This is a genomic window from Flavobacterium magnesitis (genome assembly GCF_041729735.1).
GTDB classification, from domain to species: domain Bacteria; phylum Bacteroidota; class Bacteroidia; order Flavobacteriales; family Flavobacteriaceae; genus Flavobacterium; species Flavobacterium magnesitis.
This window is the reverse complement of the sequence record NZ_JBCFQK010000023.1, coordinates 1-57671: the sequence shown is the minus strand read 5'-3', so window position 1 is coordinate 57671 and position 57671 is coordinate 1. Positions and strand designations below refer to the sequence as shown.

53 protein-coding genes, 4 tRNA genes, 1 CRISPR repeat array and 1 riboswitch (1 of these 59 running past the window's edge) are annotated in these 57671 nt (G+C 33.0%); of the genes, 24 read left to right on the top strand and 33 right to left on the bottom strand.

Translation table 11 applies throughout. The annotated features are described in order from the left end of the window. The 13 genes from AAGV33_RS13835 to AAGV33_RS13775 form a co-directional block, all read right to left on the bottom strand. Window positions 1-651: the 5' portion of a 3'-5' exonuclease gene (locus AAGV33_RS13835; protein ID WP_373392718.1), read on the bottom strand. It extends 3 nt beyond the left edge of the window; the window shows 651 of its 654 coding nt (coding positions 1-651); its start codon is at window positions 649-651; its stop codon lies beyond the left edge, outside the window. Next, a complete protein-coding gene (locus AAGV33_RS13830; protein WP_373392716.1) occupies window positions 651-2585 on the bottom strand; it encodes a DUF294 nucleotidyltransferase-like domain-containing protein in 1935 nt (644 codons plus the stop codon). The genes AAGV33_RS13835 and AAGV33_RS13830 overlap by 1 nt, the downstream gene beginning before the upstream one ends. 154 nt (window positions 2586-2739) lie before the next feature. Next, the gene (locus tag AAGV33_RS13825; protein WP_373392714.1) at window positions 2740-3510 is read right to left on the bottom strand and encodes a TerC family protein; all 771 of its coding nucleotides are present in this window, start codon (window positions 3508-3510) and stop codon (window positions 2740-2742) included. 34 nt (window positions 3511-3544) lie between these two features. Then, window positions 3545-3922 carry a DNA topoisomerase IV gene (locus AAGV33_RS13820; RefSeq protein WP_373392712.1) on the bottom strand — a complete coding sequence of 126 codons (378 nt, stop codon included), beginning with the start codon at window positions 3920-3922 and terminating at the stop codon, window positions 3545-3547. Window positions 3923-4023: 101 nt separating this feature from the next. Then, window positions 4024-4599, bottom strand: coding sequence for a DUF1572 family protein (locus AAGV33_RS13815; RefSeq protein ID WP_373392710.1), 576 nt, complete (start codon window positions 4597-4599; stop codon window positions 4024-4026). 2 nt (window positions 4600-4601) lie between these two features. Continuing rightward, complete coding sequence (locus AAGV33_RS13810) at window positions 4602-5174, bottom strand: pentapeptide repeat-containing protein (protein ID WP_373392708.1); 573 nt, start codon at window positions 5172-5174, stop codon at window positions 4602-4604. Beyond that, entirely contained in the window at window positions 5174-5395 is a 222-nt protein-coding gene (locus AAGV33_RS13805) for a DUF6095 family protein (RefSeq protein ID WP_373392706.1), read from the bottom strand. The genes AAGV33_RS13810 and AAGV33_RS13805 overlap by 1 nt, the downstream gene beginning before the upstream one ends. Before the next feature lie 94 nt (window positions 5396-5489). Further along, window positions 5490-6305 (bottom strand): N-acetylmuramic acid 6-phosphate etherase, encoded by an 816-nt coding sequence (murQ, locus tag AAGV33_RS13800; RefSeq protein ID WP_373392704.1) that lies wholly within the window; start codon window positions 6303-6305, stop codon window positions 5490-5492. A 126-nt stretch (window positions 6306-6431) separates the two neighbouring features. Continuing rightward, window positions 6432-6773, bottom strand: a complete 342-nt coding sequence (locus AAGV33_RS13795; RefSeq protein ID WP_373392702.1) for a hypothetical protein — start codon at window positions 6771-6773, stop codon at window positions 6432-6434. Between the two features lie 73 nt (window positions 6774-6846). Further along, complete coding sequence (locus AAGV33_RS13790) at window positions 6847-8025, bottom strand: ATP-dependent nuclease (RefSeq protein WP_373392700.1); 1179 nt, start codon at window positions 8023-8025, stop codon at window positions 6847-6849. After that, window positions 7970-8827 carry a hypothetical protein gene (locus AAGV33_RS13785; RefSeq protein ID WP_373392698.1) on the bottom strand — a complete coding sequence of 286 codons (858 nt, stop codon included), beginning with the start codon at window positions 8825-8827 and terminating at the stop codon, window positions 7970-7972. The genes AAGV33_RS13790 and AAGV33_RS13785 overlap by 56 nt, the downstream gene beginning before the upstream one ends. Window positions 8828-9198: 371 nt before the next feature. Beyond that, on the bottom strand, window positions 9199-9894 hold the full coding sequence (locus AAGV33_RS13780; protein WP_373392696.1) for a ZIP family metal transporter: 696 nt from the start codon (window positions 9892-9894) through the stop codon (window positions 9199-9201). Further along, complete coding sequence (locus tag AAGV33_RS13775; protein WP_373392694.1) at window positions 9894-10658, bottom strand: class I SAM-dependent methyltransferase; 765 nt, start codon at window positions 10656-10658, stop codon at window positions 9894-9896. Before AAGV33_RS13775 ends, AAGV33_RS13780 begins: the two co-directional genes overlap by 1 nt. Window positions 10659-10767: 109 nt before the next feature. Between AAGV33_RS13775 and AAGV33_RS13770 the strand changes: the two genes are divergently transcribed. Next, complete coding sequence (locus AAGV33_RS13770) at window positions 10768-11934, top strand: THUMP domain-containing class I SAM-dependent RNA methyltransferase (protein WP_373392692.1); 1167 nt, start codon at window positions 10768-10770, stop codon at window positions 11932-11934. A 59-nt stretch (window positions 11935-11993) separates the two neighbouring features. Next, window positions 11994-12230 (top strand): hypothetical protein, encoded by a 237-nt coding sequence (locus AAGV33_RS13765; RefSeq protein ID WP_373392690.1) that lies wholly within the window; start codon window positions 11994-11996, stop codon window positions 12228-12230. 132 nt (window positions 12231-12362) lie between these two features. Here the strand turns inward: AAGV33_RS13765 and AAGV33_RS13760 are convergent, their stop codons facing one another. The 6 genes from AAGV33_RS13760 to AAGV33_RS13735 form a co-directional block, all read right to left on the bottom strand. Then, on the bottom strand, window positions 12363-13193 hold the full coding sequence (locus tag AAGV33_RS13760) for a DUF6048 family protein (RefSeq protein WP_373392688.1): 831 nt from the start codon (window positions 13191-13193) through the stop codon (window positions 12363-12365). After that, window positions 13165-13689 (bottom strand): DUF6452 family protein, encoded by a 525-nt coding sequence (locus AAGV33_RS13755; protein ID WP_373392686.1) that lies wholly within the window; start codon window positions 13687-13689, stop codon window positions 13165-13167. Before AAGV33_RS13755 ends, AAGV33_RS13760 begins: the two co-directional genes overlap by 29 nt. A gap of 87 nt (window positions 13690-13776) precedes the next feature. Then, on the bottom strand, window positions 13777-15189 hold the full coding sequence (rlmD, locus tag AAGV33_RS13750; RefSeq protein ID WP_373392684.1) for a 23S rRNA (uracil(1939)-C(5))-methyltransferase RlmD: 1413 nt from the start codon (window positions 15187-15189) through the stop codon (window positions 13777-13779). Between the two features lie 409 nt (window positions 15190-15598). After that, the gene (locus AAGV33_RS13745; protein ID WP_373392682.1) at window positions 15599-15928 is read right to left on the bottom strand and encodes a YegP family protein; all 330 of its coding nucleotides are present in this window, start codon (window positions 15926-15928) and stop codon (window positions 15599-15601) included. A gap of 14 nt (window positions 15929-15942) precedes the next feature. Continuing rightward, a complete protein-coding gene (locus AAGV33_RS13740; RefSeq protein ID WP_373392680.1) occupies window positions 15943-16557 on the bottom strand; it encodes a HEPN domain-containing protein in 615 nt (204 codons plus the stop codon). A gap of 153 nt (window positions 16558-16710) precedes the next feature. Beyond that, window positions 16711-17208 carry a YdeI/OmpD-associated family protein gene (locus tag AAGV33_RS13735; RefSeq protein WP_373392678.1) on the bottom strand — a complete coding sequence of 166 codons (498 nt, stop codon included), beginning with the start codon at window positions 17206-17208 and terminating at the stop codon, window positions 16711-16713. Between the two features lie 229 nt (window positions 17209-17437). On the opposite strand from AAGV33_RS13735, the gene AAGV33_RS13730 reads away from it, so the two are divergent. After that, complete coding sequence (locus tag AAGV33_RS13730; RefSeq protein ID WP_373392676.1) at window positions 17438-17881, top strand: hypothetical protein; 444 nt, start codon at window positions 17438-17440, stop codon at window positions 17879-17881. 98 nt (window positions 17882-17979) lie between these two features. Here AAGV33_RS13730 and AAGV33_RS13725 read toward each other — a convergent pair whose 3' ends face one another. Continuing rightward, on the bottom strand, window positions 17980-18966 hold the full coding sequence (locus AAGV33_RS13725; protein ID WP_373392674.1) for an aldo/keto reductase: 987 nt from the start codon (window positions 18964-18966) through the stop codon (window positions 17980-17982). Then, entirely contained in the window at window positions 18953-19621 is a 669-nt protein-coding gene (locus AAGV33_RS13720) for an SGNH/GDSL hydrolase family protein (RefSeq protein ID WP_373392672.1), read from the bottom strand. Before AAGV33_RS13720 ends, AAGV33_RS13725 begins: the two co-directional genes overlap by 14 nt. Before the next feature lie 149 nt (window positions 19622-19770). On the opposite strand from AAGV33_RS13720, the gene AAGV33_RS13715 reads away from it, so the two are divergent. Further along, a complete protein-coding gene (locus AAGV33_RS13715; protein WP_373392670.1) occupies window positions 19771-20826 on the top strand; it encodes a sensor histidine kinase in 1056 nt (351 codons plus the stop codon). Between the two features lie 78 nt (window positions 20827-20904). Here AAGV33_RS13715 and cysM read toward each other — a convergent pair whose 3' ends face one another. Further along, a complete protein-coding gene (cysM, locus tag AAGV33_RS13710; protein WP_373392668.1) occupies window positions 20905-21792 on the bottom strand; it encodes a cysteine synthase CysM in 888 nt (295 codons plus the stop codon). Then, window positions 21793-22584 carry a serine O-acetyltransferase EpsC gene (epsC, locus tag AAGV33_RS13705; RefSeq protein WP_373392666.1) on the bottom strand — a complete coding sequence of 264 codons (792 nt, stop codon included), beginning with the start codon at window positions 22582-22584 and terminating at the stop codon, window positions 21793-21795. Window positions 22585-22831: 247 nt separating this feature from the next. On the opposite strand from epsC, the gene AAGV33_RS13700 reads away from it, so the two are divergent. Then, entirely contained in the window at window positions 22832-23017 is a 186-nt protein-coding gene (locus tag AAGV33_RS13700) for a hypothetical protein (protein WP_373392664.1), read from the top strand. Beyond that, window positions 23007-23555, top strand: a complete 549-nt coding sequence (locus AAGV33_RS13695) for a Smr/MutS family protein (RefSeq protein WP_373392662.1) — start codon at window positions 23007-23009, stop codon at window positions 23553-23555. The genes AAGV33_RS13700 and AAGV33_RS13695 overlap by 11 nt, the downstream gene beginning before the upstream one ends. Window positions 23556-23631: 76 nt before the next feature. On the opposite strand, the gene AAGV33_RS13690 is transcribed toward AAGV33_RS13695, so the two are convergent. Continuing rightward, window positions 23632-24609, bottom strand: a complete 978-nt coding sequence (locus AAGV33_RS13690; protein ID WP_373392661.1) for a hypothetical protein — start codon at window positions 24607-24609, stop codon at window positions 23632-23634. An 82-nt stretch (window positions 24610-24691) separates the two neighbouring features. Here AAGV33_RS13690 and AAGV33_RS13685 point away from each other — a divergent pair, with 82 nt between their 5' ends. From AAGV33_RS13685 to AAGV33_RS13655, 7 genes are all read left to right on the top strand, one after another. Continuing rightward, window positions 24692-25816, top strand: a complete 1125-nt coding sequence (locus AAGV33_RS13685; protein WP_373392659.1) for a cysteine desulfurase family protein — start codon at window positions 24692-24694, stop codon at window positions 25814-25816. Window positions 25817-25916: 100 nt separating this feature from the next. Next, window positions 25917-26125: riboswitch (cobalamin riboswitch) on the top strand. A gap of 117 nt (window positions 26126-26242) precedes the next feature. After that, the gene (locus tag AAGV33_RS13680; protein WP_373392657.1) at window positions 26243-28291 is read left to right on the top strand and encodes a TonB-dependent receptor; all 2049 of its coding nucleotides are present in this window, start codon (window positions 26243-26245) and stop codon (window positions 28289-28291) included. Next, window positions 28288-29433, top strand: coding sequence for a DUF5074 domain-containing protein (locus AAGV33_RS13675; RefSeq protein ID WP_373392655.1), 1146 nt, complete (start codon window positions 28288-28290; stop codon window positions 29431-29433). The genes AAGV33_RS13680 and AAGV33_RS13675 overlap by 4 nt, the downstream gene beginning before the upstream one ends. Window positions 29434-29515: 82 nt before the next feature. Further along, window positions 29516-29959: a hypothetical protein gene (locus AAGV33_RS13670; RefSeq protein WP_373392653.1), complete on the top strand. Its 444-nt coding sequence runs from the start codon at window positions 29516-29518 to the stop codon at window positions 29957-29959. Between the two features lie 230 nt (window positions 29960-30189). Next, a complete protein-coding gene (locus tag AAGV33_RS13665; protein WP_373392651.1) occupies window positions 30190-31296 on the top strand; it encodes an efflux RND transporter periplasmic adaptor subunit in 1107 nt (368 codons plus the stop codon). 30 nt (window positions 31297-31326) lie between these two features. After that, complete coding sequence (locus AAGV33_RS13660; RefSeq protein WP_373392649.1) at window positions 31327-34446, top strand: efflux RND transporter permease subunit; 3120 nt, start codon at window positions 31327-31329, stop codon at window positions 34444-34446. 1 nt (window position 34447) lies between these two features. Further along, window positions 34448-35902 carry a TolC family protein gene (locus AAGV33_RS13655; RefSeq protein ID WP_373392647.1) on the top strand — a complete coding sequence of 485 codons (1455 nt, stop codon included), beginning with the start codon at window positions 34448-34450 and terminating at the stop codon, window positions 35900-35902. Between the two features lie 139 nt (window positions 35903-36041). Here the strand turns inward: AAGV33_RS13655 and AAGV33_RS13650 are convergent. After that, window positions 36042-36115: transfer RNA gene (locus AAGV33_RS13650), tRNA-Arg, on the bottom strand. A gap of 92 nt (window positions 36116-36207) precedes the next feature. On the opposite strand from AAGV33_RS13650, the gene AAGV33_RS13645 reads away from it, so the two are divergent. Then, window positions 36208-36720 (top strand): adenine phosphoribosyltransferase, encoded by a 513-nt coding sequence (locus tag AAGV33_RS13645; protein ID WP_373392645.1) that lies wholly within the window; start codon window positions 36208-36210, stop codon window positions 36718-36720. Here AAGV33_RS13645 and AAGV33_RS13640 read toward each other — a convergent pair. From AAGV33_RS13640 to AAGV33_RS13630, 3 genes are all read right to left on the bottom strand, one after another. Then, window positions 36717-36857: an SsrA-binding protein gene (locus AAGV33_RS13640; protein WP_073244465.1), complete on the bottom strand. Its 141-nt coding sequence runs from the start codon at window positions 36855-36857 to the stop codon at window positions 36717-36719. The two genes, AAGV33_RS13645 and AAGV33_RS13640, sit on opposite strands and share 4 nt — an antisense overlap. Before the next feature lie 74 nt (window positions 36858-36931). Next, window positions 36932-38494 (bottom strand): M56 family metallopeptidase, encoded by a 1563-nt coding sequence (locus AAGV33_RS13635; protein ID WP_373392642.1) that lies wholly within the window; start codon window positions 38492-38494, stop codon window positions 36932-36934. A 5-nt stretch (window positions 38495-38499) separates the two neighbouring features. Beyond that, a complete protein-coding gene (locus AAGV33_RS13630) occupies window positions 38500-38856 on the bottom strand; it encodes a BlaI/MecI/CopY family transcriptional regulator (RefSeq protein WP_373392640.1) in 357 nt (118 codons plus the stop codon). A 168-nt stretch (window positions 38857-39024) separates the two neighbouring features. On the opposite strand from AAGV33_RS13630, the gene AAGV33_RS13625 reads away from it, so the two are divergent. The 5 genes from AAGV33_RS13625 (at window position 39025) to AAGV33_RS13605 (ending at window position 42678) form a co-directional block, all read left to right on the top strand. Further along, on the top strand, window positions 39025-39627 hold the full coding sequence (locus tag AAGV33_RS13625) for a DUF1684 domain-containing protein (RefSeq protein WP_373392639.1): 603 nt from the start codon (window positions 39025-39027) through the stop codon (window positions 39625-39627). After that, complete coding sequence (locus AAGV33_RS13620) at window positions 39627-40277, top strand: TatD family hydrolase (protein ID WP_373392637.1); 651 nt, start codon at window positions 39627-39629, stop codon at window positions 40275-40277. Before AAGV33_RS13625 ends, AAGV33_RS13620 begins: the two co-directional genes overlap by 1 nt. A 28-nt stretch (window positions 40278-40305) precedes the next feature. Continuing rightward, window positions 40306-41025 (top strand): tRNA threonylcarbamoyladenosine dehydratase, encoded by a 720-nt coding sequence (locus tag AAGV33_RS13615; RefSeq protein WP_373392635.1) that lies wholly within the window; start codon window positions 40306-40308, stop codon window positions 41023-41025. An 84-nt stretch (window positions 41026-41109) separates the two neighbouring features. Beyond that, the gene (locus AAGV33_RS13610) at window positions 41110-41784 is read left to right on the top strand and encodes an HAD family hydrolase (RefSeq protein ID WP_373392633.1); all 675 of its coding nucleotides are present in this window, start codon (window positions 41110-41112) and stop codon (window positions 41782-41784) included. Window positions 41785-41835: 51 nt separating this feature from the next. Continuing rightward, entirely contained in the window at window positions 41836-42678 is an 843-nt protein-coding gene (locus tag AAGV33_RS13605; RefSeq protein WP_373392631.1) for a DUF2911 domain-containing protein, read from the top strand. A gap of 196 nt (window positions 42679-42874) precedes the next feature. Here AAGV33_RS13605 and AAGV33_RS13600 read toward each other — a convergent pair whose 3' ends face one another. The 3 genes from AAGV33_RS13600 to AAGV33_RS13590 all read right to left on the bottom strand — a co-directional run bounded on the left by AAGV33_RS13600 (window position 42875) and on the right by AAGV33_RS13590 (window position 47939). Beyond that, window positions 42875-44599 (bottom strand): sodium:solute symporter family protein, encoded by a 1725-nt coding sequence (locus tag AAGV33_RS13600; RefSeq protein WP_373392629.1) that lies wholly within the window; start codon window positions 44597-44599, stop codon window positions 42875-42877. A 123-nt stretch (window positions 44600-44722) separates the two neighbouring features. Then, window positions 44723-47245: a PIG-L family deacetylase gene (locus tag AAGV33_RS13595; protein WP_373392628.1), complete on the bottom strand. Its 2523-nt coding sequence runs from the start codon at window positions 47243-47245 to the stop codon at window positions 44723-44725. A 244-nt stretch (window positions 47246-47489) separates the two neighbouring features. After that, complete coding sequence (locus AAGV33_RS13590) at window positions 47490-47939, bottom strand: NanQ anomerase/TabA/YiaL family protein (protein WP_373392626.1); 450 nt, start codon at window positions 47937-47939, stop codon at window positions 47490-47492. A gap of 220 nt (window positions 47940-48159) precedes the next feature. On the opposite strand from AAGV33_RS13590, the gene ddpX reads away from it, so the two are divergent. Next, entirely contained in the window at window positions 48160-48819 is a 660-nt protein-coding gene (gene ddpX / locus AAGV33_RS13585; RefSeq protein WP_373392624.1) for a D-alanyl-D-alanine dipeptidase, read from the top strand. A gap of 73 nt (window positions 48820-48892) precedes the next feature. Here ddpX and AAGV33_RS13580 read toward each other — a convergent pair whose 3' ends face one another. Together AAGV33_RS13580 and AAGV33_RS13575 are read right to left on the bottom strand one after the other, a co-directional pair. Further along, window positions 48893-49654 carry a C40 family peptidase gene (locus AAGV33_RS13580; protein ID WP_373392623.1) on the bottom strand — a complete coding sequence of 254 codons (762 nt, stop codon included), beginning with the start codon at window positions 49652-49654 and terminating at the stop codon, window positions 48893-48895. A 14-nt stretch (window positions 49655-49668) separates the two neighbouring features. After that, complete coding sequence (locus AAGV33_RS13575) at window positions 49669-50847, bottom strand: acetyl-CoA C-acyltransferase (protein ID WP_373392622.1); 1179 nt, start codon at window positions 50845-50847, stop codon at window positions 49669-49671. A gap of 243 nt (window positions 50848-51090) precedes the next feature. Between AAGV33_RS13575 and AAGV33_RS13570 the strand changes: the two genes are divergently transcribed. The 4 genes from AAGV33_RS13570 to cas9 all read left to right on the top strand — a co-directional run bounded on the left by AAGV33_RS13570 (window position 51091) and on the right by cas9 (window position 56331). Continuing rightward, a tRNA-Ser gene (locus AAGV33_RS13570) sits at window positions 51091-51174 on the top strand. A 16-nt stretch (window positions 51175-51190) separates the two neighbouring features. Beyond that, window positions 51191-51265, top strand: a tRNA-Pro gene (locus AAGV33_RS13565). A gap of 35 nt (window positions 51266-51300) precedes the next feature. Further along, window positions 51301-51374 (top strand) — tRNA-Arg (locus AAGV33_RS13560). A gap of 523 nt (window positions 51375-51897) precedes the next feature. Further along, complete coding sequence (cas9, locus tag AAGV33_RS13555) at window positions 51898-56331, top strand: type II CRISPR RNA-guided endonuclease Cas9 (protein WP_373392620.1); 4434 nt, start codon at window positions 51898-51900, stop codon at window positions 56329-56331. 171 nt (window positions 56332-56502) lie between these two features. Beyond that, window positions 56503-57657: a CRISPR direct-repeat array (repeat unit 36 nt; unit sequence GTTGTGGTTTGATTAAAGATTAGAAAACACGATATT). Window positions 57658-57671 lie beyond the last annotated feature (14 nt).

Here is a 57671-nt window from a genome sequence, read left to right as displayed (position 1 = left end):
TCTAAAGAGATGATACAGCATAAGAGCATCTTTTTCTCTTAACTTTTTTAATATTTTAAGAAAAGCGATAGCGGTAATGTAAGCATCTCCTATGGCGGTATGTCTGTCTTTTTTAGAAATATCAAATTTATCGGCTAGATCGTCCAAGGTGTAATGATCCTTATGTTGCAGTAAATTCGATTTTATTAATGTTTTTTTGTATAAAGTAGCGGTATCCAAAGTTCTGTTTGTAATTTTAGCTAATCCGTTTCTAACCAAAGCATTATTAATCATTGTCATGTCAAATTTTGTATGATGAGCAACAATAATCGAATCGCCTAAATAATCTAAAAACAATTGTAATACTTGAAGTTCCGATTTGTGATCCAAAACATCACTTCTGATGATACCATGAATTTGTACGCTGGATTTATCAAAATGTTCCTGATCCATATAATGTTCAAAAGCATTTTGTAAATTGATTGTTCCGTTTTGCAAAGTAATGGCGCCAATACAAAGAATTCGGTCATTTGCATAATCAAAACCAGTAGTTTCAGTATCTAAAACAACAAAACGTTCCGATTCTATAGGACGATTTAATTTTTCGTCAATGGGTTCTTTCAGAATGCCTAAAATTTGGAGCGACTCAATAATTTTTTCTTTTAGCGTCATTATATTGTGATTTTTCCAGGATTAAAACGCATCGAAATAACTTCTTGTAATTCTTTTATAGTTTTAAAAGCACCTTTTAGTTTTACTTTTTCTAATTTCGAAAGCGCCTCTAATTCGATAAATTGCCCCGAATCATGGTGTAAAAGTCCTTGTTTGGTTCGGAATTTCAGTAATGCTTTGTATGAATATGCACAAGACAAATACAATTCTTTATTTTGAGGCTCGAGTTCGGCTAGTTTTTCAAAACGTTCGGGCGTATTACTAATTCCTTTTACTGAATGCGATAAGATTAAAACTCGGGCAGCATCGGCTAATGGCATTAAAGCGCGTCTTTTAATATCAAAGAAATCTTTGTGAGCGCCATCTTGTTCAACTAGAAATTGCCTGAAAAATCCTGTTGGCGATGGACTTTGTAAAGCACCACTAACCAAATGAACATAGAAAATAGGATTAGCATCAATATCGCCAAAAATATAATCAGCTAGTTCATTAGCCAGTTCCCGGTCTCCATAAGACAAACTATAATCAAAAAAGATAAAAGAGAGTAATACTTCATCTTTTCCAGGTTTGCTAATCCAGTCGTGAACTAATTCTTTCCATTGGTTTAAACTCAAACACCATTTTGGGTTGGAGGCCATCATTTCGGCAGGACAATATTCGTAACCAATTTCAAAAAGACCTTTGTTCACTATTGCTGCTAATTCTAGAAAATACTTGCTTGTTTTTTCTTGTAATTCTTCGGGAACATCTTCATAAATCAGCGCATTGTCCTGATCGGTATGTAATAATTGTTCACTACGACCTTGACTTCCTAAAGCTAGCCAGGAAAATCGAACAGGCGGTGGAGTTCTCATTTTAGCTAATGACAATTCTATAACTCTTTTGATACAAGCATCGTTTAGTTCGGTAATGATTTTAGATGTTAATGTTATTGGGATGTTTTGATCTAAATATCCTTGTAAGAGTTGCATTATTTTGGCTCGAATCGGTTTGATTGCTTTGGCTTTTTTAACCCTTTTTAAAGCTTTTATCAGTACCGCAGGATTATTTCCTAAGGCTACCATCAAATCATGTTTGGATAGAATTCCTACTGCTTTTGTATTGGCTGTTCCATCTTTAGTAAGGCACAAGTGGCTGATGTTGCTTTTCATCATTGCCATTTGCGCTTGTGTAATCGTCATTTTTTTAGAATAAGTAATTACAGGCGAATTCATAATTACATCAGCCGTGGTGTTGATAGAATATTCTCCGGTTACAATTTTATTTCTTAAATCTTTGTCGGTAATAATTCCTATTGGTAACATATCTTCGACCACGAGCATGGCACCAATATTTTTCTTAGTCATTGTCACAGCAATTTCTTTAGCAGTTGCTGCACGCGAACAAGTAATTATTTTTTTAGAGTATTTAATAGGCTGTAAGTCCAGAATTTTATTGTCGGTATCGATAACTTCTCCAATATTTTCTCCATTAAAAACGTCTCCGTACAATTTATCGCTATGACTTTTAGAAAAAGGATTCTGCGTATTTGAAGCAAAACTGTCTATGATAAAACTCCCAACATCAGGATTTTTTATTGCATAAGGTTTGAAAATAGCAATGGGAATGGCATATAAAATGGTTTCTTCGTGAGTTGTGGCTTCCATTTTATAGTTTTCGTGTGCAATTAATGGTCGTAAACCAAATATATCACCTTCATCGCACATATCCAGAATATCATTATGCTCTTTTTTACGGAGTTCTATTGCACCTTTATGCACCACATAAAAGGAGTCGTGAGTTTCTTCATTTTCGGTAAAAATCACAACTCCTTTGTCTTTGTATATAATTGAAACTTGCTCCGAAAGGACTTCAATATCGTGTTGGTCTAAAAAGCTGAAAGGAGGGAAGTTTTTTAAAAAATCGGCTACTCTTTGCGAAATGGTATTTTTCATTAGAATTTATTTTATGGCTAGGGTTTGGTTGTTATTATTGAAAATAAAAATTTGTACTGATTTTTATATCGTATGCTAATGTATTAATTTTTATGTTTTATAATCAAAAAAAAGCCCCCATTAAGGAGCTTCTTTATAGTAAAATTTGTTGGATTTATTTCTTTTTTGACATTTTCATGTTCAAAACTTCTACCATAAGCGAAAAAGATATGGCAAAATACAAATAGCCTTTTGGAATTGGAGTAACATGACTACCAAAAACTAAAGCATTAGATAGGTGAGCACTTTCGGTAATTAGCATCAAACCAATTAAGATTAAAAATGACAAACCTAAAATTTGAATAGAAGGATTTTTGTTTACAAAAGTACCTACAGGAACAGCAAATTGCATCATAATTAAAATAGAAATAACTACTGCTGTAATCATAATGTATAATGCACCAGGAACACCATTAGTCATCCCCACTGCAGTTAAAATACTATCAAAAGAAAACACTAAGTCAATCAGGATAATTTGTACAATAACGCTGCTGAAAGATTTTGTAACTGTTTTGCTTGCTTCTTTTTCTTCCTCGCCTTTGTGGTCAACTTTTTCTCTAATTTCGGTGGTGCTTTTATAGATTAAGAATAATCCACCTAATAACAAAATGATACTTTGTCCAGAAACTTGGGCGTTTATCCAACTAAAATCAATGGTAAACCAAGGTGCTTTCATAGCAATTAAGTGAGATATTCCCAAAAGAAGAAGAATACGCATAAACATTGCTAAGAACATACCAATTTTAGTGGCTTTCTTACGACTTTCTTTAGGTAACTTTCCTGTAGCTATAGATATAAAAATGATATTATCGATTCCTAAAATAATTTCAAGAAAAGTTAGAGTTAACAGCGCAATCCAAGCATCAGCATTTAAAAATACTTCCATAATATTGGGTTGAAAATTAAAGAATAATTAGAATTTAGAGTTCACCAAGTTTAGTTACAGTTCCTTTTTGTTTTTGGTCAGAACCAATGATTCCAAATTCAAACGTATACGAATTCCCAGAAGTAGTTAATATTTTCATACCAATCGATTTTTCTTCGGCCATATTCTTTGGATGTAGTTTTTTCAAGATATATTCGCAATCATTTACCCAACGAACCGAAGCCGTATCGGTTTTTCCTTCAAATGTTTCAATTTCGATGCTATCATTGCGTTCAAAAAGAGTTACTTTTTTTACGCCATCTACTTCGTGTTCAAATTTGAATTTTCCAGTTTTGAAGTCTTTACAATTGTGTTCGGCATTATAGCAAGAAGCTAAAATAAGAAGCAGCGATAGCAAAATTAGTTTTTTCATGTTTTTTGGAGCTTAATCCTGCTATTCGTTTCAATCTTTTTATCCTGAAAAAAATCAGGATAAAAAGGATTTCCACTGCTATCAGGGCTAGTTTATAATGTTTACTTTAATCTTTCGAGTTCATCATCGGTAAAATGCTTAAAGCTCTTATCTTGAGCAAATTTTTCCGAATTATAATTATTAGATTTATTTTTAGGAATAGACAAACTATCCCAACTAGAATTTTTTAATTGCTTAGCATAAAATACAATTTGACCTATGTGATATGGATAATGTGCCAGTTGCCTGTTTATAGCATCTAGAGCCGTTTGTCCTTCATTTCTAATATAAATAATTTTTGAAAGATCTTCCGGTTTTAAGGATTCAATAGCATCAAAAAAACAATCCCAACCTTTATTCCAAATCACGAATAAATCTTCTGAAGTTATTAAATCATTTTCAAATTCAGCATCTCTATTGCGCCATTCTTTTTCCCCATCAGTGGTTAAAAAATCAGTCCAACGAGATGTCATATTTCCCGAAAGATGTTTTACAATTGCTGCTATGCTATTTGAGTCATCATTGGTAGCCATAAAAAGTTGTTCAGGCTCTAATTGCTGCATCGCTTTTTCGCCAATTGTTTTGTAATAAAGCAATTGTTTTTTTAGGCTTAAAAAATAAAGTTCGGCTATGTCCATCTTTATTGAATTTTAATATCGTATTTGTCTAAAAGTCCCGGAATTCCCTGCATTGAAAATTTGGCTTTTCGCATCGGATTGAATTCAGGATCAATTTTATAATTGTAAGCCGTCAGGAAATTTACTTCTTTCAATTGCGTATCATTAAAAACGGCATTGTCTAAATTGCAATTATCAAAAACCGAATTGGAAAGGTTTGTTCCAATGAAAGTCACTTCTTTCATCGAACAGGAATTGAACTTAGTTTTGGGCATTTTTTTATTCGAAAAAGAAGCATAATCTAAAATGCAATCATTAAAACTTACGGCAAACATAAAATCGGCGCAATTGTTAAAATGGATTCCTAATAGTTTACAATTCGAAAAATGAACTGTTTTTAAACTTGTTCCGCCTAGCGTTGTCATCGAAAGATTGCAGTTGATAAACTCGCAATCCATAAAAGTATTATTCGAAAAATCACTATTGGAGAAATCGCAGTTTTTAAAAACGCAATCTTCAAATTCTCTATTACTTACTTTTTTGTCGATGAAAACTACTTTATCAAATGTTTTCTGGATGTGAATTAAGTCTTCCATTAGTCGTTAAATAAAGCTTTCATCATTGTTTTCAATCCTAAAAAAATCAAGTACATTGATCCCAAACAAGCAATGATTCCAATTCCTAGAACAAGGTAATGCCATACATTTTGTTGGTTCATAAAAGCATTGTAAATCAATGATGGACCAATGAATAGCAAAGGCAAAGCGCCTGTTAAATATCGAACTCCTTTGGATAATAATTCTTTGTTTGTTGCCATTTTGAAAAGTTAGAAGTTAGAAGATGGAAGTTAGAAGTTAGAGGTTAGAAGTTAGAGGTTAGAAGTGCTGTGCCCCAAACTTAACTATAACTTATCACTTAGAATTAAAGTAATCAACTGCTTTGCGTACGCTTCCATGCTCTTTCAACAATTGAGCTGCTTCTTCGTAGCTAACAGGAATTTCGCCCATAATCATTTTAGTTCCGCGGTCAACGAGTTTATTGTTACTCAATTGCATATCGACCATTTTGTTGCCTTTTACTTTTCCTAATTGAATCATCGTAGCAGTCGAAATCATATTTAGTACTAACTTTTGAGCCGTTCCAGCTTTCATTCTGGAACTTCCGGTAACAAATTCAGGTCCAACCACCACATCAATAGGGAATTGTGCTGTTTGCGAAAGCGGACTTCCAGCATTGCAAGAAATACTTCCTGTAATAATATTGTTTTTATTGCAAGTTTCTAAACCCCCAATTACATAAGGCGTTGTTCCCGAAGCCGCAATTCCAATAACTACATCATTCTCGTTGATATTGAATTCCTGTAAATCAATCCAGGCTTGCGTTGCATTGTCTTCGGCATTTTCTACCGCTTTACGAATTGCTTTGTCGCCACCCGCAATGATTCCCACGACCAAATCAAAAGGAACCCCAAAAGTAGGCGGACATTCAGAAGCATCGACTACTCCCAAACGTCCCGAAGTTCCAGCGCCTATGTAAAATAAACGTCCGCCCAGTTTCATTTTAGCAACAATTTGAGTTACTAAATTTTCAATTTGAGGCAAGGCTTTTTCAACAGCAAGCGGAACAGTTTTGTCTTCGTTGTTGATGTTCGAAAGCAAGTCAGCAACTGACATTTTTTCTAAATGCTCGTATTTTGAGGATTGTTCGGTGGTTTTTATGAAGGTCATTTTTTTTGAGTTTCTGAGTTGCAAAGTGCCAAAGGTACTAAGTTTTCAGCAAGAATGGTAGGCGGATTTTGTTGTATTTTGTTTTTTTGAACGTTAATAATAGACCGTCTATTTAATGCGGCTTAACTACTGTTGTGCTTTTGTTTTTTTGTTCTTTTCAGATTTCTTTGCCAATCTGGCTTCTATCTTGTCCTCAGGTGAACCTTTAATCCAAGTAAAGGAACCATCTCTTTCATAATGAAAACTGGCGTATATATGCATATTGTCCTTTTTTAAAAACAATCCATAATGGTTAGGATAAGCTTCAATTTTCTTGAATTCATAACCTCTATCATTACAATATTTACGTCCTTTTTTTTCTGCACTTTTGTCAGCAAGGAATGTCATTAGCTTTATTAGTCCAAGAATTAGGAGAATTAATCCCAAAATAGTAACTAAGACAGCACCAATAATTTTAATTATTCCCATTTTTTTAATTCCTGTAATTTAAGTTCCCTTTCGTGCAACAGATTTGTTTTGTAAATCTGTGCTATCGGAAGTGTTAGCCGATGTTTATTATTTTTTCAAAGACTTGAATGGTATCATGGTGTATAAATGGAAAGCATTTTGCGGATATTATACTCAGATTCTTTTGCAGTTCGCCTTCATTTCGATATTTTTCTAAAGCAGGAAAAACTGTTTTTAATTTTAATTCTAAATCGTGTCCTTGAAATTCAAGATACCAAATAGGAATATTAAAATCCATACCGTTGAAAAATTTTACAATTCTTTTATTTTTTTTTAAAGGCTCACTCATAGGAAATTTATTGTAGAATTTTTCAAAAAACCAAGCAATCCCTTTTTCAGCTAAATCTTTATTATGCCCTAATTCGTATTGATTATAAATTTCAGTTACTCCAATTTCTTCGTGTACGTTATGAGCTTTTAACTCCATCAGTTGTATTATCAAATATATTGGATCATAAACATAATTTTCAATACTATACCTAACATCTTCACCGTGAACTTTTATGTATTCATTATCTATGTTTGTTTTGTCCCAATCTACGATACCAAAAAATGATTTGTTTTCCGATTTTCTGATTGCCTCTACTGTTTCAATAACTTGAGAACTACTACCTTTTCCATAACCATTAGAAATGAAATAAAGTTTGAAAGGAAATACTTTTTGTTGAGATATTTTATCAAAGATAATTTGATAATAGAATCTATCAGTAGGACTTTCTACAAATACTTGTTTGTGATTTTTATAATCAATATTCAATGTAGGAATGAAGCTTGTCAAAATTTTTAAAGCATCATCTTTAGATATTTTTTTTAACGAAGTATCTTTACCATTTGTAATTTGATAAATGTTATTTTCATTCAATAAAGCTATTGTTGAAGGACTATGAGTTGTGAAAATTACTTTTATGCCAAAGTTTGAAACAAATGTATTTTCTAAAACATTAATAAGAAGATTGGACATTTCTGGATGTAGATGAGCATCAGGTTCATCTAATAAAATCAAATCGGGAAATTTTAAGTTAGTACCATAATACTCTGATGTAAATAGTTTTAGGATTAAACCAATAATAACTTTTTCGCCTGAAGATAAATCGTTAAAAGGAATTTCTTCGGAGGTAGATTTTTTTAAAAGTTTGAAATCAATAACAACATCTGTACTAAATTTTTTTTTTTTCAATACCTTTAAAATAAAAATCAAGTTTATTGGTTTCAAGTATATCATTTATAAGTTTCCAAGGTGGTGTGAATTGTATGATAAATTCATCGTCGGATACAGAATTATTTTCTTCGCCATCTTCATTTTTATAAAACCAATTTTTACGATTTATATCTCTTCTTTTTGCGTAATTATAAAATATATATTCTATTTTAGAACTAAAAAGTTCATTTTCATCAATTAGACTTTCATCAATTGGAGAATTGAAAAAATCTAATTCAGTGAAAGATTCCATTGGTTTTCCAGTCTTTTCGCTAAGGTGAGATAAGAAAAGAAAAAGTTTAAGAGTTTGGTTATTATATATTTGACGAAGTACTTTTCTTTCATCAAGTGCTTTAGTATCTTTTATAGTCTCAATACTTATATTTAAAACTTCTGAAATATTAATTTTCAAAAGTTCCAAATATTCAGGGTCATTTGATAGTCTTTTTCCCGTGAATGAACCATTAATTTTATATGGTAAATTTTTGTCAATAATATATTTTATTATTTTGATATTATTGTCAGTTAATTTTTTAAAGCTTTCTAATAGCTTTTTGATTATAGATTTCCATTCTTCATAGGAGATGTTTTGAAGATTATCCTTAATAATGCCTTCGAACTGAATATTTTCCATTTCAGGAAAAATATTTAACCTAATACTGGCAACTTCAGGCACAACTTTAAACTTGCTGAATATTAAATTTAATAATTGTGATTTACCACTCCCATTTTTTCCTGTGATTACTGTTAGTGAATCCAATTCATCACTTTCAAAGGGGTGTAAAGATTTGTATTTATCGAGTAAGGTTATTTTCATATTATATTTACGTTTCTGTGTTTAAGTGCTTGATAATTAGAATACATATATATATATATATATGGTGAAATCACACAAAACCACTCATTTTTGAATAGTTATTTATGATTACTACGATACTTTATTTTAAATCAAATATATAAATAAATCACTACAAATTGAAAAAAAGCAATTTGTTAATTTAGAACTTTTCGTACTTAGAGGAGTGTAACTTTCGGGAGTTTCAATTGTAAAAATGAATTTGTAGAGAGTACGGTTTGCGTGAGGGATAGAAGTAGAAATCCTTTTTATTTTTTCTTTAAAAATAAAAAGATTAAAACGGATAGCCCGACCTCGTCGTCTTTTTTTGACGAGACGAGGTCATGCCCAAATTATAAAAAATAAGCCAAAACAATTCCTAAAACAATCATCGAAACTTTAGCGATATTAAATTTGTGTCCTTCGCTACTTTCGAAAATAATAGTCGAAGAAATATGAAATAATATCCCGATAACTACAGCCGTAATTTCTTTATGGTATTGATTTAATACTGTAAGATAATCAGAGGCGAATGTTCCTAGTGGTGTCATCAAAGCAAAAGTAAGCATGAAAGCAAAGATAGCTTTCTTGTTTAGATGGGAATTGATGAAAAAAGTAGTCAAAATAATTGCAATAGGAAGGTGATGAATAGCAATTCCCAGCGCTAAATTATCATGATTGTGTCCCACAGGAAATCCTTCCAAAAAGGCGTGAATACAAAGACTGATGAACAACAACCACGGAATGTGAGACATATTTGGATGTCCGTGAACGTGTCCGTGTTCAGCACCTTTAGAGAAAAATTCTAAGATAATTTGGAACAAAATTCCAAGCATGATAAAAATCCCCGTATTGTGATTGTGACTTCCACCAATAACGTGCTCATGACTCTCATAGATTTCAGGTAATAAGTGCATTACCGTCAAAGAAAGCAAAAACGAACCACTAAAAGCCAATAGTAGCTTTAGATTACTTTTGTTTTTTGGTTTTAAAACCAATGCAATAATATACCCTAAAAGTACAGAAAGTAATGGTAAAAGGTAATTCATTATTTAAAAATAAGGATGAGTCGTTCGCTTTCGGTTTTATGAAATTTTTTCAACTTATAGTCTCCAAAAATGTCTAATAAATAAATACCTGCTTCTTCCATCATGGATTCAAAATCTTGTAAAGTCAAGGCTTTTACTTTTTCGGTAAAAAGATATTTATGACCTTTATCTTCAAAATCAATTTCTTTAAAAATATGACCATCGGCAACATAACGTTTCAGATGGAAATCGATTCCGTCTACGGATTTTACTTCTTCTGGAACTAATGTTTCAATTACCTGATTGACATTCATAAAGTCAATTACGGCAAAACCATAGTCAGATAAACTGTTTTTGATGGCTTTTAAAGTAGTTAAATTGTCATCGTCATTTTCGAAATAACCAAAACTGGTAAACAAATTAAAAATAGCATCGTATTTTTCTTCAAATGGCTCGCGCATGTCGTGTACCTTGAAATGCAGGCTTTCATTCGAATTTTTGCTGGCTTCAGCAATACTGTTTTCAGATAAATCAGCACCAATGACATCAAACCCTAATTGGTTTAAATAAATAGCGTGACGTCCTTTGCCACAGGCTAAATCCAATACTTTTGCTTTTTCAGGAAGGTTTAAATAATGAGTTAAATTATCCATGAAAAGCTGTGCTTCTTTGTCATTTCGTTCTTTGTAGAGAATGTGATAATAGGGAGTATCAAACCAAGAGCTGAACCAAGTTTCATTTTGTTGGTCTTGATTTGTATGCGTTGTTTTTTGTGCTTCGGACATTTATTCTTTTCGATTAATTCTATCCCGCAAATTTAGTGTATTTTTGCGGAAATATACTATTTCAGGTTGTTTGGAATTTGGAATTTAATTATTGGAATTTAAAAGAGAAATGGAAGAAAATTTTAAGATGATAGCCAAAACCTTTTTTGGTTTTGAAGAGATATTAGCAACCGAATTGAAAAATTTAGGAGCGCAGGATGTAGAGCAGGGCGTAAGAATGGTAAGTTTTAAAGGTGATAAGGGTTTTATGTACAAAGCCAATTTGTCTTTGCGTACCGCATTAAAAATCTTAAAACCTATTTATTCTTTTAGAGCAAATAATGAAAAAGCTTTGTACAAAGGCGTTACGGGAGTGAACTGGTCTAAGTTTATCAATGCCAATCAGACTTTTGTGATTGATGCCACCGTACATTCGGAATATTTTAATCATTCGGAGTTTGTTTCTCAAAAATGTAAAGATGCTATTGTGGATCAATTTAGAGAAAGAACAGGACAACGTCCAAGTGTGGATAAAATTCATCCTGATTTACGAATTAACATTCATATTGATAAAGACCAGGTTTCGGTGGCATTAGATACTTCAGGAAATGCGCTGAATCAACGTGGGTATAGAACGGCAACTAATATTGCTCCTATAAACGAAGTTTTGGCAGCAGGAATTTTGTTGCTATCGGGTTGGGACGGACAAACGGATTTCTTGGATCCAATGTGTGGTTCAGGAACTTTTCTTGCCGAAGCAGCTATGATTGCTTGTAATATTCCAGCCAACATCAATCGTAAAGAATTTGCTTTCGAAAAATGGAAAGACTGGGATAATGATTTGTTTGACAAAATCACCGATAGTTTATTAGGGAAAGTACGTGAGTTTCATCATACGATAAAAGGCTATGACAAAGCGCCGAGTGCAGTTAGTAAAGCCAAAGACAACATCAGGAATGCTAATTTAGAAGAATACGTAACAATTACCGAAGATAATTTCTTCGATAGCGAAAAAACTTCGGAAGGAAAATTGCACATTGTGTTTAATCCGCCTTATGATGAGCGTTTGGATATTCACATGGAAGAATTCTATAAAAATATTGGCGATACTTTGAAGAAAAGTTATCCGGGAACAAATGCCTGGTTTATTACAGGAAATTTAGAAGCGTTGAAGTTTGTAGGTTTGAGACCATCAAGAAAAATCAAATTGTTCAACGCCGGACTTGAAGCTCGTTTGGTAAAATACGAAATGTACGAAGGAAGTAAAAGAACGAAATTTCAGGTGGAGAAAGAATAATCCAGAAGACAGAATTTAGATTTCAGAAAAAAATAAAGTAGAATTAAAAATAGAATACCATGAGTAAATTACAATTAAGAGCATTTTTATATCAATTGGGTTGTTTTGCCTGTTTGTTTATTTTAGCACGTTTTTTAGTAGAACGTTACACTGAGTTGACTGGTTTTTGGGTTCCGTTTATTGCTTTTGTAATTGGAACATTTTTATCTCCAAAATTCCAAGCAGTAAAAACCAATGACGGAGAAAAATTATATATGAAATGGGTTTTTTCTAAAAATGTGAAAGAAATAGGGTGAAATTAGTGTTCAGAGAGCAGTAATTAGTCAGCAGAATTTAGAAATAAAAAACCGCAAATTCATTTATTAAATCAATGAATTTGCGGTTTTTTTTGTTGATGTCAAATCTGCTTTCTGCATTCTGAAATCTGCTTATTTTTTCTTTGTTTTTGTTTCCACAGGAAGGACTTTCTTTTTGAAAATAGGAACAAAATAAGTTACGGTGTAGTTAAAACCAACACCAAAATCACCATTATAGGTTCGGTTGAAACCAGGAATATATAAATTTTCGAAATTATCAGGTTGTTTGTTGGTAATTAATCGGTTAAAACGAAGGCTGAATCCTAGAAAGACATTGTTGAATACTTTGGCTTTCATTCCTGCTACTACTTCGATCCAACTTGCTGTTAAACCATTGAATTTTCTACTTTCAGCAATAGGCGGAACTTCTCCAAAATACGGATTAGAATTGTAAATTTTATAGTTATTCAGTTCTTGGTTAAAAGTACTAAAACCGTAACGCAAACCTATCGAAATAATGTTTTCCATATCAAGCCAGTTTTCGTAAGCGTTGTAGTCAAAACCTGCTTTTATGTATGAACCTTTGGTTGTGAAATTCAAACGGGAATCATCAGTTGTTTTATTTTCGTTTCCTACTTCTACGGCTGCATAACGTTTTTTATCCAATCGATAATCACCTACCAGTTCCAGTCCTTTGTAATCTTTATCATAAATGCTTCGGCTTAATTTATACAAATCAATACCTACACGCACACCATAACGATTGGTTTTTATGGGTACAGCAATAGAATCTGTTTTTGGATCTACCTTTGGTTGTTTAGCTACAACGGCTTTTTTAGCCACAATACTAGTTGTAATGGTATCTTTTGGTTTTTCCGCAGGAGTTTGAATGTCTTGAGCATTTGCAAAAAACAATGTCAAAAGAAGTAAGCTACTAAAAATAGATTTCAAGGTGTGTTTCATTTTCGTTAGCTATAATATAGTTTTTAACTGCAACATGTCGCATCCATTTGCTATCAGCGGCTTCCGCGTCTGAATGTACAAATGGAGTAATGGGGTCTAAGGTATAATTCGTTTTAAATCCGCAAGCACGGGAAACAAAAATATTTTGTCTGCTGTAATTGAATTCAATAATATCTTCGTTGGGTAATGAAGCAGCATTCGTACTGCCAAAATTCAAGATAAAACGAAAAGTAGTGGTGTCTTCAGTTGGTTTTAGGGGAATAGAAACTGTAGTTCCGTTTATTAATGTGCTTCCGTTGAAACTAACTGCTTCTTCCATTCCGTCAGCAATAATAGTTAAATTTGTTGCATTTTTTTCTACAGAAGAATTGTTGAAATCATAAAATGTAATCACTAATCGAGGCGTAGTGATTGTATTAGCATCACAGATATCGTCTTTCTCACAACCGGAGAAGGAGAAAGAGAGTATCAATAAAAGCAGTATCGTTTTTTTCATATTTTTTTAGTCTTTAGTCCCTAGTTATTAGTCCCTAGTCCTTAGTGTATTTATAAAAAAAACTAAGTACTAGGTACTAAGGACTAATTATCTTCTTTCTAAAAGCACTACATTTTCCACGTGATGCGTTTGCGGAAACATATCTACAGGACGTACTTTAGTTACTTTGTATTTTTCGTCCATTAAAGCCAAATCACGAGCCTGTGTAGCCGAATTACAACTTACATACACTACTTTTTCAGGAGCAATTTTCATAATTTGTTCAATTACGTCTTTGTGCATTCCGTCTCGTGGTGGATCAGTGATAATTACGTCTGGTTGTCCGTGTTGAGCTATAAAAGCGTCGTTAAAAACCACTTTCATGTCTCCTACAAAGAACTCACAATTGTCAATGTTATTGCGTTCGGCATTTGCCTTAGCGTCTTTAATAGCATCTGGAACACTTTCGACACCAATTACTTTTTTTGCTTTTTTAGAAACAAACTGCGCAATAGTTCCAGTTCCAGTATATAAATCATAAACAATTTCATTTCCTGTTAATCCAGCAAAATCTCTCGTTATTTTGTATAATTCGTAAGCTTGATCGGAGTTGGTTTGGTAAAACGATTTGGCATTGATGCTAAATTTCAAACCTTCCATTTCCTCCAAAATGTAATCACGTCCTTTGTACAATTTGATGTCCTGGTCGTAAAGCGTATCATTTGCCTTATTGTTCACCACATATTGCAACGAAGTAATTTGAGGGAATTTGGCATAAAGATGATCTAATAATAATTCTCTGCTGGCTTTATCATTTTCGAAAAATTGAATCAAAAGCATGATTTCGCCAGTAGAAGCAGTACGTAACATTAAAGTTCTCAATAAACCAGAATGCTCTCTCGGATTGAAAAAAGTTAAGTTATTGGCGTTGGCAAAATCACGAACTTCATTTCTAATAGCGTTTGAAGGATCTTCTTGTAAATGACATTTTTGAATATCCAGGATTTTGTCCCACATTTTTGGAATATGAAAACCAAGGGCATTTCTATTTCCTAAATCTTCATCGCTTCCAATTTCAGCTTCGGTTAACCAACGGCTGTTAGAAAACGAAAATTCCATTTTATTTCTGTAGAAAAACTTTTTCTCCGAACCTAAAATGGGCTCGAATTCAGGAAGTTCAATTTTTCCAATGCGTTGCAAGTGATTTTTTACCTCATTTTGTTTGTAAAACAACTGTTGGTCGTAGTTCATGTTTTGCCATTTGCAACCACCACAAACTCCAAAATGATCGCAAATAGGATCAACACGATGCTCTGAAAATTCATGAAATTTCACTGCTTTTCCTTCGTAATACGCCTTGCGTTTTTTGAAAGTTTGCACATCAACCACATCACCCGGAACCACATTCGGAATAAACACTACTTTTCCATCGGGAGCCTTTGCTACCGAAACGCCTTTTGCACCTGCATCAAGGACTTTTATCTGATGAAAGACAACTTTGTCTGTATTTTTTCTACCCATGGCGCAAAAATAAGTGTTTGTTGCCTTTTATGAATTCAAATTGGGAAATATTTTTAAAAAGTGGCGAATTTTATCGCTATTCTGTTTTTGAAGTAATTATTGAACCGTCAGTTCGAGTGTTTTTGCGAAGTGAAATGTAGCGAAAAATGTATCGAAAACTCTTCCTGTTTATACAAAAGTTCTCGATATGTTTTTAAAATTGCCCAATTTTACGTGTACGGAATTCAACTCCATGCAATCTTTGTAATGATATATCTGGGTGGTTTGGTTGGTACAACGTTCCGTGGCTTGCCGCAGTTGGGACTGCATGAAATGTATTATTTCTAGCTAAGATCCGATTTTTTAGCGGAAAATCGGATTTTGTTTTTTATTCAGTGTAGCTATTGAGCCAAATCGCTGTAATGCTAGTTTATGAATAGTCAACTACTTCGCTAGATTGCGAATTTTTTTGAACAGAATATATTCCATTCTCTCTAGCGGCGACACTTTCATATAGTTCACTTGTTCCAATTATTTGTCCGTTCTGAGCTTTTAAATTGAAATAGTATTTTCCATTTGTAGATGTTTTTCTATCAAAACGAGAATCATTATTTGCATTATATTTGACAGATTCAATCCCGTTTATACAACTCTGTTTTGTGGTATAACCTTCACTCATTAATATTTTTTGGCCATTGGCTGCTGATAATGAGAATTGATATTCACCATTACTTCTTCTTGTTATTGCAAATTTTCCCATGGTTACAAAATTAATCAATTTAAATTTATTTGTTTTACAATTTCTAGTACTAATAAGTCAATAGAAGACTGCCATTTTTTGACTTGTTCGAGATTGATAGGCTTGACTTTATGGACTGTGCTGCCAACAATAAATTCTCTGTCGGCTTGATGGACAATATTGTGTCTTCTTTTGATCATTTTATCAATCTCTGGATAATAGCTTTTGATTTTATCATTATTTATAATATTAATATCTTTTAATGCGTTGGAAATATCGGTTGTGTTATTGTAACTTTGAGAGTTAAGATATTCTTTTACAGATAAATTTATCAATTCTTCGATACTTTTACCTTTATGTTCAACCAATTCACCAAGCTCAAATTTAGTTTTTCTAGAATCGTAATTAGCAGCTATAATCGGAATTTTATTTAGTCTTTCTTTACTTGAATTAGGTAATTTCCAATTTTGTAGATTTCTTAGAAAATCTTCAAGGGTAGAATGAAGCATAACAACCGTAGCTCTAAGTAAATCTAAATTTTCGATTGGTCTTCTTCCTTTTTTTCCAGATGTAATTGTCGAATACAATGAAATCAAATTGTTTGTCCGGCCATAATTTTTCTCATAAATATACATTATATCGTCTATCATTGTTTTATAAATAAGAGGTTCTGATAAATTGCCACTAACTCGTCTATAGGCGAAACAAACTTTCATACTATACAGTTGTTCGCATAGATTGATGTATGTTTATATCACTTTATTTGTTTTCAAATATATTAAAATATTCTTACAAAAAAAACATTAAGGCTTCTCTCTCCCCACAAATTTTCCTTTTCCTAATAAAAACGCAATCGCTTTTGAAACATTTTTATTGATGCTTTCTTCCGTTTTTAAATTGGCAATATAACGGACAATTTCATGTTGTAATGAAGGACGTAAATTTTGGAAAATCATATTTGCTGCTACGTTTTCGTTTAAAGCTTCTGATAATTTGGGATGAATAGGTATTTCTCTTTTTTCAGGATCATAAACAATACTTATTGCTATTTGTTCTCCAATTCTTTTAGGAGAGTTTTTAAGCATTTTAGTATTGATGTACAAGCGCCATTCGCCTTTAAATTTCATTAAAGTTTGGATGTAGGGAATGGAATTAACAGTTCCTTTGATAGGAATAGGTCCTTTGGATTTTCCAGCTTTTTCAAAAATGTGTTTTAAAATTTCATCAGGTACAAAAACAAACGGATTGATGCCTATAATTTCAATTGTTGCCGAAAAAGTATAACATATTTCTTGTGTCATAAACCAAGCGTTTAACTATTGCTAAAATAGAGAATTGCTACGGAATTTAGTACTACAAATAAAAAACCTCGTTTCCTCTTCTACTAAAATGAGCAAAATGTGGTTTTAGTATGTTTATTAAATACATTTAGAAGCCGAAATAATCCTTTTATTTAATGTTTTGACAAACGGAATTGTCATAAATTAAAATGCTGTTTTATCTTTGTTTGAAAGTCTTAAAAAAAAGGTTATGGTTTCTAAAAATAGAGTGCTGTTAATTAGTGTACTAATTGTTTTTTGTGCCATTATTTTTAGTTGTGGAAAAAGTGAAGAGAAAGGAACTTTATTTTCCTATCGTGCTATAAACGACAAAGACACTGCTTTACTTCGGTATACAAAGCTAGAGGATAATCGGTTTTTTGGTCAATATGAGATAATGTATGGTGGATCCAGAAAAGATTCTGGCGAGATTCGGGGAATTATTTCTGGTGATACACTTAAAGGAAGTTTTTATTACCATTCTTATGGCGGTGGCGTTTTAAAAAGGTATCCAGTTGCTATGCTGAAACGAGAGAATAAATGGCTGTTAGGTAAAGGTATCATTTCAGTTTACATGGGAATTCCCTCTTTTTTAAAAACGGAACCTATTGATTATTCTAATCCTGAATTTATTTTTGAGGAAGTAAAGAAATAAAATTTTAAAAAGGTAATGTTATAAACTTCAACACAAACCATTCTAGATTGTCTGTGCTGAAGTTTATTATTGATGCTAAATTTTAGAAAATTAGAATTTTACCATAAATGATGCACTTCTTTTTTTATATAATGTTCATAGACTTCGTTCATTGCGGCGATTTTTTCAGGAGTTAATAAAGGCAAATCTAAAGTAGAAAGATTAGACAATACGTGACTTTCGGTAGAAGCACCTGGAATAATACAGCTTACTTCGTTAAAACTTAAAATCCATTGTAGCGCAAGAGGAGCCAAATTTAAAACTTCAGGGAATAATTCTTTTAGCTTATTTACTGCTATTAAACCCAATTCGTAATTGATTCCTGAGAAAGTTTCGCCTTTATCAAAAGCAGCACCTTCGCGATTAAAGAAACGATGGTCTTTACTGTCGAAAATAGATTTTTCAGAAAATTTCCCGGTCAACAATCCGCTAGCCAATGGAACGCGAGCAATGATTCCGACATTTTTTTTCTTAGCCTCTTTAAAGAATAATTCTGAAGGACGTTGTCTAAAAAGATTGAATATAATTTGAACTGTAGTTACATTTGGAAATTCAATTGCTTTCAATCCTTCTTCCACTTTTTCGACACTAACTCCCAGATTCTGAATTTTACCTTCTTTTTTTAATTTGTCAAAAAGTTCAAAAATTTCAGGACGATAAAAAACTTCAGTAGGAGGACAGTGCAATTGAATTAAATCGATAGTATCTAATTTCAGGCGTTTTAAACTGTCTTCTATATATTTTTGTAATACTTGAGGTTGGTAGCCTTCATTAACATGCGGATTGATGTGACGCCCACATTTGGTGGCGACATAAATGCGTTCCGAACGGGAACGAACCACTCTTCCTACGGCAGTTTCGCTTAAACCATTTTCATATACATCGGCAGTGTCAATAAAATTGATGCCTTTGTCTATTGCTGTGTTTAAAAGTTCATCGGCAGTTTTATCATTAAATGGCGAACCCCATTTTCCACCTACTTGCCAGGTTCCCAGTGCAATTTCTGAAACTTCAAAGTTTGTTTTTCCTAGTTTACGATAGTTCATCTTGTATGTTTTTATAATTATTTATTGTTAGTTGGATAGCTTCTTCAATTAGCGGACTCATAACTTGGTAACCCGCCGTATTCGGATGTACACGATCTTCAGAAAATGCTGTTCTTAAACCTTTTTGTTCGTCTACCATTTTCGAATAATAATCTACAAACGGAATTTTATTCAAGATAGCATATTTTTTTAACATAGCGTTCAATTCGATGATTCTATCAGCTGGTTTTTCTTTTGGATTCCAATAAAAAAAGTTAGCGGGTAAAACCGAACAAAGAATGACTTTGATATGATGTACTTGCGCTAATTCTATCATTGAAAAAATGTTATTGGTAATCATTTTGGTATCTGATACTCCAGTATTTCCTGCAATGTCATTTCCTCCTGCAAGAATAACTACTATTTTAGGTTTAAGTTCAATCACATCAGCTCTAAAACGAAGTAGCATTTGTGGAGTTGTTTGTCCACTAATTCCCCGATTGATATAAGTTTTGTTTTCAGAGAAAAAAGAATGTTTGTTACTCCAAAATTCGGTTATCGAATCACCTAAAAACACCACTCTGTTTTCATCAGGTTTAGGAATCGGAAGTGTTGCATTTTCTTCTTGGTACTTTAGTAAATACGGCCAGTCTTGCATTGGGATACTTCCTTTCATAAACTTTTTTTTATTGGCGAAAAACCTTAGAAACAAAACTAATAAAAATAATATTGAAGTTAGTCTATAAGTTTTTTTGTTTAGGTATAATTTCTTTGTTCTAAAAAAAGCTTTTTCGTACATTTGGCTTACCCCCTAATATAGTTTTTATGAAATTGTATGAAAAATTATCTTCAATTCGTTTTTTGAAAGACAGTTATATTTTTAAATTCCTTTTTGTTGCTTTTATAGGAATTCATATTCCGTTAATCGGAATTTTATTTTTTGTCGTTTATGCAAAAGCAAATTTTTCAACTTGCAGTTTATTGATTTTTTCGTTGATAATAACTTTGATCGCTACAGCACTAACATTGACTGTTTTGAATAAATTAATTCATCCCATAGAACTCGCCTCTAAAGCTTTAAGTGATTATAAATTAAAGAGGACAGTTACAAAACTACCACTTCATTTTTCGGACGAAGCAGGAATGTTATTAGCTAATATTCAAAATTCTATTTTAGAAAGCGAAAAGTTTATTGCTGCCAAAGAGGATTTAATCTATTTGCTTTCGCATGATTTGAAAACTTTTGCTGGAAATTCGCAATCTTTATCAATTATGATATTAGAAACGAATCCATCAGATGAAGTAAAAGAATTGGCTGAATTGATTAGTCATTCCTCAAAAGAGCAATTTCGATACATCGAAAATTTTATAAGAATGCTGAAAGAGCAGGATGAGATGTTGCAACCAAGTTCAGAGATTAAAGTCATTTATTTAGATGAAGTAATTGAAAATGTTAGGAATCAGTTAAGTCAAAATTTGGTGGCTAAAAAAATTGAACTAATCCAGAATCTAGACATAGCAATAGTGCATTTAAAAATTGATCCCGAATTATTGACCCGAGTCCTTTTTAATTTGGTAAACAATGCCATTAAGTTTTCTTTTTCGGATGCTAAAATACAATTGGAAAGTTACAACGATAAGAAAAATGTATATATCAAAGTGATCGACGAAGGAATTGGTTTTGATGGGAAAGACAGTGAAAAAATATTCGAAAAATTTACTGAAAGAAGTAGATTAGGCACTTTAGAAGAATATTCTACTGGAATAGGTTTGTATTTGTGCAAGCAAATTATTGAAAGAAATGACGGTAGGTTAATTGCAAGTAGCGAAGGGAAAAATAAAGGCGGAACTTTTACTATTGTTTTTCCAATAACCGAATGATTGTATTGTTTTTGTAAATAAGAAAAGGCAGGTTTTTGAATTAAAACCTGCCTTTTTTTTATAAATAAAATCTTTAAATTAATCAAATAAATCAGAAGACAAATAACGATCTCCTCTGTCGCAAATGATAGCCACAATAACCCCTGATTCTAATTCTTCGGCTAATTTGACAGCTACTGCTACAGCACCACCACTGCTCATTCCTGCAAAAACACCTTCTTCTAAGGCTAGGCGTTTGGTCATTTCACGAGCTTCTTTTTCGGTAACGTCAATAGTGCGGTCTACTTTTGAAGGATCATAAATTTTAGGCAAATATTCCAAAGGCCATTTTCTAATTCCAGGAATTTGTGAACCTTCTGAGGGTTGTGCTCCTATAATTTCAACAGCTGAATTTTTTTCTTTCAAATAAGTTGAAGTTCCCATAATGGTTCCTGTAGTTCCCATTGCCGAAACAAAATGGGTTACAGTGCCATGTGTGTCATTCCAAATTTCTGGACCTGTGGTTTTGTAATGCGCTTTCCAGTTGTCGTCATTTGCAAATTGATTCAACATGATGTAACCGCCTTCGGCTACTTTTTTATCGGCATAGTCTCTGGATCCTAAAATACCTTCTTTGGCAGAGGTCAGAATTACAGTTGCGCCATAAGCACGCATGGTTTGAGTACGCTCTTTAGTAGAATCTTCAGGTAAAATAAGTTCGATTTCGATGTTTAACAATTGGGCAATCATAGCAAGCGCAATTCCTGTATTTCCACTAGTCGCTTCAATAAGTTTATCGCCTTTTTTGATTTCGCCTCTTTCTAAAGCCGATACAATCATATTGTAAGCTGCTCTGTCTTTGACACTTCCTCCAGGATTATTGCCTTCTAATTTTAATAATAATTTTACGTTTTTGTTTTTGATCAAATTGGTAGTTTCTACTAAAGGAGTGTTACCAATGAGGTTTAATATTTTTTGCGGATCCATTTATTTTAATTCTTTTATTTTTACTTCAGTAGTGGTGGTATTAGTCACTATTGATCTTTCGGGTATTGATTTGGTTATCCAGGCATTACCTCCAACGATGCTGTTTTTGCCAATAATTGTTCCACCGCCCAGAATGGTGGCATTGGCATAAATACAGACATTTTGTTCTACCGTGGGATGTCTTTTAGCATTTTTCATGTCTTTGCTAACACTTAGCGCACCCAGCGTAACACCTTGATAAATTTTTACGTGTTTTTCAATTACGGCAGTTTCTCCAATCACAATTCCTGTTGCGTGATCGATGAAAAATGGCGAATCGATTTGAGCTCCTGCATGAATATCCGTTCCTGTAATTCTATGGGCATATTCACTCATTAATCGAGAGAAAAGCAATAAGTCGAGTTGGTACAACTCATGACTAATGCGATAAATAGCAATTGCATAAAATCCTGGATAGCCCAGATAAACTTCCTCGATGCCGTTTGAAGCAGGGTCGTTTTCTAAAATGTATTCGGCATCTTGATTTAGCTTTTCTAATACCGAAGGCAATTTGGCCACAAAATGATCCCAAGTAGAATCGCATAAAGCATCTGGTTTTTTACAAGTAATTGCAGCAATATCTTTAAATTGTTTTTCTAATTCATCAATACTTTCGTCCAAAGGAGCATTGCTATCAAATAAGGTATAAAATATTTTTTCGGTAAAAATTTCCACTTTCGTTTTAATCCCGTAATTAATGGAAGTATGGCTTTTTAATAAGCCAATATTTTTAATAATCAGATCTTTTGTCATGATTTTTGGATTGTATTGTTGGTAGAGAGAATACTATTTGATTCTAATACTGTTGCTAAATTTAGAACAAATATATTGAACTATTTTGAATAAAAGGACAAGAACGAAGACGCTTTCACGCTATAATGCTGATTTTAGCTGAAATGAATTTGTATTGTTTTTGAAATGGATTTTATAGAATTGAAATTAACTTTCTTAAATAGGCAATTTTAAATTTCTTACTTTTGAAAGCTGATACAAATAAAAAATGAAGAAAATAGTTATTCCCATAATGCTAATTGCCATTGGTGTTGCTTTTTATCAACAGACTGCAGACGATAAAAACGTATATGTAGGTGTAATTGCTATAGCCGTTTTTATGTTCGGAATGATGCAATTGAGTGCTAAAACACCAAGTAAAAATCAAGAAAAAGAAAAAGAAGATGTTGAATAAAGGAGATAAAGTTGCAGTACTGGATGAAGCCATTAACGGAGTTGTTTTGACTGTTAAAGGTCATGAAGTTACTATTGAAACCGAGGATGGTTTTGTGATGAATTTTACCGAAAAGGAATTGGTTAAAACCAGCGATTCAGGTAACTTAATGGATACTATTAGACGTATTAATATTGAGGAAATTAAAAAGGAAAAAGCAATTCCAAAACCAAGAAGTTTTGTAAAAGAACGAAAAGAAAAGGAAGTAGGAGTTCCTGAATTTGATTTGCACATTGAAAAATTAGTCAAAAATAAACACGGAATGTCTAATTATGATATTTTGACTTTACAGGCCGAAACCGCACAACGTCACATAGAATTTGCCATTAAAAACCGCATTCCTAAAATTGTTTTTATACATGGAGTGGGAGAAGGTGTATTGAAAGCCGAACTCGATTTTTTATTAGGACGTTATGATAATATTGATTTTCAAGAAGCCAATTATCAAAAATACGGTCAGGGTGCTACTGAAGTTTTTATCAAGCAAAGTAAAAAATAATAGCATTTACAACTTACAAAAAACGCTCATTTGAATAGTCCAAATGAGCGTTTTTTTATTTTCTAGATTATAGAAATTAATTAGTTGTGGTAAATAATTCTCCTAGAATATAACTATCTCCAAGAGTAAAATTACTAATTCCTTTTTGTAAAGAAACTTTTTTAAGTACTATAGTGTGTTTGAAACTAGTTGGGCCATTAGTTGTTGTCGTAACTTCAATAATACCGCTTTCGCCACTTACTCCCGCTTTACCATCCCATTGTTGATTAAGTACAGGAGTAGTAGGAGTAGTATCGTTGCAAAAATAATCACCAGTTAATAAACCTCCGCCTGTAAATGAACGATAGATGAATACGTTTGTAGTAGTTCCTATAAGTCCTGTTCTTGGTGTATTAAGAGGTGTCACTTCGTTTGCAATTAAACTTGGATCGATGTCTAAGATTAAAGCTGCGCTAGTGGTGTAATTATATATCTCATTAGATGAAGTACATTTCTCTAATGTCTGATCAAAATTAAATGGTAGAGGTGTAATTATAGATTTGTAATTGCCAAAAGGAAATGTTTCGTACACCTGTGTCCCTACAGCTTTTGCAAAAGTTACATTTTTTAACACAATGTTATGGTTATATCCTGTAATTTTTGTACTGTTATTTGCTTCATTATTAGGTTCTATAATAGCACTAGTTACAATTCTTATTTTACCAGCTGTAGCTGTCCATTGGTCGGTAATAACAGGAGTTGCTGGAGCAATAGTTTCACAAATATTGTTAGAGGTTACTGTTCCGTTGTAAAAACGATACACTACTCTATTAGTTGTAGTACTGATGTCTAACTCAACCGTCTCATTATCAGCAGTAAGTTCAGTAGGGAAATTAGTTTCAGGAATTTCCAGTAATAAGGCTTCTTTTTCTTTTAGTTTGTAGATAATATCATTAGTACTACAACTTTGAGTTGAGGTAACGTCTTCAAAGCTAATATCTTCTTGAGTTAAATCTCCATCATCGCAAGCGTTAAATAGTGCTAATAAAACCAATAGGCTTAGGGCTTTTTTCATCTTAAAAATTTTGACAAAAATAGGCAAAAAATGACAAATTTTATTCCGCTTTTGATAATTGATATTTTATAACTTTGCAACAATGAAAAAAATATACCTCGATAACGCCTCTACTACTGCAATCCGACCAGAAGTTATTCAAGAAATGACTAAAATAATGACGGAAGATTATGGAAATCCTTCATCAACGCATAGTTTTGGGCGAAATGCTAAAAACAGATTGGAACTTTCCAGAAAATCTATTGCCAAACAACTGAATGTAAATGCTCAGGAAATTATTTTTACTTCTGGAGGAACAGAAGGAAACAATTGGATTTTGCGTTCGGCAGTTCAGGATTTGCAAGTCAAACGAATCATTAGCAGTAAAATAGAACATCATGCTGTTTTACTGGCTATTACGGCTTTGCAAAAAGAATTTTCTATTCAGGTAGATTATGTTAATGTGTTGCCAAATGGTACAATCGATTTGACTCATTTGTCTGATTTGCTTTCTCAGGAAGTAAAAACATTGGTAAGTTTAATGCACATTAATAACGAAATTGGTACTGCTTTAGATTTGGAGCGAGTAGGTGTAATCTGCAAGCAGTATAATGCTTTGTTTCATTCGGATACGGTGCAATCGATGGGGAAAATGCCATTGGATTTGCAAACCATTGCTGTGGATTTTGTTTTGGCAAGTGCGCATAAATTTCATGGACCTAAAGGAGTGGGATTTGCATTTGTTAGAAAAAATTCGGGATTGCAACCTCTTTTTTATGGAGGCGAACAAGAAAAAGGTTTGCGTGCAGGAACCGAAGCGGTACATCAAATTGCAGGAATGGCAAAGGCTTTAGAAATTTCATATTCGAATTTAGATTCCGAAAAAGAGCATATCACTGCTGTTAAAAATTATCTGATTGAGCAATTAGAAAAAAACTTCCCAGGTTTTGAAATCAACGGAAAGAGCGAAGGTTTTTATAATATTATCAATGTTTTATTGCCTTTCTCAGAGGAAAAAACAGCAATGATTTTATTTCATTTGGATATGCGAGGCATTGCCGTTTCTCGTGGAAGTGCTTGCCAGAGCGGAAGCATTCGACCTTCTCATGTATTAGCCGAAATACTTTCTGATGATTTAATTAAAAAACCAAGTTTGCGTATTTCCTTCAGTCATTATAATACTAAAGAAGATATTGACGGCTTAATTGAAGCTTTAAAAACGGTTTAATATTCTATTTTTAAAGCCAATCTAATTGATTTATTGAAGATTAGGTTTTCAATACATAATTTATACTTCTTATCATACTTGTTTTATTAAAGTTAGTATTAACTTTGCGCCAGATTTTGGTCTGTTTTTTCTGGATTTTTAAGAAAAAATAGTTAAAAGGGAATCAGGTGCAAATCCTGAACAGACCCGCTACTGTAAGTTCTAGTAAAAGTCTTTAAACGTTACTAATGCCATTGTTCGCCCCGGCGGATGAGAAGGTTGTTTAAAGATGGGACAAGTCAGGAGACCTGCCACAATTATATAGTTTAAGACTTTCGAGGAATAAAGTCAAAGGACAAGCAATTAACCTGTTATTTTATAGCGGGAATAATTCTTATGTTTCTTGATAATTACATCCTAAAGTGAGTTTTTATAATTTAATTAGTGATGTGTAATACAAAAAAAACATTTTTTTTCGTTTTCATTCTTTTTGTTCCTTTTTTACTTCATTCTCAGGTAGCTAAAGATAGTTTACAGCTTCTGAAAGAGGTTAAAATCAATTCAAAACCACCGTATCAGGAAGTAATTCCAGTACAAAGTCTTTCCGGAAAACAACTTGAAAATTTAGCCAGCCACAACGTTGCAGATGCGCTTCGGTATTTTGCCGGAACCCAAATCAAAGATTACGGTGGACTTGGCGGACTTAAAACGGTTGATGTTCGAAATATGGGAACGCATCATGTAGGTGTTTTTTATGACGGAATTCAGTTAGGAAATGCACAAAACGGAGTGACCGATTTAGGAAAATATTCCTTGGATGATATGGAATCCCTGACAATGTATAACGGTCAAAAAAGTGAAATTTTCCAATCAGCAAAAGACTTTGCAGCGGCTTCTACCATTTACTTAAGAACGAAACGTCCTGTTTTTGAAGGTAATAAAAAAAGCAATCTACTGGTTCGATACAAAACCATGTCTATCAATTACAATGATCCGTCTTTTAGATGGGAACAAAAATTAAGTGATAAAGTCAGTTTGAGTTTGAGTTCGGAATTTATAAAATCGAATGGAGAATATAAATTCAGATACAAAAGAAACAATCAGGATGGTTCTGTAGCTTATGATACCACTGCAACCCGAATGAATAGTGATATTACAGCACTCAGAATAGAATCAGGACTTTATGGAAAAATAAATAAGGGTTCCTGGGATGCCAAAGTATATTATTACGATTCCGAAAGAGGAGCGCCGGGAGCTATTGTAGAGAATAAGTTTTCGGATGGTTTCAGGCAAAATGACAAGAATTTTTTCACTCAGGCTTTTTTAGTTAAAGACTTTACAGAAAAATATAAATTTCAGGCAAGAGCAAAATATGCTTATGATTATACGCACTATATAGCCAGAGATACTACTAGTGTTTTAGGCGAAACCGTAACTGAAAGTGCTCAATCTGACGATAGTTATTATCAAAGTGAAGCCTATTTTTCGGCAGTAAATATGTACAGTATTTTGCCTAGTTGGGATGTTTCACTTTCTACCGATTTTCAGTACAACAAACTTGATGCGACCCGAAGAGGAATCCAAACCCAATTTTCTTTTCCGCAACGGTATACCACTTTAGTTTCATTGGCTACAGCCTATAGATTGGGCGGATTTAAAATTTTGAGTAGTGTTATTGGAACTCACGTAAAAGAAGAGGTGGAATACAATGCCAAACCACCTGACAAAACCGAATTTACTCCTGCCATATTTCTTGGTTATACTCCATTTAAAAAGTATGATTTTAATTTAAGGGCTTTCGCCAAACGCATTTTCAGAATGCCCACTTTCAATGATTTGTATTATACAATGGTTGGATCCAGTACTTTGAGACCCGAATATATGAATCAGTACGATATTGGTTTTACTTATAATTTACCAGCAAAAGGATTTTTTGATAAATTTTCTATTCAGGTTGATGGCTATTATACGAATACCAAGGACAAAATTGTGGCTGCTCCAACCGGGAATTTATTCCGCTGGATGATGACTAATATGGGGCAGGTAAAAGGACATGGAATAGAATCAGTTATTAATATGGGAACGCATATTAACAAATTAAATCTATCCGCTAATTTGACTTATACCTATTCTGAAAGTAGGGATTATACCAAATTTGCAGGCTTGGAATTGTCGTCTTACGGAGACCAAATTCCTTATACGCCCTGGCATAGCGGTTCTGGAATTTTTAATGCTAATTACAAATCCTGGAATTTTAATTACAGTTTTATCTATGTTGGAAAACGATATAATGGGAATGTCAACAATATTAAAGTGAACGAAGTACAGCCTTGGTATACCCACGATTTAGCTATACAAAAAGCTTTTGTGGTTCATAATTATAAAATAAAAGGAGCAGTAGAGGTAAATAATGTACTCAATCAACATTATGAGGTCATTTACAATTATCCAATGCCAGGTCGAACGATGAAATTTATAATCAGTATTGAATTATGAGAAAGATAATTATAAAAATACTTTTCGGTTTATTTATAGCGCTAGCTTTTACTTCTTGTCGAGAAGATGAAATTATTTTTCTATCCTCGGACAGAAATGTTGCTGAACCTAGAAGTGAAGGAAATATTGAAGGATTTTATCTTCTGAACGAAGGTAATATGGGAATGAACAGGGCAAGTATAGATCTCTTTAATTATCGAACAGGAAACTATACCACCGATATTTATTCGGAACGAAATCCCGAAGTGGTAAAAGAATTGGGTGATGTGGGTAACGATATTCAAATTTACGGTAACAAAGTATTTGCGGTAATTAATGTTTCGAATAAAGTAGAGGTTATTGATAAATGGACAGCCAAACGCATCAAAAAAATAGATATTCCCAATTGTCGATACATAGCTTTTTACAAAGACAAAGCGTATGTAAGTTCTTATTCTGGTTCCGTTACGATTGATCCTAATGCAGAAATTGGTTTTGTTGCCGAAATCGATACCACTTCTTTAGAAATTAAACGTAAAGTAAATGTGGGTTATCAGCCCGAACAAATGGTCGTGCATAATGGGAAATTGTATGTAGCAAATTCTGGAGGGTACCGAGTTCCTGATTATGACCGAACGGTATCGGTGATTGACCTCGCAACTTTTACCGAAATAAAAAAAATAGACGTTGGTATTAATCTCTCCAGCATGAAAATTGACAGTCAGGGCGACATTTATGTCAGTTCACGAGGTGATTATTACGAGACACCTTCGAACCTTTTTGTGATTGATACTAAAACAGATGAGAAAAAAATGCAGCTGGATATTCCAGTTTCGGGAATGTGTCTGGTAGACGATTTGCTTTATTTTTATAGTGTCTCCTGGAGTTATTTGACTAATTCTAATGAAGTTACTTACGGAATATTAGATACCAAAACAAAAAAAATAATCAGCAATCAAATTATTACTGATGGAACAGAAAAACAAATCATGCTTCCGTACGGACTTCAGGTCCATCCCGAAACAAAAGAAATTTATATCACTGATGCACAGAATTATGTAGTAACGGGTTATATTTATTGTTTTACTCCTGACGGCAAATTAAAATGGAAAACAACTGCAGGAAATATTCCTGCACATATAGCTTTTATAACTAAAAACTAAATTATTCAAATAAGTTAACTTATCATTAAACTTCTTAGCCATATCTTTTTTAAAGAAAAATTAAGACACATTAAATTGTCAAATGGCTATATTTGGCATCAAATTAGCTATAAATTTAGTATTCTTTTCAAACCCTAAAAATAAAAGTTTTATCCTGTACTTTATGAAACCTATTAAGTCTATCTATATCATTATTTTATCATTGCTTACTTTTTATGGCAGTGTAGAATTTTATAAATATTCTTTTGAAGCCAATAATTATCAAACACAAGATGTTTTTTTAGCTTCGGATGTTTCTCAGGTTGAATCTTCTTCTGCATCCATGTCTAATGATATGAAGATGCATTTTGTCATTAAAAAGAAGGCAAAAACACGTGTAGAAGATTCAGAAACACGGACCTTAAAAAAAAACTATAGCACTAATTTTTTTACACTTAAGCTTTTAAAAGAAAGCATTTTTTTTAGCGTTGCTAGTCTTTATCAAATTCAGCAACATACTCATCTTCATTTATATCAATTATTCTAGATTTAGAATGACTTCTTCTTTGTTTTTATAATGTACCGATGTTTTTCGGCTGCAATATCTTGGTATATCACTAAGATAATTTCTTTTATAAAAAACATTCAAATTACTCGTTGCTGCCTGAAAATGGAGTAAACGCTGTATTTCCATTTTATCGTTTAACTTATCTGTAAACTCCCTGTAACCAATACATACGGAGTTAATCTATCTATTTAAATCCTAATAAATTAACTATGAACAATTTTAAAAAATCATTCTTTTTTTCTGTTTTAGCATTATTCGTTTTGGTCTCGTGTGGAGATAAAAACAAAAAAAGAGCCAATAGTATTAAAACCGTACCAGTATACAAAATCACATTAAAAGACACCATTATTTCAAACCGATTTGTTGCGGATGTGCATGCCAAAAACAATGTCGAAATACACGTTCGAATTCCAGGATTACTGGAAAAAGTATATGTAAGCGAAGGACAAAAAGTAAAAAAAGGCCAGCTTTTATTTAAAATAAGCGATGTAGAACTTCAAATACAATTGCTAAAAGCGCAAGCCGTTTACAAGAGCACTATGGCTGATCTTAGAATCGCCAACGTTCACCTCGAACAAGCACAAACCCTATTCAATAAAAAAGTAATTGCAGATAACGAATTAGAATTAGCTAAAGCAAAATATGAAGCGGCTGCCGCCAAAGTTGCTCACGCTGCTGCAGAAAAAAAAGCCATAAATCAGCAAATTAATTTTACAACTATCAGAGCTCCGTTTGACGGAACTGTGGATCGTATTCCTTTTAAAGAAGGAAGCTTGGTAGAAAATGGTTCACTGCTTACCACTGTTTCACAACTGGATGATATTTATGCCTATTTTTCGATTCCAGAAAATATTTATTTCCAAATGATGGCTGATAAAAGCATCAATACAAAAGGAGAGATAAAATTAATTTTGCCAAACGGTGTCGTTTATAACCAAAAAGGAGAATTAAAAACTGCCGATGGAGAGATAGACAGACAAACGGGTTCTATTCAGTACAAAGCTAAATTTCACAATCCACAAGGATTTATTAAACACGGAACTTCTGGAAAATTGATTATTTCAGAGCCCATAACCAATGCGATTGTTATTCCCCAAAAATCAGTTTTTTCTATTCAGGACAAACAATTTGTATTTCTAGTAGACAAAGAAGGCATTGTTAAAATGACCAACATTACCATCGGAAGTACACTTGATGATGTATATATTTTAAATAAAGGTTTGAAAAATGATGATTTAATTGTTCAGGAAGGCATTCAGTCCTTACGTGACGGCGACAAAATCAATATTAAAGAAACGCAAGCCGTAAACCTGTAATTCAACTATACATTATTAAAAGAAAAGAAAATGATAGAAATGTTTATCAAACGAAAAATATTATCATTAATCATCTCGGTTATGATAGTACTATTGGGAATATTAGCTTTATTCCAGCTTCCCATAACACAATTTCCTGATATTGTACCGCCATCGGTAACGGTAACAGCTAAATATACTGGAGCTAATGCTGAGGTTTCTGCTAATGCGGTGGCACTTCCGTTGGAACGTGCCATAAACGGAGTTCCTGGAATGACATATATGTCAACGGTAACATCAAATGATGGATTGACCTTGATTCAGGTTTTCTTTGAAGTAGGAACAGATCCTGATTTGGCTGCGGTAAACGTGCAAAATCGTGTAACTACTATTTTAGATGAACTTCCCGAAGAAGTAATCCGTGCTGGAGTTACCACCGAAAAAGAGGTAAACAGTATGTTGATGTACCTTAACGTTACCAGTACTGATAAAATGCAAGACGAACAGTTTATCTTCAATTTTACCGATATTAATATCCTGCAAGAATTAAAACGTATTGATGGAGTAGGGCGTGCCGAAATTATGGGACAGAAAGAATATTCAATGCGAGTATGGCTGGATCCGCAAAAGATGCTTTCTTATAATATTTCAGCAAATGAAGTGATTAGTTCGCTGCAAAAACAAAACATTTCGGCAGCTCCTGGTAAAGTAGGGGAAGGTTCTGGAAAATTGGACAGTCAACTTCAATATGTTATAAAATATGGAGGAAAATTTTTCGAACCCAAACAATACGAAGAAATTCCGTTAAGAGCTAATTCTGATGGAACAATCTTGCGATTAAAAGATATTTCGGAAATTGAATTTGGTTCCATGAGTTACGGAATGGTTTCAAAAACGGATGGTAAACCTTCGGCATCTATCATGTTGAAACAGCGTCCAGGTTCGAATGCCTCTGAAGTGATTGCCAGCGTAAAAGAAAAAATGGCGGAGTTGAAAGGAAGTTCTTTTCCTCCTGGAATGGATTACAATATTGCTTATGATGTTTCGCGTTTTCTGGATGCCTCCATCGATGAAGTTTTAAAAACGCTTATTGAAGCCTTTATTCTAGTAGCCTTTGTGGTTTTCTTATTCCTGCAGGATTGGCGTTCTACTTTAATTCCTGTATTAGCTGTTCCTGTTGCCTTAATTGGTTCATTTACTTTTATGTCTATGATGGGATTCTCGATCAATTTATTAACACTTTTTGCCTTAGTACTTTCTATCGGAATTGTGGTCGATAACGCAATTGTCGTTGTCGAAGCCGTACACGTAAAAATATCCGAAGAACACATGGAACCTTTGCCCGCAACCATAAGTGCCATGAAAGAAATTACCGGAGCTGTTATTGCAATTACCATTGTTATGGCTGCCGTGTTTATTCCTGTTGCTTTCCTGAGTGGTCCTGTTGGGGTTTTCTATAGGCAGTTTTCATTGACTATGGCTATTAGTATTGTCATTTCTGGAATTAATGCACTTACGCTTACTCCAGCTTTATGTGCCATTATGTTGAAAGCACACGACCCGAACAAACAGAAAACTTCTTTGCTAGATAAATTTTTCCACCGATTCAACAATTGGTTTGATAATATTACTGCTAAATACATCAAAGTTCTGGTAAAATTTGCCGATAGAACTACGGTTACAATGGGATTATTGGTCTTGTTTTGTATACTTACCTGGGGCGCTAGCAAATTATTGCCTTCTGGATTTATTCCGTCTGAAGATCAGGGAATGGTTTACGTAAGTGTAACTACGCCACAAGGAGCAACCGTAGAACGTACCGAAAAAGCTTTGGATGAAGTTACCCGAATTGCCCAAGAAATTAAAGGTGTTGATAACGTAACCACGCTTGCTGGATACAGTATTGTTACTGAAATTGCAGGTGCTTCTTACGGAATGGGAATGATCAATTTGAAAGACTGGAAAGAGCGTGATATTTCGGTAAATGAATTTATTGCCCAATTGACTGAGAAAACAAAAAGTATATCGGATGCCCAAATCGAAATTTTTGCACCGCCCACGGTTCCCGGGTTTGGAAACACCAGCGGTTTCGAACTTCGCTTACTGGATAAATCGGGCGGAAGCATAAATAATACAGATGAAGTGACTAAAAATTTCATCAAAGAATTGAATGCTTCTCCTGAAATACAAAAATCATTTACCAGTTTTGATGCCACTTTCCCGCAATATTTAATCCATATTGATTATGATATGGCTGCCAAAAAAGGAATTTCGGTAGATAATGCAATGTCGACTTTACAGACTATGCTAGGGTCCTTTTATGCGACCAACTTTATTCGTTTTTCTCAAATGTATAAAGTAATGGTGCAGGCAAGTCCGCAATTCAGGAAAAATCCCGAAAGTATTCTGGATATGTATCTAAAAAATGACGCTGGCGAAATGGTTCCGTTTTCTACTTTTATCAGACTCGAAAGAGTTTACGGTCCTGAAGTTTTAACAAGATACAATATGTATGTGTCGGCAATGATTAATGGAGAACCAGCTGAAGGTTTTAGTTCAGGAGAAGCTATTGCGGCTGTTGAGAAAATTGCCGCCGAAAAACTTCCAAGCCGTTTTGAACTCGAATGGTCGGGAATGACGCGTGAAGAAATCCTGTCTGGAAATCAAACCATTTACATATTTGCCTTATGTATTTTGTTTGTGTACTTATTGCTTGCCGCACAATACGAAAGTTTACTGCTTCCGTTTCCAGTGCTTTTAAGTCTGCCTGTTGGAGTTTTTGGTTCTTACATTGCACTTTTAATGGTTGGTTTAGATAACAATATTTATGCTCAGGTGGCACTCGTCATGCTCATTGGTCTGCTCGCCAAAAATGCCATTTTGATTGTAGAGTTTGCCATGGCTCAAAATAAACTCGGAAGAGACATTACCGAAGCAGCTATTGAAGGAGCCAGACTTCGTTTTAGGCCTATTTTGATGACTTCGTTTGCTTTTATTTCTGGATTAATACCACTTTGTATTGCTTCTGGTGCTGGAGCTATTGGTAACCGATCTATTGGTACAGCAGCGGCTGGAGGAATGTTGATAGGAACTGTTTTTGGACTTATTATCATTCCGGGGCTTTACATTTTGTTTGCCAAATTAGAAAAAGCAATGAATAAAAATAATTAAGATGAAAAATACAATAAATCGATATATAATCTTTGGCGGAGTTTTGCTTGTTACTGCCTGTTCTGCTCCAAAAGTCAATCAAAATCTAACAGCTAAGCAGCTGCCTGAAAGTTTTGATTTGAAAAGAAAAAAAGCAACAGATAGTCTGCAAAATTTTATTCCATTAGAAACAAAAACTTTTTTTAAAGATTCGAAATTAGAAGCATTGTTAGACAAAGCCATTGCTCAAAATCCGGATTATCTAATCATGCAGCAACGAATTTTAATAGCCAATTCTCATTTGAAAGTTGCGAAACTGGCGCTTTTACCGTCTTTAGACATTCAGGCTGATGTTTCAGGAACGCATTACGGAAAATACACGATGGACGGTGTGGGGAATTTTGACACTAATTTTTCTCAGAATATTTCAGACAAACAACGCATCAATACTGATGTTACTCCAAATGTGTTTTTAGGTGGAAAAGTTTCCTGGGAAGCTGACATTTGGGGGAAACTAAGCAATCGTAAAAAAGCAGCTCTGCAGCGATTCTTCGCTTCACAGGAAGGAATGCGATTGTTGCAAACCCGATTGTTAAGCGATATTGCTGATTTGTATTATAAGTTGATCGCCCTAGACAAACAGTCGGTGATTTATAAAGAAAACTTAAAAACACAGCAACAAGCTTTGGATATCATTTCGGCACAAAGATCCGTTGGGAAAGCGACAGAATTGGCTGTACAGCAGTTTAATGCTCAAAACAATAATATTCTGGCAGAATCGGAACAGCTTAATTTAAGCATTGACCAAACTGAAAAAGCCTTACTGAATCTTCTGGGTGAATATGGTGGTAAAATCGATAGAAGCAATGACTTTTTATCGGGACATTTGGCGGTATTAAATCAAAAAATAAGTGTGGATTCTATTATTCATAAAAGGCCAGATGTTTCAGAAGCCTATTACGAATTGCTTGCTACAAACGCCGATGCAAAAGCCGCACGAGCTGCCTTTTTTCCAACTCTTAACCTCGGTGGATATGCAGGTTTGAATTCGTTTTCGTTCTCCACTTTTTTTGATAGTGGTTCTTTTGCCTGGCAATTGCTTGGCGGACTAACAGCGCCTGTATTTAACAAAGGACAAATCAAACAAGAATTTTTTGTTTCGAATAAAAAACAACAAATTTCGTTGCTGCAATATCAAAACACAATTACAACAGCGTATAACGAATTAAGTGCTTTATTGCATAGAACGGAATCTTTTGCGGATGTTTTAAAATATAAATCCAATGAGATTAAACATTTGGAAATAGCCGTAAATGTTTCGAATGATTTGTATTTAAGCGGTTATGCTAATTATCTCGAAATAATCAATGCGCAAAAAAATAAATTGCAAGCCGAACTAGATTTTGTGGATATACAATTAAAAAATGCTGAGTCACAGGTATTGTTGTACAAAGCTTTAGGTGGCGGGATCAATTAAAAGTTGTATTTCACTATCTCTATTTTATAAGAGGAAGTCTCAAAATGATGAGATTTCCTCTTTTTTATTTTTAGGAGATTGAATCTCAAGTTTAGAATAAAAAAAAAAACTCTAAATCATTGATTTAGAGTTTTTTAAGTGACCTTGACTGGATTCAAACCAGTAACCTCTTGAGCCGTAATCAAGTGCGCTATTCAGTTGCGCCACAAGGCCATTTGCAGTCGTTTTGTAAACGTGATTGCGGGTGCAAATATAGGGATAAATGTGTAACTTGCAAGCATAAATTTCAATAAATACTAAAAAAAATGAAGTTAGAAAATTATATCCGTGATATTCAGGGTTTTCCAAAAGAAGGAATTTTGTTTAAAGATATAACTCCGTTATTAAATGATGCAAAAGCAACTCAGGAATGTCTTAAAATCTTGGTGGAATCATTGAAAGGACAAAAAATAAATAAGGTGGTGGGTGCTGAGAGTAGAGGTTTTTTATTCGGAATGTTGTTGGCACAAGAATTAAATGCTGGATTTGTACCTGTTAGAAAACCAAATAAATTGCCTTATGAAACTATTTTTGCATCTTATGACTTAGAATATGGAACAGATAATCTTGAAATTCATATTGATGCGATCCAAAAAGGAGATAAAGTATTAATTCACGATGATGTGTTAGCCACAGGAGGAACGGCGAAAGCAGTTTGTGAATTAGTAGAAAAATTAGGAGGCGAAATTGTTCAGTTGAATTTCCTGATGGAATTGACTTTTTTAAACGGAAGAGAAAAAATAAAAGAATACGATATTTTTGCAGCGTTGACCTATTAGTCTAATGCTCTTGTAGTAACATAATAGCGATATCCAATAATAGCCAATTGCCATTTCTTGGCTTTAGCCAAATCAAGTCTTTGCTTAGTAAAACTTGGCAATATGAGTTTGTTGATTTTGGCTAGTATTTTAAACATAAGTGCTTTTTTTCAAAGATACAAAAAAGACGGTCTTGATGAAGAGCCGTCTGTTTTTGTGATGAAAAGAAATATTAATTGTTTTTATTGTAATAATCTTGAGTTTCTACTATTATAACTCCGTTTCTGGCTTTTTCCCCATATTCAGCTAAAATAGCCTTTTTTGATTCATCATGTGGAATAGCTTTAAATGGGCAAAAATAAACGCAATTTAATTTTTTGTCTTTATTTTTTAGTAGAGTTGTATAGTCACTGTCTTTTCCGTCAAGAATGACTAGGGCTTTGTCAAAATCAAAATAGTATGAGCTTTTACCATTACCATCTTCGTAACCAATAACAGAGCCATTTTTGCCTTTTTGTTCTTTACCTTCTTCATTAACAATAGGTGACTGTAGAAGGTCTGTTTTTTTTGTAGTGACTCTTACTTGCTTGTTAGAAAATTTTGTATTTACTTCGATGGTATTTATGTCCAAATCTCTATATTCAAGATATGTCGATTTTACACCATCTATGTAAAATTCTTTACGCCAATAATAAAATGGTTTTCCTTCTCTCATAGTCCAAAGAGCAGGATTTTCGTCAGTACTTACATCGGTTTTTTCAATGTCTTTTTTAACAATTATATTATTTTTTTTCTCTTTTGATAAGGCATTTGAATCATTTTCATTTTTAATTGTCTTTATTTCAGCTTTGTTCGACTGAGATTCTTTTATTTCTGTTGAAGTTACTTTCTCTTGTGCAACTACTTTAATTTGAAAAAAGAATAAAAATGCTCCCAATATTGGAAGTACTATAGCATACTTCCAAGAGTTCCTTTTGTTTGATTCATTTTTGTTTAACATAATAATTCGTTTTTTGATTAAGGATTGATAGAAATGATTGGTAAGCGCTACACAATTTTTCTCTGTGGTTATTTTTAATAGGGTATATTGATAGGCTTTTTTATCGGTTATTTTTTTAGCCGTTTCTTTGTCAGCAATGAATTCAAGATTTTGGGCAATGGCTTTTTTGTATAGCCAAATGAAGGGATTGAACCAAAAAATGACACAAAATAATCTAGAAATCAACACATCAACGCTGTGTTTTTGCTCACTGTGTACTTTTTCATGTTCTAAAATATTTTCTAATTCAATTGTAGTATATAAAGACGAATTATAGACGATGTAATTGAAATAGGAGAAAGGAGCAATATTTTCGGTTACATTGATGAAATTGAAATTGGCTTGTTTATGAATAGTTTTGTCTTTTATGATTTTGCGTAAGGTGTAAAATTCAAAAGCAAATTTTATTAGAAGAGCCAAAATTCCAATGCTATAAACTATTTCCAAAACCCAATAATAATTGATTTCAAAACCATTGTTTGTAATAGAGGTTTTATTTGTAGTTATATTTTCTATTGCGGTTGCACTTATAACTCTATGAATATCAGATAAATTTAGTGAATCTGTAGTAGGCTCTACCCAAATTATTTTGGTAATGAAAAATAAAGGTAAAACGCTGGAGGTAATTAATCCTAATAGTAAAAACCATCGATTTCCAGAAAAGAAGGTTTCTTTTCGCAATAATAAAAAGTAGGCAAAATAAAATAAACCAATTAAGCCACTTGCTTTGATGAGGTAAATAAATCCACTTTCCATAACTATTATTTTTTTTCAATCATGGCTAAAATTTCTCGTAGTTCTTCGGCAGATATTTTCTCTTCTTTGGCAAAAAAGGAAACCATATTTTTATAAGAACTATTAAAATAGGTGTTAATGGCGGTATTCATGAATTTTTTTCGATAGTCTTCCATTTTTACAATTGGGAAATATTGATGTGTTTTCCCAAAAGCATTATAGGAAACATATCCTTTTTCTTCCAGATTTCTAATAATGGTTGAAAGCGTGTTGTAATGCGGCTTTTCGTCTTTGATTTCGGCCATGACTTCTTTTACAAAAGCTTTTTCCAGCTTCCATAAAATTTGCATGATTTCTTCTTCTTTGTTGGTTAATTTTTCCATAGTTGTCTAATTTGAATACAATTATATAACTATATTTTTAGTTTAACAACTATTTTTATAGTTATTTAACTAATTTTTTAGTTTTAAAGGTTTCAAAACTTAAATATTAAGCGCTTAAGTCTTTGTGGCTTTGTAACTTTTAAACTATTTTTGCATAAAAATTTGAAGATGAGGTCTATTCTGTTATTTGTTTTTTTAGTTCAGTGTAGTTTTGGTTTTTGTCAGGGGAAATTTGATTTGGCTGCAGCCAAAAAATACCAGCAGGAATTGAATAAAGAATATGCTAATGCTAAAACGAGTCCGTTGGAAGCTCATGATTTAGCTGCTTTTAAAACTCTGGATTTTTATCCAATAAGTAAAACGTATTTTGTTAACGCTCGTTTTGTGAGAACTCCAAAAGAGAAACCATTCCAAATGAAAACTTCGACAGACAGAACACCTATTTTTGTAAAATATGGAGAAGCTCATTTTGAAATCAATGGTAAAAAATGCAAACTAAATCTTTATCAGGATGTGGTTTCGGCTAGAAATCCAGAATACAAGGACGATTTGTTTTTACCTTTTTTTGATGAAACATCAGGTAAAGAAAGTTATATAGGCGGAAAATACATTGATTTAAAAATTCCAAAAGGCAACACGATTGCTATCGATTTTAATACTTCATACAATCCGTATTGTGCTTATAATTATCGTTATTCTTGTCCAAAAGTACCTTTGGAAAACGATTTAAAAGTAGCTATTCGTGCGGGTGTAAAGAAATTTCATGACTAATGCAGTACTTTAATTTACATACACACGTTTATACCTCTCAGGAAGATATAGTAGAATTGGTCAATCAATACCCACAAGAATTTGATGCTGGTTTATCGAATTATTCCATAGGAATTCACCCGCTATTTATCAATCTGGATAGATTAGAAAGTGATTTTAAAATTTTAGAACAAAAAGTAACGTTGCCAGAATGTTTGGCTATTGGCGAATGCGGCTTAGACAAACGCAGCGAAACTGCTTTTGAAATTCAATTAGAAGTTTTAGAAAAACAATTGTTGTTAGCCGAAAAACATCAAAAACCAGTAGTAATCCATTGCGTACATGCTTTTCAGGAATTAGTGGAATTAAAGAACAAATTAAAGATTATAACTCCCATCCTAATTCATGGTTTTTCAAAAAAAGAACAATTGGCAAGACAACTTTTAGATAACGGATTTTATTTGTCATTTGGGAGATATCTATTACAAAATCCAGAATTAGAACAGCTTTTTAACGGTGTTCCCGAAAATCGATTTTTCTTAGAAACGGATACTTCAGATTATACTATCGAAGAAATATATGCCTTGGCAGCAAAATATAAAAAAATAACTGTAACGGAATTGCAGCAAATTATTTCGAATAATTTCAATACCGTTTTTGTAAATAAATAATTACCAAATAAACGAATACACATTAATTATGGCTGAATGGACCGAAAGAGCTGAATTATTATTTAGAAAAGAAGGATTAGAAAAATTACAAAATGCACATGTACTTGTGGTAGGATTAGGCGGTGTGGGCTCGTTTGCTGCCGAATTTTTAGCAAGAGCCGGAGTGGGAAAAATGACTATTGTGGATGGAGATGTAGTGGATATTACCAATATTAACCGACAATTACCTGCTTTGCATTCTACTGTTGGTCAGCCAAAAATAACAATTGTTGGTGATCGATTAATGGATATTAATCCTGAATTGGAACTGATTCGTGTACAGGAATTTCTTTCTCCAGAGCGTGCTTTAGAAATTGTAGATCCACAATTTGATTACGTTTTAGACTGTATTGATAGCATTACTCCAAAATTGAACCTGATTGTAGGTGCGAAGAAAAAAAAGGTGAAAATTATTTCAAATATGGGTGCTGGTGGAAAAATGATAGCCAGTAAAGTGGTTGTAAAAGACATTAGTAAAACTGATGTTTGTCCGTTAGCTAAAGTAGTGCGCAAACGACTTAAAAAAATGGGTGTTAGCCGTGGAGTGAAAGCAGTGTTTTCAATCGAAAAACCAGATGAAGGAAGTGTAAAAAGAACAGACGGTTCTAACTTCAAAAAATCTTTTTACGGAACCAATAGTTATATGCCAGGTTTATTCGGATTGCATGCTGCAGAAACAGTGATTCGTCATCTGCTTAAAAAAGAGTAACTAGTCCTTAGTGGTTAGTCCTGAGATATTAAACTTTAAACATTTTGCTAAGTACTAGGTACTAAGAACTAAAAATCTAAAAAAATGATACAAACAGTAATTTTTGACATGGACGGTGTAATTGTGGATACAGAACCAGTACATCGCTATGCGTATTACAAACAATTTGAAGAATTAAATATTGAAGTGAGCGAGGAATTGTACACTTCTTTTACGGGAAATTCGACTCGAAATATTTTTCAAAAGCTAAAAGATATTTTCCAATTAGAACATGAAGTGGAAGATTTAATTCAGAGAAAACGCAGTATTTTTAATGATGCTTTTGATACCAAAAAAGATTTGGAATTATTGGATGGTGTTCGAAATTTAATTGTGGACTTGCACAAAAACGGAGTACAGTTAATTTTAGCCTCTTCGGCATCAAAAGTAACTATTGAACGCGTTTTTAACCGATTTGAATTGCACCAATATTTTACTCATAAAGTAAGTGGAGAAGATTTTCCAAAATCGAAACCGCATCCTGCTATTTTTGAGCACGCTGCGAGTTTGTCTGTAGCGCCGAAAGAAAGTTGTATTGTTATAGAAGATAGCACAAATGGAATTATTGCAGCAAAAGCGGCAGGGATTTTGTGTATCGGTTACAACAGCTTGCATTCTAAAAATCAGGATTTGTCTGTAGCAGATAGCGTAGTGAATCATTTTGATGAGTTAAATTATGCTAGTGTTAAGGATTTGGATTCTAAATTATGCAATAATTAACAGCTGTAGTTGCATAGAAATTGTAAATTTGAATTTAAAAAATACCGAATTATGAAAAAGATTGTTGTTGTTTTAGCCCTTATTATTTCCCAATTTGCTGTTGAAGCTCAGGTGCGTATTCCTGAAACAAGCCCAAAAGCTGTTGTAAAACAAGTAGTGGGTTTGACTGATGTAGAGATTGTGTATTCGCGTCCTTCAGCAAGAGGAAGATCGGTTTTAGGGAATTTAGTTCCTTTTGGACAATTGTGGAGAACAGGTGCTAACGATAATTCGACAATTTCTTTTAGTGATGATGTAGTGATTAATGGAAAGACTTTGAAAAAAGGAAAATATGCCATTTACACCATTCCGAATATTCAAAATTGGGAAGTATTGTTTTATACAGCAACGGATAATTGGGGAACACCAAAAGAATTTGACGAATCTAAAGTGGCTTTGAAAACTTCGGTAAAAGAAGAAGCTTTAACTAAAGCTGTTGAAACTTTTACAATTGGAATTAATAATTTAGATACCAGTTCAGCGACTTTAGATATTTCCTGGGAGAACTCTTATGTATCTTTAAAATTTGAAGTTCCTACACAAAAACTCGCTATTGCTAGTATCGAAAAAGCATTGGCTGGACCAACACCAGAAGAATACTATACGGCAGCTCAGTATTATTACCAATCCAATAGTGATATTACAAAAGGAAGAGCTTACATCGATAAAGCTGTTGAAATGTCTAAGAATGTTCCGTTTTATTACTTGAGATTAAAATCGTTAATTCAAGCTAAAGAAGGTGATAAAAAAGGTGCAATCGAAACGGCTAAATGGTCAATTTCTGCTTCAGAAGCAGCAGGAAATAAAGAATATGTTGAAATGAATAAGGCAAGTATAGACGAGTGGAGTAGATAAAAATATTTCAGGTCTTTAATAATTCAAAAATCCCATCTCGTCACAAAAAACGAGATGGGATTTTTTTATTTTTCTAATCATCAAAGTTATGTTTTGAATGTTCATCATTAAAAATAACTCGAAGTGATGCTACATGACTTTTGGTAGTGATCGTTTGCAAAGACAGATATCTAATCTCCACAATAACTTTTCTTGCTTATGCAGTTATATTTTTCTCATTCTTAAAAATAGTCGCTTGAAGCAAAGCCGAAAGTACAATGGTCATTAAAGCTCCAATAAAATTCAACCACAAATAACCTAATTTTTCTTCGCCACTTGGATAGATGAAAATAGCAAAATAATAAATAATAAGAATTGTCACTTGGGTAATAAAGGCGCTGTAAAAAATAGCTTTGGCTTTAATGAATTTGATATAAAAACCAACTAAAAATATTCCTAGAACGGTTCCGTAAAATATAGAACCAATAATATTTACTAATTGGATTAAATTTTCGAAAAGTGTTCCAACACAAGCAAAAAGTATCGCTATAATTCCCCAAAAGAAGGTGAAAAATTTAGTAGCATTCAAATAGTGTTTTTCTGTTTTTTGCTCTTTTAAATTTCGCTTATAAATATCGATAGCTGTTGTGGAAGCTAAGGCATTAAGTCCCGAAGCAGTGGATGACATTGCTGCCGAAATGATTACTGCCAGCAATAATCCAATTAAACCTTTTGGCAAATAATTCAGGATAAAATGAAAGAAAACATAATCTTTATCGTTGGTTTCGCTATCATTATCGGCTTTTAGAATGATTTCTTTTGCATGATCTCTTAAATCTTTTTCTTTGGTCGAAATAGCAACTAATTCTTTTCTTAGAATGGGATTATCATAATCTTGATTCAATTGATCAATGTACAAAAGATTGATTACTTTTTTGTCTTCGGAAAGGGTTTCGAGCTTTTCTTCCAAAGCGTGGTATTCGTTTTTGTATTTCGATTTTTCAATCGCTATTTTATTATTCGGATTGAAATTTAAAGGAACAGGATTGAATTGGAAAAAGACAAAAACCATAACTCCCGTTAATAAAATAAAAAACTGCATCGGAACTTTTAGTATTCCGTTCATGATCAATCCCATTTGACTTTCACGAACGGATTTTCCAGATAAATAACGTCCTACCTGTGATTGATCGGTCCCAAAATAAGCCAAAGCCAGGAAAAAACCACCTGTTATTCCGCTCCAAAAAGTGTATTTTTCCTCAGGATCGGTAGAAAAATCAACGATATTCATTTTTCCATTGGCACCAGCAATATGCAGTGCATTAGTAAAAGTCATATCATTGGGTAGAAAATGAAGAATGAGAAAAAAAGTAATAAACATCCCCGACATAATTACAAACATCTGTTGTTTTTGGGTTACGTTAACTGCTTTTGTTCCGCCTGTAACGGTGTAAATAATTACCAGAATCCCAATGACAATATTCATGTATGTTAAGTTCCAACCCAATAATGCCGATAAAATAATTGCGGGAGCATAAATGGTTAATCCGGTTCCGAGACCTCTTTGAAATAAAAATAAGATAGCAGCTAGGGAACGTGTTTTTAAATCAAAACGTTTTTCAAGGTATTCGTAAGCAGTAAAAACTTTGTATTTGTGATAAATGGGAATAAAAGTCAGACAAATTACAATCATAGCAATTGGGAGTCCGAAATAAAATTGGACAAAACCCATTCCGTCATGATACGCCTGTCCTGGAGTAGAAAGGAAAGTAATGGCACTGGCCTGAGTAGCCATTACTGAAAGACCTACGGTATGCCATGGAGTTTCGTTACTGCCAAGGATAAAATCCTCTACGTTTTTACTTCCTTTAGTTTTCCAAGCACCATAAATTACTATAAAAAGCAAGGTAATAATCAATACAATCCAATCAAATAATTGCATGGCTTAAGAGTATAATTTCATTATTAAATAAAAAACCATGATGTAAATGACGTTTGCAACAAGCACCCAAGTGTAGCTTGTTTTCCAGTTTCTTTCTTTTTTTAATTCCATTTTAGCTGTCTTTTATTTTTCTGTTTTTTCAGTTTCAGTTGTTTTCAAAGCAATCATATTCGCTATCAGTCGGTAAGCACCTGAAACGCCCATTGGCAATTCTCTAAACAAACTTAAACCCGTGTAAATATATTGTCCTGCTCCATAATTTGCTACTAATAAAGCTCCTTTTTTAGGACTTTCTCCTTTATCATTCGATGATAAAATAGGAGTGAAGGCTGCGTCATATTGGTTTGGGTAATACAAACCTTGTTCTTGAGTCCAGTCTTTAAAATCTTTGTCAGTTATCTTATTTGGATAATTCAAAATAGGATGATTCGGTGCAAGAAATTCCACGGCGGCATTTTCATCGGTAACTCTATCGCTAGAAATGCTTAGCGGATATGGTGCAATATTTGCAGGAATTGATCGATCTGGCGTGTTGTATTGCACAATCAAAGTTTTTCCTCTTTTAACGAATTCCAGTAATAAATGTTGTCTGGTTTTTAAGAAAGGCAAAGTGTTATATGCACGGATTCCAGTGATAATCACATCAAAATTATTTAAATTTCTAGAATTGATTTCTTCAGGAGTTAACATTGTAACGGCATATCCCATTTGAGTTAAGCATTGAGGAACTTCGTCTCCAGCGCCCATAATGTAGCCAATTCTCTCATTGGTAATTTTTAAATCTAATTTTTTAAATTTCGCTTCAGATGGAAGTAAAATTTGCTGTTTCGAAATGTGTTCGTAAGTGGTAATGATTTGTTCCTTGTCTTGTTTTTTGTTGTCAATTGAAACCACACTTTTGGCTATAATCTCCGAAGTTTCTTTGGGAGGCGTCACATCAAAATATACGATTTGCTCGCTGTCTTTTTTATCTAAACTGAAATCAATTGATGCTGGCGAAACTGTCCAGTTTTTAGCTAATTCTAATTGGATAACTCCATTAATATTGTCTTTTCCTGCTTTGACTTGAACCGCTATTTTCTTGGTATTTCCGTCATTGAAAAAAGAAATTTGGTCTAAAATTTTGGTACTTACTTCAGGAACAATATCAAGGTAATTGTACATTTCACCTTTTACCTTGTCGTTGTATTTATAGACTACAGTTCGTTCAAACGGAATTGTAACTTCATTAATTTTGATATTAAATTGTAGTTTTGTATCTCTAATAATATCAGGAATTCCAATATTTTCCTGGTCTGAAACCTGATACATTCCTGTTGATGCTTTTTCTTTTAACCAATACGGTTGACTGTAAGCTGCATCTTGAGGCAATTGTAAATCAATAGTTTGGTTTTTAGAATTATTATTCTCTAAAACTTGATTGATTGCACTATTCTTTTTATCGGGAAAACTAGTAATGCTAACTAATTCCATCGGAATGGTACTTCTATTAATCGCTTCAATTTTTATTTTGATAGTACTTCCTGGCGTTGCTTGTTGCTCCAAGGCAACCGCTTCGAGATACAGTCCTGCACAGCTAGCAATGGTGTTTTTAATTTCGTTTAATTTAATAAGTTTCCAATGATTATCATCTAATGCAGCAATCATTTGATAAGCTTTGATTAGATCAGGAATGGAAGCGGATGGATGTGCAAAATTGTATCTGGTAGCTATTTGGCTAATCAGTTCTCCAATGGGTTTTCCGCCTTTTACACGGTTCCAACTGGTATCAATACCGTCAAAAATATCCGTTTTATTGTTTAGTTTTTGACCATTAATCAATTCTAAATACTCAGTTTCCTTACCACGAGTTCCAGTACTTCCAAAACCTTGTGATTTATGACTGCTTCGGCTTAAAGCAGCAATTTCCTGATTGGATTTTCCAAATTCAGGATAGTAAACTCCTGTTTCTAGAGTAATAAAATTAGATTTATCTGCGGCATCAAATTTTTCCTGATTTCCATAAAACCATACCGATGGATTAAAGAAAATACGTTTGGCTTGCCACGGATTGTACCATTTTAGTTGTTCTGGAAAACGTTTGGAATTATTAGACAAATTAAAACTTTCGATACTTAAAATTGCCGAAGCCGTATGATGCCCATGAGTAGTTCCTGGAGAGCGATGGTCAAAACGATTGATAATTACATCGGGTTGAAATTTTCGAATGGTCCAGATCACATCTGCCAATACTTTTTCCCGATCCCAAATTTCAAAGGTCTCATCGGGATTTTTAGAAAAACCAAAATCATTGGCACGAGAGAAAAATTGTTCTCCGCCATCAATTTTTCGAGCTTCGATGAGTTCTTGTGTTCGAATAACACCTAATAATTCTCTTAATTCGGAGCCAATTAAATTTTGCCCTCCATCACCACGAGTGAGCGAAAGATAAGCTGTTCTGGCTCTTTTTTCATTCGAAAAATAAGAAATCAAACGGGTGTTTTCGTCATCAGGGTGTGCAGCAACATAAAGGACGCTTCCTAAGAAATTTAATTTCTGAATTTGATTGTAAATTTCAACAGCATTGGGCTTTTGAGGTTTTTGAGCTGTTATGAATTGAAATAACAAAAGAAAGATAAAAATAAAAAGCGTTCTATTTTTGTGCATTTTTGTCTGGTTTAATGGCAATAACTTCAAATGTAGTAATTATTCTTTTGGAATAAAATCATTTTTGTTTTCGACGTAATTATTGAGAAATTAGAATATTTTGTAATTTAAAGTTCAACAAAAAATATACCGATATTTTTTCATCTTCAAAAAATGTGGATTTAAGGCAAAAAAATAAGAATCAACACTTTGTAAAAAGAAAAAACTACTTCGAAAAGTAGTTTTTTAAGAAAATACACGAGATTTATATTTTAACCTTAATTACAATTTTTTTAATTTTTCCATTGCTAATCATCGCTGCGTGGACATCTTCAGGAAATAAGATGGTGAATTGTCCCGGATTTAGTTCGAAAAACATGTCGGGCTGGTCAAAGAAAAAACGAACGTCTTTTTCGTCGCTGTAATCGCCATTTGGACTCACACATTTCTCTCTTGGTTTCCAAGCGTAGGTTTCTGGTCCGGCAACACAAACCTGAATATCGATATTTTTATCATGGCACTCAAAATGAACCAAACTTTGCTCTTTTGAATTTCCGTTTCCAGAATTAACGATAATCTTTAAATCATCAGAATATTGCGTTACGCCATCGGCTAGATTGGCTAAGTCGTTTTCGTTTAAAAATTGGAATGCCTTTTCAAAAGCAGGGTGTAAACCGTGATATTTTGCGGCATTTTGTAATGAATCTACAATCATTTTAAGATGTTTTTAATTTTATGTGTAAAGTAATAATTGCTTTTTTGGGTAACAAAAAATAAAAATACATTTTTAAATTTAATAGCCGAATGAAAAATAGTATAAAAAGGAATTTTTTAACGAATTCGTTTTTTAAAACGAATCCTTTCTTTTTGAATTAGTTGTGTATATTTGTTACTATTGCCTAAAAAAAAGAATTTAATTCTATAAAATACTTCAGATGATTGCTACTTTCAAAAATATAATTTCACTTTTATTCTTAGCTGTGTTTCTGTCTTGTCAATCGCAGAATGCTGTTGTAAATTCGAAAAATCAAGTCGCTACTGTGGTTGACGATACTACTTTTGTGAATTTAAAAGATTACAGTACTGATTTTATTTATGATATGAAATATGCTACCGAGGATAATTTTTTGAAAGCAAAAGTCTATGATTGTGCCGAATGTTATTTGCGTTTAAAAACCGTTAAGGCACTTATTGTTGCCAATGAAGCGTTTGTTAAAAAAGGATTCCGAATTAAATTATTTGATTGTTATCGTCCCTTGGATATTCAGAAAAAAATGTGGACAATTGTTTCTAATCCTAAGTATGTTGCTGATCCTGCCAGAGGGTCGATTCATAATCGGGGAGGAGCAGTAGATATTACGCTGGTGGATAAAAAAGGAAAGGAATTGGATATGGGAACTGCTTTTGATTTTTTTGGAATTGAAGCCAGTCATGGATACGAAAAATTATCTCAAAAAATAAAAAACAATCGTATTTTACTTAAAACAGTTATGACTCAGAATGGCTTTAACTCATTAGATTCAGAATGGTGGCATTATAATTTGCAATCGGCTTTGAAAGATAAGGTTGCTAATGAAAAATGGGATTGCGAATAGTTTTCAATATCAATTACAATGTCAAATTACAATTGCAATGAGAATAGCAATGTTTTAGCATAAGCCTATTTCTTTAAATAATCTTTTTAATCACTCTAAGTTTGTGAGTGTGTTTGTTTGTTTCGGGATTGAAGATTCCTAAATGGTCTATACGGTCAATTCTCACTTTACCACTAGCGTGAATGATGTAATTGTTTTCCATGATAATCCCTACGTGGATGATATTCCCTTCTTCGTTATCAAAAAAGGCCAAATCGCCTGGCTCGCTTTCTTCAATAAAACTTAAAGCTTCTCCTTGCGTGGCTTGCTGCGATGCGTCTCTTAAAAGTTTGTATCCATTCAGTTTATAAACCATTTGTGTAAAACCAGAACAATCCACTCCAAAAGGTGTTTTTCCTCCCCACAAATAAGGCGCATTTAAGTATAAATAAGCCGTATTAATAATGTTTTTTTTGTCTTTTACACCATTGACTTTGGTGCCTTCAAATTCATAATTCTGTGTGTTGATTTCGTTATTATTTAAAAATGATAGCGAAGCACCCAGCGGAATAGGAATAAGTAGGTTAGTGGCAGTGGTAATATATTCGATTAAATCTGAATTTAATATGATGGTTTCTTTAGATAGTTGTTCGAAATTAATTTCGGAGATTTCCTGATATTGCTTAGAATCCACCCAGCCTTCGTACCCATCATATTGTAGTTTGATGCGTGACCATTGTTTGTTTTTTTCAAGTATTTCAAAGTGTTCTCCAAATAATACCTGAGAAACAATTTCACTTCTGTCACTTGCTTCAAAACGAAGGGGGATGATGGCTAGATTACAAATTCCGAACATTAATTCTATTTTTTTTAGATTCTTTCAATAACAATTGCTGAAGCACCACCACCACCATTACAAATGGCTGCAGCTCCTATTTTGGCATCATTTTGTTCTAAAATATGAAGCAAACTCACTAAGATTCGAGCACCTGAACAACCTAATGGATGTCCTAAAGCAACTGCGCCTCCGTTTACGTTCACTTTTTTGCTATCCAAACCTAGAATTTTGATGTTGGCTAAACCAACAACAGAAAAAGCTTCGTTAAATTCGAAAAAATCAACATCATTTATTGTTATTCCTGCTTTATCTAAGGCTTTTGGTAAGGCCTTAGCAGGGCTTGTAGTGAACCATTTTGGTTCTTGTGCAGCATCGGCATAACCTTTAATGTATGCCAATGGTTTAAGGTTTAATTGGGCTGCTTTTTCCTCGCTCATCAATATTAAAGCCGCAGCACCATCATTTATTGTGGAAGCATTGGCTGCGGTTACGGTTCCATCTTTCGAAAAAACTGGATTTAAAGTTGGAATTTTCTCTAATTTAACATTGGTAAATTCTTCGTCTTTTGCAATAACAATGGGTTCACCACGTCTTTGTGGCACTTCAACGGGAACTACTTCAGCATCAAATTTTCCAGTTGTCCAGGCTTGAGCGGAACGATTGTAAGATTCAATAGCGTAATTATCCTGTTCTTCTCTACTAATGTTGTATTCCGTAGCACAAAGATCAGCATAAACACCCATAGCTTGATTGTCGTAAGCATCAACTAATCCGTCTTTTTGCATTCCGTCGATAAGAGTGGTTGGTCCAAATTTAGTTCCGTTTCTTAGATGCGTATAATGCGGAATTAAACTCATGTTTTCCATACCACCTGCTATTACAATTTCGGCATCACCTGATTGAATTGCTTGTGCTGCCATCATTACAGCTTTCATTCCAGAAGCACATACTTTATTGACAGTAGTACAAGGAACTAAATTACTTAAACCAGCAAAAAGAGCTGCTTGACGCGCAGGAGCTTGTCCTACTCCGGCCTGAATTACATTTCCCATAAGTACTTCGTCAACTAAGGTAGGATCTAGCTTTATTTTATCCAAAGCACCTTTTATGGCTATGGCACCAAGTTGAGGGGCTGGAATATTGGCTAATCCGCCCATGAAACTTCCTATTGGAGTTCTTGCTGCAGAAACGATAACTACTTTTTTGCTCATGACTTATATGGTTTGATTGTATGCTGTAGCAAATTTACTCTTTTTTGTATAAAATTTATATTTTGACTTGTTGATTCTGTTTAATGTAAAATAGTTTTAGTTTTATTGGAATCTATGTGTTTGATTGTTAGTGTTTTTACAATAGGGTGAAAAAAATAATAAAAAAAAGCATAAAAATAGTTGTGAGAAATGGGATGATGTGTTACATTTGCAACCGCAAAACAAGACACGTTCTTTGAGCTTGGAGAGGTGCCAGAGCGGTAATGGAGCAGATTGCTAATCTGTCGACGAGTAATCGTCGCCAGGGTTCGAGTCCCTGTCTCTCCGCTTAAAATTTTTCCTTCGGGGTGTAGCGTAGCCCGGTTATCGCGCCTGCTTTGGGAGCAGGAGGCCGCAGGTTCGAATCCTGCCACCCCGACTTTTTTTAAAGTTTTTAATATAAAAACTTATTTTGGTTCCATAGCTCAGCTGGATAGAGCAACGCACTTCTAATGCGTAGGTCGAAGGTTCGAATCCTTCTGGGATCACAACAAGCCACTCCATCGAGTGGCTTTTTTGTTTTTCACTATGTTCAAAATCACGAAATTCTGGATCCCGGATCAATACGAAAACGGATCAACATAAAAACCTGTGGAGTTAGAAAAAATTACCGCAGAGAGCGCTAAGTTTTTTACCCTTAGTTTTTATAAAAAGGCAAAGTTCGCAAAGCTTTCTATTGACTTCGCTTTGCGAACTTTGTGCTTTTAGAAGCATTCATGGTTGAAAATCTTTGCGTTCTCTGCGTTAAAAAAATAATTATAGCGTATGGTTTTTATGTTTCTCTACAATATTTAGCGTTGAGCCATTAATTTGCTAAAACAAAAAAGTCCCACCGAAGCAGGACTAAAGATTTTCATCTACGGCATATAGCCTTATTGTGATAAGATTAAAGATTAGAAATTTTAATCAGTTACAAATATATAGAAAAATTAAATTGGTTTGAATAAGGAAATCCGTAATTGTGTTAATTTTTTTTATGGTATATTTCGTTCGTGTTAAATTTTAAGAGATATGGCAAAAATATTAGGATTAGATTTAGGGACAAATTCAATTGGTTGGGCGATTGTAGAAAAAGATAATAATGATTTTTCTCTTTTAGATAAAGGAGTTCGAATATTTTCGGAAGGGGTAAAGTCAGAAAAAGGTGTTGAAAGTTCACGTGCAGCAGAACGTACTGGTTATAGAAGTGCGAGAAAAATTAAATATCGAAGAAAATTAAGAAAATATGAAACTTTAAAAGTACTCTCCTTAAATGGAATGTGTCCTTTATCTGTTGAAGAAGTGGAAGATTGGAAAAAATCTGGGTTTAAAAATTATCCGCTAAACCCTGAATTCCTAAAATGGTTGCGAACTGATGAAGATGAAAATATAAATCCATATGTTTTTAGAGATAGAGCAAGTAAAAAGAAAGTTGCTTTATTTGAGATAGGAAGAGCTTTATATCATATTGCCCAAAGAAGAGGTTTTTTAAGTAATCGATTAGATCAATCAGCAGAAGGAATTTTAGAAGAACATTGCCCGAAGATAGAATCTATTGTTGAGGATTTAAATTCTTATGATGAAATTTTAGAAAATTTAAAAGAATATTTTTTTGAAACCGGAATACTTGATGCTAATGAAAAAAGTGGTTATGCAAAAGATTTAGATGAAGGTGATAAAAAATTGGTCTCATTATATAAATCAATTCAAGCAATTGTTAAAAAGAATGAAACTGATTTTGAAAAAGGCAAAGCAGAAATTATTGAACGATTAAACAAAAAAGATGTTTTAGGTAAAGTAAAAGGCAAAATTAAAGATATTTCACAAGCTATGCTTGATGGAAACTTTAAAACTTTAGGTCAGTATTTTTTTAGTTTGTACAACAAAGGAAAAATTAGAAATCAATACACTTCTCGTGAAGAACATTATTTGAATGAGTTTATTACAATCTGTAAAGTTCAAGGAATTCAAGAAATTAATGAGAATGAAAAATTACCAGAAAAGAAGTTCACTGGATTAGCAAAAGAATTGTACAGAGCAATTTTCTTCCAAAGACCATTGAAATCTCAAAAAGGATTGATTGGAAAATGTTCCTTTGAAACAAGTAAATCTCGTTGTGCAATTTCACATCCTGATTTTGAAGAATACAGAATGTGGACGTACTTGAATACTATAAAAATAGGAACTCAAAGCGAAAAAACGTTACGCTTTTTAACTCAAGAAGAAAAATTAAAATTAGTTCCAAAATTCTACAGAAAAAATGAGTTTAATTTTGAAGTTATAGCCAAAGAGCTAATTGAAAAAGGAGCAAGTTTTGGTTTTTATAAATCTTCAAAGAAGAATGATTATTTTTATTGGTTCAATTACAAACCAACAGACACTGTTTCTGCTTGTCAAGTTTCTGCATCATTAAAAAATGTGATTGGAGAAGATTGGAAAACCAAAATATTCAATTACATAACTTTAAATTCGAAACAAGAACAAGTTGCTAAATCTGTTGATTATAAAGATTTATGGCACTTGCTTTCCGTTTCAACTTCAGATGTATATTTATATGAATATGCAAAAGACAAACTAGGTTTTGATGATAAAAATGCAAAAGCATTTAGTAAAATCAAATTAAAAAAAGATTTTGCGAGTTTAAGTTTGTCTGCAATCACTAAAATTCTTCCTTACATAAAAGAAGGATTGTTGTATTCCCATGCTGTTTTTATGGCAAATATCGAAAATATTGTTGATGAGCATATTTGGAAAGATGCTAACCAAAGAAAATACATTCAAATTCAAATAGCCGAAATTGTCGAAAATTATACGTTTGAAAAAAATCAGTTAGAAATAATTAACGGACTTATTAAAGATTGTAAAGTAAAAGAAGAGTATTACTCCAAAGAGGCAGAATCCATTTATAAAAATGATTTGGCCAACAAATTAGTTTTGTTTTATAAAAGCCATTCTATTGAAAACGAATCAGACCAAAAAGCAATTCTTGATAACCTGTTTCCAATTTTTATTGAGCAATTAAAAAAATACGAATTTGTAAAAGTACAACGATTAGATGAAAAAGTTTTAGAGTTTCTTTCGGGAGAAAACGAAGATGGCGAAGTGTTTTGCAGTAATCCAAAACGACTGAAAAAACTATATCATCCATCAGATATTGAAGTCTTTAAAAAGAAAATCATTAAAGATGAATTTGGTAATGAAAAAGTGGTTTTAGGAAGTCCATTGACAAATTCGATTAAAAACCCAATGGCAATGCGAGCTTTGCATCAGTTAAGAAAAGTGCTGAACACGCTTATTTTTGAAGGACAAGTAGATGAAAACACACGAATTCATATAGAAATGGCTCGTGAATTGAACGATGCCAATAAAAGAAAAGGAATTCAGGATTTTCAAAAAGAAAGGGAAGAGTTATATAAAATTTATGAATCAAAAATTAAAGAACTTTATTTTGTTAAAACAGGTAACGAGTTAAATAACGTGACTAATGATGATTTACAAAGATTTGAATCAGCATTAGAACAAACAAAAGATGGAAGACTAATAACCAAAGAAGAACTTTTAAAATATAAAATTTGGGAGGAACAGAATCATATATGTATTTATACTGGCAAGACAATAAATATAGATAGTTTTTTAGGCTCAAATCCAAAATTTGATATTGAGCATACAATTCCAAGAAGTATTTCTCAAGATAATTCTTTGATGAATAAAACGCTTTGCGATAAAGATTTTAATAGAATTATAAAAGGCAAAAAAATGCCAATTGAATTATCAAATTATAATGAGATTTTACCAAGGATTCAACATTGGAAAAAAGAATCAGAAAGGTTGGAGGATGAAATTAAACTTTTAACAAGACAAATAAAAGCAGCTGCAACCAAAGAGATTAAAGATAAAAAAATAAGAAGAAGACATTATCTTACTTTAAAACGAGATTACCTTCAAGGAAAGTACGACCGTTTTATTTGGACAGAACCAAAAGTAGGTTTTAAGAACAGTCAAATTCCAGATACAGGAATTATTACAAAATATTCGCAAGCGTATTTGAAATCGTATTTTAAAAGAGTAGAAAGTGTAAAAGGAGGAATGGTTGCCGAATTCAGAAAACAATGGGGAATTCAAGAAAGTTTTATAGATGAAAACGGATTCAAACAATATAAAGAAAAAGACAGAAGCAAACATACACATCATACCATTGATGCCATCACGATTGCTTGCATGACCAAAGACAAATATGATGTTTTGGCTCATGCTTGGAAATTGGAAGACGAGCAAAACAAAAAAGAAGCAAAAGCTATTATTGAACAGGCAAAACCTTGGAAAACGTTTAAAGAAGATTTACTAAAAATTGAAGAGGAAATTTTGGTTTCACATTACACACCAGATAACGTAAAAAAACAGTCTAAAAAGATTGTGAGAGTTCGAGGTAAAAAACAATATGTAGCAGAAATAGAAAGAGATGAAAAAGGGAAAGCAATTCCAAAAAAGGACGCTAATGGAAAAGTAATCTACAAGCTAAACGAAAAAGGAGAAAAACTTCCAAGATTGCAACAAGGTGACACAATAAGAGGTTCGTTGCATCAAGATAGTATTTATGGAGCAATTAAAAACTCGTTAAATACAGAAGAAATTCGTTATGTTATTCGCAAAGATTTAGAAAGTTTAAAAGCCAATGACATTGAAAATATTGTGGATGAAACCGTTAAAGAAAAAGTAAAAGAAGCAGTTGCGAATAAAGTGCTGTTGCTTTCCTCAAATGCACAACAAAAAAATAAAATTGATGGAATAGTTTGGATGAACGAAGAAAAACAAGTTCTAATCAATAAAGTTAGAATTTATGCTAATTCTGTAAAAAATCCTTTAGAGATAAAAGAGCATAGCAAATTATCAAAATCAAGACACGTGCATAAACAAAAAGTGTATGGGCAAAATGATGAGAATTATGCAATGGCGATTTATGAATTGGATGGCAAAAGAGAATTTGAATTAATCAATAATTTTAATTTAGCGAAACTTATAAAGAATGGGCAAGGCTTCTATCCGATGAATAAGAAAAAAGAAGTTAAAGGGAAAACAGTTTTAATTCCTATTTCAAAGAGTAATAACAGAAATGTTGTTTTGAAAAGAGGCCAACAAGTTGTTTTTTATGATAAGGAAATAGAACAGCCTAAGGATATTTCTGAAATAGTAGATTTTAAAGGAAGAATCTATTTGATTGAAGGTTTGTCAATTCAGAGAATTGTAAGACCATCTGGAAAAGTAGATGAATATGGAGTTATTATGTTAAGGTATTTTAAAGAAGCAAGGAAAGCAGATGATATTAAAAAAGATAATTTTAAACCTGATGGAGCTTTTAAATTCAGTGAAAATAAACCAACAAGAAAAATGAATCACATTCAATTTACAGCATTTGTTGAAGGAATTGATTTTAAAGTTTTGCCAACTGGAAAGTTTGAAAAAATATAATTTTTGTCATTTCAATCAAAGGGAAAAATCACATAATCATTGATTTAAAAATTATGATTCCCTACTGTAATAGGAATAAAAAATAAAAGTTCATTGACATAAGCTTTTCAAACTCTTAAACAGCCAAACCACAACGGAAAATCTCCTTGATTTTCTGCCGACGGATTTTCCGTTGTGGTTTGATTAAAGATTAGAAAACACGATATTTAATTTATTTTATTTCAACAAATAACGAATGTTGTGGTTTGATTAAAGATTAGAAAACACGATATTTTTTTTAACAGATGAAGAGTTAAGCCTTGCGTTGTGGTTTGATTAAAGATTAGAAAACACGATATTTCTTCGAAAGTTCACGGCGAACAGCCTTAAGTTGTGGTTTGATTAAAGATTAGAAAACACGATATTTCGTAGCGTTTTATTAAAATAGGCTCTTATGTTGTGGTTTGATTAAAGATTAGAAAACACGATATTTTGCCCCGCAAGAGGTACAAGGTTCAACACGTTGTGGTTTGATTAAAGATTAGAAAACACGATATTGGCTATTTTGAGCAAGCACGAACGTCAAGAGTTGTGGTTTGATTAAAGATTAGAAAACACGATATTAATGGTAATTTGTGGAAGCTCCCTGAAACAGTTGTGGTTTGATTAAAGATTAGAAAACACGATATTAATACCCTTGGGATATTATTATATTTAAAGTTGTGGTTTGATTAAAGATTAGAAAACACGATATTTGGTGGTTCAATTATAATTCCAGCTACAGGGTTGTGGTTTGATTAAAGATTAGAAAACACGATATTATCGAATAAAGATGGTGTTCACGAATGGGTGTTGTGGTTTGATTAAAGATTAGAAAACACGATATTTCTATACAAGAAAGGTGTAGCCATTGCACCGTTGTGGTTTGATTAAAGATTAGAAAACACGATATTGATTACTTGTTTTTCTTAGGTGGTGTGCCGTTGTGGTTTGATTAAAGATTAGAAAACACGATATTGGAGAGCTTGGGAAGTCCTCAGAGGGTAAGTTGTGGTTTGATTAAAGATTAGAAAACACGATATTTCTTCAATTATTTCGGGAATACTTTCCACGGTTGTGGTTTGATTAAAGATTAGAAAACACGATATTAACTGTCGCAAGATTTTGCAATGTCGTCTGGTTGTGGTTTGATTAAAGATTAGAAAACACGATATTGAGTTCAATATAACTTTATCTGGTGCGTTTGTTGTGGTTTGATTAAAGATTAGAAAACACGATATTTCGTGAATTGCAGCTGTCAATTCGTTGTATGTTGTGGTTTGATTAAAGATTAGAAAACACGATATTAGTAATTAAATATA

What these genes read in the sequence shown, in the direction of transcription:
- AAGV33_RS13830 (WP_373392716.1), bottom strand. Translation starts at nt 2,585, where the DNA reads ATGAAAAATACCATTTCGCAAAGAGTAGCCGATTTTTTAAAAAACTTC.
- AAGV33_RS13825 (WP_373392714.1), bottom strand. Translation starts at nt 3,510, where the DNA reads ATGGAAGTATTTTTAAATGCTGATGCTTGGATTGCGCTGTTAACTCTA.
- AAGV33_RS13820 (WP_373392712.1), bottom strand. Translation starts at nt 3,922, where the DNA reads ATGAAAAAACTAATTTTGCTATCGCTGCTTCTTATTTTAGCTTCTTGC.
- AAGV33_RS13815 (WP_373392710.1), bottom strand. Translation starts at nt 4,599, where the DNA reads ATGGACATAGCCGAACTTTATTTTTTAAGCCTAAAAAAACAATTGCTT.
- AAGV33_RS13810 (WP_373392708.1), bottom strand. Translation starts at nt 5,174, where the DNA reads ATGGAAGACTTAATTCACATCCAGAAAACATTTGATAAAGTAGTTTTC.
- AAGV33_RS13805 (WP_373392706.1), bottom strand. Translation starts at nt 5,395, where the DNA reads ATGGCAACAAACAAAGAATTATTATCCAAAGGAGTTCGATATTTAACA.
- murQ (WP_373392704.1), bottom strand. Translation starts at nt 6,305, where the DNA reads ATGACCTTCATAAAAACCACCGAACAATCCTCAAAATACGAGCATTTA.
- AAGV33_RS13795 (WP_373392702.1), bottom strand. Translation starts at nt 6,773, where the DNA reads ATGGGAATAATTAAAATTATTGGTGCTGTCTTAGTTACTATTTTGGGA.
- AAGV33_RS13785 (WP_373392698.1), bottom strand. Translation starts at nt 8,827, where the DNA reads ATGAAAATAACCTTACTCGATAAATACAAATCTTTACACCCCTTTGAA.
- AAGV33_RS13780 (WP_373392696.1), bottom strand. Translation starts at nt 9,894, where the DNA reads ATGAATTACCTTTTACCATTACTTTCTGTACTTTTAGGGTATATTATT.
- AAGV33_RS13775 (WP_373392694.1), bottom strand. Translation starts at nt 10,658, where the DNA reads ATGTCCGAAGCACAAAAAACAACGCATACAAATCAAGACCAACAAAAT.
- AAGV33_RS13770 (WP_373392692.1), top strand. Translation starts at nt 10,768, where the DNA reads ATGGAAGAAAATTTTAAGATGATAGCCAAAACCTTTTTTGGTTTTGAA.
- AAGV33_RS13765 (WP_373392690.1), top strand. Translation starts at nt 11,994, where the DNA reads ATGAGTAAATTACAATTAAGAGCATTTTTATATCAATTGGGTTGTTTT.
- AAGV33_RS13760 (WP_373392688.1), bottom strand. Translation starts at nt 13,193, where the DNA reads ATGAAACACACCTTGAAATCTATTTTTAGTAGCTTACTTCTTTTGACA.
- AAGV33_RS13755 (WP_373392686.1), bottom strand. Translation starts at nt 13,689, where the DNA reads ATGAAAAAAACGATACTGCTTTTATTGATACTCTCTTTCTCCTTCTCC.
- rlmD (WP_373392684.1), bottom strand. Translation starts at nt 15,189, where the DNA reads ATGGGTAGAAAAAATACAGACAAAGTTGTCTTTCATCAGATAAAAGTC.
- AAGV33_RS13745 (WP_373392682.1), bottom strand. Translation starts at nt 15,928, where the DNA reads ATGGGAAAATTTGCAATAACAAGAAGAAGTAATGGTGAATATCAATTC.
- AAGV33_RS13740 (WP_373392680.1), bottom strand. Translation starts at nt 16,557, where the DNA reads ATGATAGACGATATAATGTATATTTATGAGAAAAATTATGGCCGGACA.
- AAGV33_RS13735 (WP_373392678.1), bottom strand. Translation starts at nt 17,208, where the DNA reads ATGACACAAGAAATATGTTATACTTTTTCGGCAACAATTGAAATTATA.
- AAGV33_RS13730 (WP_373392676.1), top strand. Translation starts at nt 17,438, where the DNA reads ATGGTTTCTAAAAATAGAGTGCTGTTAATTAGTGTACTAATTGTTTTT.
- AAGV33_RS13725 (WP_373392674.1), bottom strand. Translation starts at nt 18,966, where the DNA reads ATGAACTATCGTAAACTAGGAAAAACAAACTTTGAAGTTTCAGAAATT.
- AAGV33_RS13720 (WP_373392672.1), bottom strand. Translation starts at nt 19,621, where the DNA reads ATGAAAGGAAGTATCCCAATGCAAGACTGGCCGTATTTACTAAAGTAC.
- AAGV33_RS13715 (WP_373392670.1), top strand. Translation starts at nt 19,771, where the DNA reads ATGAAATTGTATGAAAAATTATCTTCAATTCGTTTTTTGAAAGACAGT.
- cysM (WP_373392668.1), bottom strand. Translation starts at nt 21,792, where the DNA reads ATGGATCCGCAAAAAATATTAAACCTCATTGGTAACACTCCTTTAGTA.
- epsC (WP_373392666.1), bottom strand. Translation starts at nt 22,584, where the DNA reads ATGACAAAAGATCTGATTATTAAAAATATTGGCTTATTAAAAAGCCAT.
- AAGV33_RS13700 (WP_373392664.1), top strand. Translation starts at nt 22,832, where the DNA reads ATGAAGAAAATAGTTATTCCCATAATGCTAATTGCCATTGGTGTTGCT.
- AAGV33_RS13695 (WP_373392662.1), top strand. Translation starts at nt 23,007, where the DNA reads ATGTTGAATAAAGGAGATAAAGTTGCAGTACTGGATGAAGCCATTAAC.
- AAGV33_RS13690 (WP_373392661.1), bottom strand. Translation starts at nt 24,609, where the DNA reads ATGAAAAAAGCCCTAAGCCTATTGGTTTTATTAGCACTATTTAACGCT.
- AAGV33_RS13685 (WP_373392659.1), top strand. Translation starts at nt 24,692, where the DNA reads ATGAAAAAAATATACCTCGATAACGCCTCTACTACTGCAATCCGACCA.
- AAGV33_RS13680 (WP_373392657.1), top strand. Translation starts at nt 26,243, where the DNA reads ATGTGTAATACAAAAAAAACATTTTTTTTCGTTTTCATTCTTTTTGTT.
- AAGV33_RS13675 (WP_373392655.1), top strand. Translation starts at nt 28,288, where the DNA reads ATGAGAAAGATAATTATAAAAATACTTTTCGGTTTATTTATAGCGCTA.
- AAGV33_RS13670 (WP_373392653.1), top strand. Translation starts at nt 29,516, where the DNA reads ATGGCTATATTTGGCATCAAATTAGCTATAAATTTAGTATTCTTTTCA.
- AAGV33_RS13665 (WP_373392651.1), top strand. Translation starts at nt 30,190, where the DNA reads ATGAACAATTTTAAAAAATCATTCTTTTTTTCTGTTTTAGCATTATTC.
- AAGV33_RS13660 (WP_373392649.1), top strand. Translation starts at nt 31,327, where the DNA reads ATGATAGAAATGTTTATCAAACGAAAAATATTATCATTAATCATCTCG.
- AAGV33_RS13655 (WP_373392647.1), top strand. Translation starts at nt 34,448, where the DNA reads ATGAAAAATACAATAAATCGATATATAATCTTTGGCGGAGTTTTGCTT.
- AAGV33_RS13645 (WP_373392645.1), top strand. Translation starts at nt 36,208, where the DNA reads ATGAAGTTAGAAAATTATATCCGTGATATTCAGGGTTTTCCAAAAGAA.
- AAGV33_RS13640 (WP_073244465.1), bottom strand. Translation starts at nt 36,857, where the DNA reads ATGTTTAAAATACTAGCCAAAATCAACAAACTCATATTGCCAAGTTTT.
- AAGV33_RS13635 (WP_373392642.1), bottom strand. Translation starts at nt 38,494, where the DNA reads ATGGAAAGTGGATTTATTTACCTCATCAAAGCAAGTGGCTTAATTGGT.
- AAGV33_RS13630 (WP_373392640.1), bottom strand. Translation starts at nt 38,856, where the DNA reads ATGGAAAAATTAACCAACAAAGAAGAAGAAATCATGCAAATTTTATGG.
- AAGV33_RS13625 (WP_373392639.1), top strand. Translation starts at nt 39,025, where the DNA reads ATGAGGTCTATTCTGTTATTTGTTTTTTTAGTTCAGTGTAGTTTTGGT.
- AAGV33_RS13620 (WP_373392637.1), top strand. Translation starts at nt 39,627, where the DNA reads ATGCAGTACTTTAATTTACATACACACGTTTATACCTCTCAGGAAGAT.
- AAGV33_RS13615 (WP_373392635.1), top strand. Translation starts at nt 40,306, where the DNA reads ATGGCTGAATGGACCGAAAGAGCTGAATTATTATTTAGAAAAGAAGGA.
- AAGV33_RS13610 (WP_373392633.1), top strand. Translation starts at nt 41,110, where the DNA reads ATGATACAAACAGTAATTTTTGACATGGACGGTGTAATTGTGGATACA.
- AAGV33_RS13605 (WP_373392631.1), top strand. Translation starts at nt 41,836, where the DNA reads ATGAAAAAGATTGTTGTTGTTTTAGCCCTTATTATTTCCCAATTTGCT.
- AAGV33_RS13600 (WP_373392629.1), bottom strand. Translation starts at nt 44,599, where the DNA reads ATGCAATTATTTGATTGGATTGTATTGATTATTACCTTGCTTTTTATA.
- AAGV33_RS13595 (WP_373392628.1), bottom strand. Translation starts at nt 47,245, where the DNA reads ATGCACAAAAATAGAACGCTTTTTATTTTTATCTTTCTTTTGTTATTT.
- AAGV33_RS13590 (WP_373392626.1), bottom strand. Translation starts at nt 47,939, where the DNA reads ATGATTGTAGATTCATTACAAAATGCCGCAAAATATCACGGTTTACAC.
- ddpX (WP_373392624.1), top strand. Translation starts at nt 48,160, where the DNA reads ATGATTGCTACTTTCAAAAATATAATTTCACTTTTATTCTTAGCTGTG.
- AAGV33_RS13580 (WP_373392623.1), bottom strand. Translation starts at nt 49,654, where the DNA reads ATGTTCGGAATTTGTAATCTAGCCATCATCCCCCTTCGTTTTGAAGCA.
- AAGV33_RS13575 (WP_373392622.1), bottom strand. Translation starts at nt 50,847, where the DNA reads ATGAGCAAAAAAGTAGTTATCGTTTCTGCAGCAAGAACTCCAATAGGA.
- cas9 (WP_373392620.1), top strand. Translation starts at nt 51,898, where the DNA reads ATGGCAAAAATATTAGGATTAGATTTAGGGACAAATTCAATTGGTTGG.